The sequence below is a fragment of the Plebeiibacterium marinum genome, from assembly GCF_026013615.1.
GTDB lineage: Bacteria > Bacteroidota > Bacteroidia > Bacteroidales > Marinilabiliaceae > Saccharicrinis > Saccharicrinis marinus_A.
Genome location: NZ_JAPDPI010000001.1, coordinates 57,672 through 115,342, shown reverse-complemented (window position 1 = coordinate 115,342; position 57,671 = coordinate 57,672). Strand labels below are relative to the sequence as shown.

The 57,671-nt window shown below is 37.0% G+C and carries 48 protein-coding genes (2 of these 48 cut by a window edge); 19 read left to right on the top strand and 29 right to left on the bottom strand.

The genetic code is table 11. The features are described from left to right. Positions 1 to 1,833, bottom strand: partial view of a helix-turn-helix domain-containing protein gene (locus tag OM074_RS00450; protein ID WP_301197294.1) — the 5' portion only. The gene continues 126 nt to the left of window position 1, outside the view; 1,833 of the gene's 1,959 nt are visible here — the first part of the coding sequence; it begins with the start codon at positions 1,831 to 1,833; its stop codon lies off the left edge, out of view. Positions 1,834 to 1,967: 134 nt separating this feature from the next. Here OM074_RS00450 and OM074_RS00445 point away from each other — a divergent pair, with 134 nt between their 5' ends. The 7 genes from OM074_RS00445 (at position 1,968) to OM074_RS00415 (ending at position 10,648) form a co-directional block, all read left to right on the top strand. Continuing rightward, complete coding sequence (locus OM074_RS00445; protein ID WP_301197293.1) at positions 1,968 to 3,878, top strand: RecQ family ATP-dependent DNA helicase; 1,911 nt, start codon at positions 1,968 to 1,970, stop codon at positions 3,876 to 3,878. A gap of 262 nt (positions 3,879 to 4,140) precedes the next feature. Continuing rightward, positions 4,141 to 4,764, top strand: coding sequence for a DUF5063 domain-containing protein (locus OM074_RS00440; RefSeq protein ID WP_301197292.1), 624 nt, complete (start codon positions 4,141 to 4,143; stop codon positions 4,762 to 4,764). A gap of 11 nt (positions 4,765 to 4,775) precedes the next feature. Then, positions 4,776 to 5,378, top strand: a complete 603-nt coding sequence (locus tag OM074_RS00435) for a 3'-5' exonuclease (RefSeq protein ID WP_301197291.1) — start codon at positions 4,776 to 4,778, stop codon at positions 5,376 to 5,378. A 42-nt stretch (positions 5,379 to 5,420) separates the two neighbouring features. After that, complete coding sequence (locus OM074_RS00430; RefSeq protein ID WP_301197290.1) at positions 5,421 to 6,605, top strand: class I SAM-dependent rRNA methyltransferase; 1,185 nt, start codon at positions 5,421 to 5,423, stop codon at positions 6,603 to 6,605. A 103-nt stretch (positions 6,606 to 6,708) separates the two neighbouring features. Continuing rightward, positions 6,709 to 7,971 (top strand): DEAD/DEAH box helicase, encoded by a 1,263-nt coding sequence (locus OM074_RS00425; RefSeq protein WP_301197289.1) that lies wholly within the window; start codon positions 6,709 to 6,711, stop codon positions 7,969 to 7,971. A gap of 66 nt (positions 7,972 to 8,037) precedes the next feature. Next, complete coding sequence (locus tag OM074_RS00420) at positions 8,038 to 10,164, top strand: Tex family protein (protein WP_301197288.1); 2,127 nt, start codon at positions 8,038 to 8,040, stop codon at positions 10,162 to 10,164. Positions 10,165 to 10,297: 133 nt separating this feature from the next. After that, entirely contained in the window at positions 10,298 to 10,648 is a 351-nt protein-coding gene (locus OM074_RS00415) for a hypothetical protein (protein WP_301197287.1), read from the top strand. Between the two features lie 62 nt (positions 10,649 to 10,710). Here the strand turns inward: OM074_RS00415 and OM074_RS00410 are convergent, their stop codons facing one another. The 4 genes from OM074_RS00410 to OM074_RS00395 form a co-directional block, all read right to left on the bottom strand. Further along, the gene (locus tag OM074_RS00410) at positions 10,711 to 11,421 is read right to left on the bottom strand and encodes a Crp/Fnr family transcriptional regulator (protein WP_301197286.1); all 711 of its coding nucleotides are present in this window, start codon (positions 11,419 to 11,421) and stop codon (positions 10,711 to 10,713) included. 133 nt (positions 11,422 to 11,554) lie between these two features. Next, positions 11,555 to 13,204 (bottom strand): NAD+ synthase, encoded by a 1,650-nt coding sequence (locus OM074_RS00405; RefSeq protein WP_301197285.1) that lies wholly within the window; start codon positions 13,202 to 13,204, stop codon positions 11,555 to 11,557. 253 nt (positions 13,205 to 13,457) lie between these two features. Next, positions 13,458 to 14,081: a porin family protein gene (locus OM074_RS00400; protein WP_301197284.1), complete on the bottom strand. Its 624-nt coding sequence runs from the start codon at positions 14,079 to 14,081 to the stop codon at positions 13,458 to 13,460. A gap of 86 nt (positions 14,082 to 14,167) precedes the next feature. After that, on the bottom strand, positions 14,168 to 15,145 hold the full coding sequence (locus OM074_RS00395; protein WP_301197283.1) for a bile acid:sodium symporter family protein: 978 nt from the start codon (positions 15,143 to 15,145) through the stop codon (positions 14,168 to 14,170). A gap of 96 nt (positions 15,146 to 15,241) precedes the next feature. On the opposite strand from OM074_RS00395, the gene gldB reads away from it, so the two are divergent. Together gldB and OM074_RS00385 are read left to right on the top strand one after the other, a co-directional pair. Continuing rightward, the gene (gene gldB / locus OM074_RS00390) at positions 15,242 to 16,252 is read left to right on the top strand and encodes a gliding motility lipoprotein GldB (RefSeq protein WP_301197282.1); all 1,011 of its coding nucleotides are present in this window, start codon (positions 15,242 to 15,244) and stop codon (positions 16,250 to 16,252) included. Positions 16,253 to 16,272: 20 nt separating this feature from the next. After that, positions 16,273 to 16,797, top strand: a complete 525-nt coding sequence (locus OM074_RS00385; protein WP_301197281.1) for a 5-formyltetrahydrofolate cyclo-ligase — start codon at positions 16,273 to 16,275, stop codon at positions 16,795 to 16,797. A gap of 165 nt (positions 16,798 to 16,962) precedes the next feature. Here OM074_RS00385 and OM074_RS00380 read toward each other — a convergent pair whose 3' ends face one another. Then, complete coding sequence (locus OM074_RS00380) at positions 16,963 to 17,589, bottom strand: hypothetical protein (RefSeq protein WP_301197280.1); 627 nt, start codon at positions 17,587 to 17,589, stop codon at positions 16,963 to 16,965. A 142-nt stretch (positions 17,590 to 17,731) separates the two neighbouring features. Here OM074_RS00380 and OM074_RS00375 point away from each other — a divergent pair, with 142 nt between their 5' ends. From OM074_RS00375 to OM074_RS00365, 3 genes are all read left to right on the top strand, one after another. Further along, on the top strand, positions 17,732 to 18,319 hold the full coding sequence (locus tag OM074_RS00375) for an LURP-one-related family protein (protein WP_301197279.1): 588 nt from the start codon (positions 17,732 to 17,734) through the stop codon (positions 18,317 to 18,319). A 262-nt stretch (positions 18,320 to 18,581) separates the two neighbouring features. Beyond that, positions 18,582 to 20,420, top strand: a complete 1,839-nt coding sequence (locus OM074_RS00370; protein WP_301197278.1) for a DUF3858 domain-containing protein — start codon at positions 18,582 to 18,584, stop codon at positions 20,418 to 20,420. Between the two features lie 48 nt (positions 20,421 to 20,468). Continuing rightward, a complete protein-coding gene (locus tag OM074_RS00365) occupies positions 20,469 to 22,418 on the top strand; it encodes a DUF3858 domain-containing protein (protein WP_301197277.1) in 1,950 nt (649 codons plus the stop codon). A gap of 57 nt (positions 22,419 to 22,475) precedes the next feature. Here the strand turns inward: OM074_RS00365 and OM074_RS00360 are convergent, their stop codons facing one another. The 3 genes from OM074_RS00360 to OM074_RS00350 form a co-directional block, all read right to left on the bottom strand. Further along, a complete protein-coding gene (locus tag OM074_RS00360) occupies positions 22,476 to 23,576 on the bottom strand; it encodes a TlpA disulfide reductase family protein (protein ID WP_301197276.1) in 1,101 nt (366 codons plus the stop codon). Between the two features lie 22 nt (positions 23,577 to 23,598). After that, positions 23,599 to 24,711, bottom strand: a complete 1,113-nt coding sequence (gene meaB / locus OM074_RS00355; protein ID WP_301197275.1) for a methylmalonyl Co-A mutase-associated GTPase MeaB — start codon at positions 24,709 to 24,711, stop codon at positions 23,599 to 23,601. Positions 24,712 to 24,843: 132 nt separating this feature from the next. After that, the gene (locus tag OM074_RS00350) at positions 24,844 to 25,941 is read right to left on the bottom strand and encodes a DUF1573 domain-containing protein (RefSeq protein ID WP_301197274.1); all 1,098 of its coding nucleotides are present in this window, start codon (positions 25,939 to 25,941) and stop codon (positions 24,844 to 24,846) included. 399 nt (positions 25,942 to 26,340) lie between these two features. Here OM074_RS00350 and lpdA point away from each other — a divergent pair, with 399 nt between their 5' ends. After that, the gene (lpdA, locus tag OM074_RS00345; RefSeq protein ID WP_301197273.1) at positions 26,341 to 27,732 is read left to right on the top strand and encodes a dihydrolipoyl dehydrogenase; all 1,392 of its coding nucleotides are present in this window, start codon (positions 26,341 to 26,343) and stop codon (positions 27,730 to 27,732) included. Positions 27,733 to 27,813: 81 nt separating this feature from the next. On the opposite strand, the gene OM074_RS00340 is transcribed toward lpdA, so the two are convergent. The 10 genes from OM074_RS00340 to OM074_RS00295 all read right to left on the bottom strand — a co-directional run bounded on the left by OM074_RS00340 (position 27,814) and on the right by OM074_RS00295 (position 42,562). Beyond that, positions 27,814 to 29,703, bottom strand: a complete 1,890-nt coding sequence (locus OM074_RS00340) for a sensor histidine kinase (RefSeq protein ID WP_301197272.1) — start codon at positions 29,701 to 29,703, stop codon at positions 27,814 to 27,816. A gap of 236 nt (positions 29,704 to 29,939) precedes the next feature. Beyond that, positions 29,940 to 31,604 (bottom strand): nucleoside kinase, encoded by a 1,665-nt coding sequence (locus OM074_RS00335; RefSeq protein WP_301197271.1) that lies wholly within the window; start codon positions 31,602 to 31,604, stop codon positions 29,940 to 29,942. Positions 31,605 to 31,718: 114 nt separating this feature from the next. Beyond that, positions 31,719 to 34,517 (bottom strand): excinuclease ABC subunit UvrA, encoded by a 2,799-nt coding sequence (gene uvrA, locus OM074_RS00330; RefSeq protein ID WP_301197447.1) that lies wholly within the window; start codon positions 34,515 to 34,517, stop codon positions 31,719 to 31,721. A gap of 182 nt (positions 34,518 to 34,699) precedes the next feature. Continuing rightward, positions 34,700 to 35,755 (bottom strand): lytic transglycosylase domain-containing protein, encoded by a 1,056-nt coding sequence (locus OM074_RS00325; protein WP_301197270.1) that lies wholly within the window; start codon positions 35,753 to 35,755, stop codon positions 34,700 to 34,702. Positions 35,756 to 36,032: 277 nt separating this feature from the next. Beyond that, on the bottom strand, positions 36,033 to 37,136 hold the full coding sequence (pdxA, locus tag OM074_RS00320) for a 4-hydroxythreonine-4-phosphate dehydrogenase PdxA (RefSeq protein ID WP_301197269.1): 1,104 nt from the start codon (positions 37,134 to 37,136) through the stop codon (positions 36,033 to 36,035). A gap of 207 nt (positions 37,137 to 37,343) precedes the next feature. Continuing rightward, the gene (locus OM074_RS00315) at positions 37,344 to 38,798 is read right to left on the bottom strand and encodes a leucyl aminopeptidase family protein (protein WP_301197268.1); all 1,455 of its coding nucleotides are present in this window, start codon (positions 38,796 to 38,798) and stop codon (positions 37,344 to 37,346) included. A gap of 152 nt (positions 38,799 to 38,950) precedes the next feature. Then, positions 38,951 to 39,349: a hypothetical protein gene (locus tag OM074_RS00310; protein WP_301197267.1), complete on the bottom strand. Its 399-nt coding sequence runs from the start codon at positions 39,347 to 39,349 to the stop codon at positions 38,951 to 38,953. 83 nt (positions 39,350 to 39,432) lie between these two features. Then, positions 39,433 to 40,449: a DUF4837 family protein gene (locus tag OM074_RS00305; protein WP_301197266.1), complete on the bottom strand. Its 1,017-nt coding sequence runs from the start codon at positions 40,447 to 40,449 to the stop codon at positions 39,433 to 39,435. Between the two features lie 50 nt (positions 40,450 to 40,499). Beyond that, the gene (locus tag OM074_RS00300) at positions 40,500 to 41,663 is read right to left on the bottom strand and encodes a lytic transglycosylase domain-containing protein (RefSeq protein WP_301197265.1); all 1,164 of its coding nucleotides are present in this window, start codon (positions 41,661 to 41,663) and stop codon (positions 40,500 to 40,502) included. Between the two features lie 2 nt (positions 41,664 to 41,665). Next, positions 41,666 to 42,562, bottom strand: a complete 897-nt coding sequence (locus OM074_RS00295; RefSeq protein ID WP_301197264.1) for a DUF8429 coiled-coil domain-containing protein — start codon at positions 42,560 to 42,562, stop codon at positions 41,666 to 41,668. A gap of 161 nt (positions 42,563 to 42,723) precedes the next feature. On the opposite strand from OM074_RS00295, the gene OM074_RS00290 reads away from it, so the two are divergent. From OM074_RS00290 to fdxA, 6 genes are all read left to right on the top strand, one after another. Next, positions 42,724 to 44,517, top strand: a complete 1,794-nt coding sequence (locus tag OM074_RS00290) for an Ig-like domain-containing protein (protein WP_301197263.1) — start codon at positions 42,724 to 42,726, stop codon at positions 44,515 to 44,517. A 193-nt stretch (positions 44,518 to 44,710) separates the two neighbouring features. Beyond that, a complete protein-coding gene (locus tag OM074_RS00285) occupies positions 44,711 to 45,022 on the top strand; it encodes a thiamine-binding protein (RefSeq protein ID WP_301197262.1) in 312 nt (103 codons plus the stop codon). 80 nt (positions 45,023 to 45,102) lie between these two features. Then, positions 45,103 to 45,915 (top strand): DUF3108 domain-containing protein, encoded by an 813-nt coding sequence (locus OM074_RS00280; protein ID WP_301197261.1) that lies wholly within the window; start codon positions 45,103 to 45,105, stop codon positions 45,913 to 45,915. Positions 45,916 to 46,089: 174 nt separating this feature from the next. Continuing rightward, positions 46,090 to 46,845, top strand: a complete 756-nt coding sequence (locus tag OM074_RS00275) for a CHAD domain-containing protein (RefSeq protein ID WP_301197260.1) — start codon at positions 46,090 to 46,092, stop codon at positions 46,843 to 46,845. 96 nt (positions 46,846 to 46,941) lie between these two features. Beyond that, positions 46,942 to 48,132: a M20 metallopeptidase family protein gene (locus tag OM074_RS00270; RefSeq protein ID WP_301197259.1), complete on the top strand. Its 1,191-nt coding sequence runs from the start codon at positions 46,942 to 46,944 to the stop codon at positions 48,130 to 48,132. A gap of 140 nt (positions 48,133 to 48,272) precedes the next feature. Further along, positions 48,273 to 48,440, top strand: a complete 168-nt coding sequence (gene fdxA, locus OM074_RS00265; protein WP_301197258.1) for a 4Fe-4S ferredoxin — start codon at positions 48,273 to 48,275, stop codon at positions 48,438 to 48,440. Between the two features lie 125 nt (positions 48,441 to 48,565). Here the strand turns inward: fdxA and OM074_RS00260 are convergent, their stop codons facing one another. The 10 genes from OM074_RS00260 to OM074_RS00215 all read right to left on the bottom strand — a co-directional run. Continuing rightward, positions 48,566 to 49,138 (bottom strand): tetratricopeptide repeat protein, encoded by a 573-nt coding sequence (locus tag OM074_RS00260; protein WP_301197257.1) that lies wholly within the window; start codon positions 49,136 to 49,138, stop codon positions 48,566 to 48,568. 38 nt (positions 49,139 to 49,176) lie between these two features. Next, positions 49,177 to 50,490, bottom strand: coding sequence for a tetratricopeptide repeat protein (locus OM074_RS00255; protein ID WP_301197256.1), 1,314 nt, complete (start codon positions 50,488 to 50,490; stop codon positions 49,177 to 49,179). Then, entirely contained in the window at positions 50,480 to 52,699 is a 2,220-nt protein-coding gene (locus OM074_RS00250; protein ID WP_301197255.1) for an urea transporter, read from the bottom strand. The genes OM074_RS00255 and OM074_RS00250 overlap by 11 nt, the downstream gene beginning before the upstream one ends. A 142-nt stretch (positions 52,700 to 52,841) precedes the next feature. Next, positions 52,842 to 53,678, bottom strand: coding sequence for a DUF4405 domain-containing protein (locus tag OM074_RS00245; protein WP_301197254.1), 837 nt, complete (start codon positions 53,676 to 53,678; stop codon positions 52,842 to 52,844). Between the two features lie 128 nt (positions 53,679 to 53,806). Continuing rightward, positions 53,807 to 55,171 (bottom strand): alanine racemase, encoded by a 1,365-nt coding sequence (locus OM074_RS00240; protein ID WP_301197253.1) that lies wholly within the window; start codon positions 55,169 to 55,171, stop codon positions 53,807 to 53,809. A gap of 68 nt (positions 55,172 to 55,239) precedes the next feature. After that, complete coding sequence (locus OM074_RS00235) at positions 55,240 to 56,286, bottom strand: ATP-grasp domain-containing protein (RefSeq protein WP_301197252.1); 1,047 nt, start codon at positions 56,284 to 56,286, stop codon at positions 55,240 to 55,242. Between the two features lie 3 nt (positions 56,287 to 56,289). Continuing rightward, positions 56,290 to 56,535 (bottom strand): PqqD family protein, encoded by a 246-nt coding sequence (locus OM074_RS00230; RefSeq protein WP_301197251.1) that lies wholly within the window; start codon positions 56,533 to 56,535, stop codon positions 56,290 to 56,292. Between the two features lie 88 nt (positions 56,536 to 56,623). Then, the gene (locus OM074_RS00225) at positions 56,624 to 57,013 is read right to left on the bottom strand and encodes a hypothetical protein (protein ID WP_301197250.1); all 390 of its coding nucleotides are present in this window, start codon (positions 57,011 to 57,013) and stop codon (positions 56,624 to 56,626) included. A gap of 18 nt (positions 57,014 to 57,031) precedes the next feature. Continuing rightward, complete coding sequence (locus OM074_RS00220) at positions 57,032 to 57,604, bottom strand: hypothetical protein (protein ID WP_301197249.1); 573 nt, start codon at positions 57,602 to 57,604, stop codon at positions 57,032 to 57,034. A gap of 28 nt (positions 57,605 to 57,632) precedes the next feature. Beyond that, positions 57,633 to 57,671, bottom strand: partial view of a zf-HC2 domain-containing protein gene (locus tag OM074_RS00215; RefSeq protein ID WP_301197248.1) — the 3' portion only. 411 nt of this gene lie beyond the right edge of the window; 39 of the gene's 450 nt are visible here — the last part of the coding sequence; its start codon lies off the right edge, out of view; its stop codon occupies positions 57,633 to 57,635.

Here is a 57,671-nt window from a genome sequence, read left to right as displayed (position 1 = left end):
CATGTAACCAATGGATTTGCGTTCGGTACATTTATTAAGCCATTTGATGCAATTGTCCTTATCACCTAGCATGGCGTACCACCAGGAAATGATATACGGGGAGCGTCCGATCCCGGCTACCGGACTGGTGCTTTGGGCCTGGGCTTCTGCAATCCACTTGATTATTCCTTTGATGCCACCCAATTTGTATATGGCAGGAATTTGTTTTGAATATTCAGTCGTTTTTGGGTTGCTTTCCAGTATAGTCTGTAATTCTTTTATGGCTTTTTCATCTTCTCCTAACTTGATGTAGTTTAAAAAAAACAGCCAGTTGTTAAATATGTAATCTTTGTATAAATCCTGGGCTGTTTGACAATCTTTAAGGGCCTCAGTGTATTTTTCTTCAAAATAATGGATATATGCGCTTAAATTATGGGTTACCCAATAGTAAGGCTCTATTTCAAGTGCTTTGTTTACATATTTACGGGCATCTTCCATTGGTCCTGTTATCATTAAAAGCTGGGCATACCACTGGTAAAGAGGAGGGTAGTTTGGGTTTAATTTAAGGGCTTTTTCGAACTCAATTAACGCGCCATCAAAGTTTCTTTTGCCTCCCCAAAAGTGAATTGCACCTTTCATGGCATGCGCTTCACCAAGTAGGGGATCAATAATTAATACTTTTTCAATAATGCTATCTGCAATCATCCAGTCATTGATGCCCGGAGTATAGCCCCAGCCCGAGAGTCCGCTGTGTGCATTGGCGAGCCCAATATACGCCTGAACAAAATCAGAATCCATGGCGATGGCTTTTTCAAAGTATTTGATACTTGTAAACATGGCATCAGCATCAACATCAATCCGTAAAGAGCTATTGGTTTTGTTGAGAAGAAACTGTCCTTTTAAATAGGCATCGTATGCTTCGGAGTTTTTGGTGGGTAACTTCTTGATTTGTTTCATCTCCTGATTTGAAATAACAGACTTCAGTTCTTTAGCAACTTGTATGGCTATTTCATTTTGAATGCCCAAGATATCTGTTGTTTCTCTTTCAAAAACTTTAGACCATATATGTTTGTCCTTTTTTCCGTCAATTAATTGGGTACATATTTTAAGTGCTGAATCTTGCTTGCGTATGCTGCCTTCTAATATGTAGTTTACATTCATGTTTTTACAGATTTCTTTTGTTGAAAGATTGGTGTCTCGGAATTGTTCAGAGGTAGTTCTGCTTACAACTTTTAAATCACTTATCCAGAACAGAAAATTTAGTAAATCCTCCATTATTCCATCTGCTAAATATTGGTTTGATGCATTGTTGCTGTAGTTCTTAAAGGGAAGGACAATAATCGATTTTTCGCTTATATCAGATGGGGTGCCATTCTTCTTTGGCCAGAAAAATATAGTGATGATTGCTATACTGCAGGCCATAAGTAATGAAATTGCCCGTATCGGTTTTTTATTGATTTCTTTTAAAGGATTGTAAGTGGTTGGTTTGGGGATGTCCTGTGTTTTAATTTCTTCCAGGTGGTTGATGTATTCACCAGGCGTGTGACCAAAGTGTTCATGAAAGCATTTTATAAAATATGAAGGACTGCTAAAGCCAACTAAATATGCGATTTCTGAGATGTTTTTCTCGCTCTTTAAAAGCATTTCTTTTGCCTTATTGAGGCGTATTTCTCTGATAAACTGACTTGCAGAATAGTTGTTGTAGGCTTTTAATTTGCGATATATCTGTTCTCGACTCATACATGCCTTCTCCGCCAATTTCTTTACTCCAAAATTTTCATCAGATAAATTCTCCTCAACAATTGAAGTGAGGTTCTCAATGAATTTGTTTTCTGAGTTATGGCGCTGTGGCATTGTTTTAAGATATAAAGTGAGTTTACCTAATTTAAGGAATAATTGTTAATACATCAAGGTGAAATGAGGGCAATGGGCTGGACTGGTTAAAAAGTTTGCGTTAAAAAAATTATCTTCACGTTTTTATTTTTCATATGGATAAATACCTGAAAATATTAAAGCAGTACTGGGGGTTTGATGGCTTTAGGGCGATGCAAGACCAAATAGTGCAATCAATTGGTGACGGGAAAGATACTTTGGGACTGTTGCCGACAGGAGGAGGGAAGTCTATCACTTTTCAAGTGCCGGCATTGGCAAAAGAAGGTGTTTGTATCGTGGTTACTCCGTTGGTTGCTTTAATGAAGGATCAGGTAGCTAATCTGAAAAAGAGAAATATAAAAGCTGTAGCTGTTTATTCGGGGCTTTCCCGTGAAGAGATAAATATTGCTTACGACAATTGTATTTTTGGAGATTATAAGTTCCTGTACTTATCCCCGGAACGTCTTTCAACAGAATTGTTCAGGGAGAAACTGACCTATTTTAAGGTGAGCATGATAGTTGTTGATGAGGCGCATTGTATTAGCCAGTGGGGGTATGATTTTCGTCCCTCCTACCTTAAAATAGCTGAGTTTAGGGGGGAGCTGCCTGAAGTTCCTGTGTTGGCCCTAACTGCAACGGCCACTCCCAAAACAGTGGATGATATTCAGGAGAAACTGCTTTTTGAAAAGAAGAATGTTGTTCAAAAAGGTTTTGAGCGTGATAACCTGGCGTATATTGTTCGTGAAACGGATGATAAGTTAAACCAGTTGGTTAAGATTGTTAAATCTGTTAATGGTTGTACCGTGGTTTTTGTACGCAACCGCAAAAAGACCAAGGAATATACCCTATGGTTGAGGGAACACGCTATTACAGCCCATAATTATCATGCTGGATTAACCCAGGAGTCAAAAGATTTGCGCCAAAAAGAATGGATGGAAGATAAAGTGCAGGTTATTGTGTGTACCAATGCATTTGGAATGGGTATTGACAAGCCCGATGTGCGTTTGGTTGTGCATATGGATGCACCGGATTCTATAGAGGCTTATTTTCAGGAGGCAGGTCGTGCCGGGAGGGATGGTAAAAAGGCTTATGCCGTTTTGCTATGGTCCGGAGCTGATAAAACAAGGTTAAAAAAAAATGTAACTGTTTCATTTCCCGAAAAGGAGGTGATTTATAGGATCTATAATGCTTTAGGAAACTTTTTTCAGATTGCCTCAGGGCACGGTGAAGATTTGGTTTTTGATTTTGATATGGTATCGTTTTGTGGAGCTTATCATTTTAACCTGCTATCGGTTTTCAATAGCCTTAAAATACTTCAACGGGCAGGGTATCTCGAATATGAAGAAGAAAGCAATAACCCATCGAGGGTGCATTTTTTGGTTCAGAAAACCGATTTGTACCGTTTTCAGGTTAAAAACGAAAAGTTTGATGGTTTTATAAAACTGCTGCTGAGATCCTATACAGGTTTCTTTACCGAATATGTTGTTATAAACGAAAAAGTGCTGGCAACCCGCGCTAATGTTAGTATTCAGCTGGTATATCAATATCTTAATAAGTTAAACCATCTCAAAATTATTCATTATATACCGGCAAAAAAAACTCCATTGATCAGGTATATGTTACCAAGGGAGGAGGAGCGGTATATGAAATTACCGGATGAGGTGTATAAACATCGCAAAAAGGATATGGAAACAAGGGTAACTGCAATGGTTGATTATGCTGAGTATACTCATGTGTGCCGAAGCCGGTTTTTATTGAATTACTTCGGACAAAAAGATACGAAGGATTGTGGTTGTTGCGATGTTTGTTTGGATAAGAAAAAAAGAGGGGTTGAGTCAAAAGATGCTGATTTGTACCAGGAAAAAATCAGGAAAGCATTAGAACAGCCATGTAGTTTATCAGAGCTAGAAGACCAACTGGATGAAAGTTATCAGAAATGGATTGGTGTTTTTAATTGGTTGGCAGATAATCAAGCCATCTATCAAACGGAAGATGATAAGTGGCAAAACAGGGATGGTGATATTTAGCTTGTTTGAATAGATTGGTCATTGGTCATTGGTCATTGGTAAGATAGAGCTAAAAAGCTGACCGATGCGTGTTGAATTGAAAAATGACGGAGTTAATGATTGATTTAACATAATTGCTAAATGTGTTGCGTTTTGACTGGGTCTCAGATGGGTTAGGCTTGATTCTAATATTATTATTGCATTAGGTTTATAGCCTAGTCATTAGTATTTCGCTTTTAAAATTATTAGTTTTGCAAATTAATTTTAAAAGTTATCCTGATAAATGGAAGGTGAGTTAGATCATTTGGTTTATTCTAAAACAGTTTTAGAGTTTGTAACTGTGGGAAATGAGTATTGTAATCAGTTGGAAAATGCTTATGACAGGTCTGCAAAAGAACTCTTTACAGTTGTGGTTAGGATACTTCCGCTTCTTTATGTAAAAGCCTTAGTATTGCCCAAAACAGAGTTTGTTTTAGATGAGAATATAGAGAAAACTGTAAGAGAGGAAGATTATATTCGCGTACAACATACTTTGTTAAATAAGTTTGGTGAATTTGATGATTATCTTGAAGTTTTTGTACCAGATAATGATATGGAACAGGAAGAAGTGGCAAGCAGTATTTCAGAAAATTTAACCGATATTTACCAGGATGTAAAAGACTTTTTGTTTGCCTATCGTATTGGTGTAACAGATATTATGAATGATGCCTTGGTAGAGCTGGTAAATTCCTTTGAAATGTATTGGGGGCAGAAGCTGGTGAATGTGTTAAGGGCTTGTCATAGCGTGTTGTATAGCGGTAAAGATATTGATGGGGAGTTATATGGAGGAGCTGAAAACGATAATCAAAGTGATGATAATGATTGGTTTAACCGTTTTCAGGAGCAGTGGAATGATGAGAATAATTAAATTTTAGAGTTTTGATAAAAAACACAATAAGTAACGAGGTTTTAAACGAATTGCCTTTACAATATTTTGATGGTGAAATAGTACTGATTGAGGATGAAGTTGGGATTGTAAAGATGATGGAAGAAATCAATGGAGAGAGCATTGTAGGGTTTGATACCGAAACCCGCCCGTCATTTAAAAAAGGAGTTACAAACTCTATAGCCCTGTTTCAGTTAACTACCCATAAAGCAACATACCTGATCCGGCTAAATAAAACCGGGGTAACAAGCGAATTGAAACTCTTGCTTGAAAATGAATCTGTGTTAAAAGTAGGAGTGGGGATACGGGACGATTTAAGAGGGCTTCAGAAACTGACCCCGTTAAAGCCAAAGGGGTTTGTAGAGTTACAAACAATGGCTACAGAAAAGGGATTGAAAGACTTTTCTCTTAAAAAACTGGCAGGGATACTATTGAAATTCAGAGTGTCAAAACGTCAAAGATTATCAAACTGGGAAGCGCCAACCCTTACAAACGCGCAAATGATTTATGCAGCAACAGATTCATGGGTAGCTCTTGAAATTTATAAAAAGCTGGTAACGCTTGATTCCAGCCGGGTAGTGGATGCTGATGCATAGAGGTTAAATTAATATTCAAAGAAAATAATTCAAATATTATACATGTCGTACATAAAAGTTGTTTTAAAATCTGGTAAAGACCAATCCTTACGCAGATTTCATCCCTGGGTTTTTAGTGGAGCAATAAAAAAAATATATGGAGAACCTGCCGAAGGTGATATTGTTACAGTTTATGACAATAAAGACGAATTTTTGGGATTAGGGCATTATCAAATCGGCTCAATTGCCATTCGTATTGTTTCTTTTGAGGATATCGAAGTTAACGAGCAGTTTTGGGAAGATAAAATCAGGACAGCTTATCAGTTGAGGATCGATCAGGGTTTGGTTGGAGATGAAACCACCAATGCATATCGATTGGTTCATGCAGAGGGCGACAATATGCCGGGATTAATTATCGATATGTATGACGACACTGCGGTTGTGCAGATGCACTCGGTTGGAATGTTTCTCATTAAAGACACCATTGACGAGATATTAAAGAAAATATTTGGAGATGGATTAAAAGCCATCTATAATAAGTCGGAAGGAACCATCCCTTATAAAGCCAAAGTAAACCCTGAAAATGGTTATACCTACGGCAAATCAGAAACCCGTATCGCCCTTGAAAATGGTTTGAAGTTCAGAGTGGATTGGGAAAAAGGGCAGAAAACAGGTTTCTTTGTAGACCAGCGTGATAATAGAGCGTTGTTAGAACATTATAGCAAGGGTAAATCAGTGTTAAATATGTTCTGTTACACTGGTGGTTTTTCCTTTTATGCTATGCGCGGAGGTGCAGAACTGGTACACTCAGTGGATAGTTCGGAGCGGGCCATTGAGCTTACCAAAGAAAACGTGGAGTTGAATTTCCCGGGTGATTCCCGCCATGATGCCTTTGCCGTTGATGCCTTTAAATATTTAGATGATATAAAAGATAAATATGATTTAATCATCCTGGACCCTCCTGCATTTGCCAAGCACAACAATGTGTTGAATAATGCCCTTCAGGGATATAAGCGATTAAATGCTAAAGCTTTTGAGCAAATAAAGCCCGGGGGTATCCTGTTTACTTTTTCATGTTCACAGGTTGTTAGTAAAGATGCTTTCAGAAAAACAATTTTTTCTGCAGCAGCTAAATCAGGTAGAAATGTAAGGATATTAAACCAGTTAACCCAGCCGGCAGATCATCCGGTAAATATTTATCATCCGGAAGGTGAGTACCTGAAAGGGTTGGTTTTATATGTAGAATAGTATGGTTAGATATGAGATGATTGGCATTGGAGAATTGGTTGTTTTATTCATGAAGTAATGTCTCTTATCTGTTGTCTCTTATCTCTTATCTAAAAAAGAATTTATGAAGTTTAAAGATTTTGGTTTTACAGCAGATGTGATGGATGGCCTTGATGCCATGCGTTTTGTGACTGCCACACCAGTACAAGCCCAAACGATACCTGTTATTCGAAAAGGTGTTGACTTGATTGCTTGTGCTCAAACAGGCACTGGAAAAACGGCAGCCTATTTGCTTCCGGTTTTGGACCGCCTGGTGAATGGTGATCATAAAGGGACTACAACTGTTATCCTTGTTCCAACACGCGAGCTGGCCTTGCAAATTGATCAGCAAATCGAAGGGTTTAGTTACTTTTTGTCGGTTACATCGCTAGCTGTTTTTGGAGGTAATGACAAGGATTTGTGGGATCAGCAAAAGCGAGCCTTGACTCAAGGTGCTGATATCATTGTGGCTACACCTGGTAGGATGATTCAGCATTTAAATATGGGTTATGTTGATTTTAGTGCGGTTAAGCACTTTATTTTAGACGAGGCAGACCGTATGCTTGATATGGGTTTTCATGAGGATATTATGCAGATTGAAAGTTTCCTACCCAAAGAAAGCCGGCAAAATTTGTTGTTTTCAGCTACTATGCCCCCTAAAATCAGGGAGCTGGCCAAGGCACTTTTAAACAATCCGGAAGAAATAAATATTGCCATATCAAAACCAGCCGAAGGTATTTTGCAGGCTGCCTATGTTGTTTATGATTACCAAAAGGTAAACTTAATTGTAGACCTGCTTAAAGGTAAAGATCTTCAAAGTATCATTGTTTTTGTTTCCCGAAAAGCCATGGTTAATGAAATTGTGAGGGCATTAAAGCGTAATGAGTTTAATGCAGCTGCAATACATTCAGATTTGGATCAAAATGAAAGGATTGAGGTTTTAAGGGAATTTAAAAACCGAAATGTACAGATTTTGGTTGCTACGGATATTGTAGCCAGGGGAATTGATATTGAGAAAATTGACCTGGTCATTAATTTTGATGTTCCTAATGATGCAGAAGATTATGTACATAGAATAGGGCGTACAGCCAGGGCAAAGACAAAAGGTGTTGGTATTACTTTTATTAATGAAGATGATCAGGTTGATTTTTATAAGATAGAACAATTAATAGAAAGTACTATTTATAAAATTCCCCTTCCGCCAGAGTATGATGAAGGTCCGGAATATAATCCTGAGTCTAAAATGAAGAAAAAAGGCAAAGGATGGGGAAGAAAGCCCAATGGGAAAAAAAATAATGGCAAAAAGTATAAAGGGAAAAAGCCATTTAAAAAAGGAAATGTCAAATAAAAAATAAGTACAAGCCGTTTTTTATCTATTAAAGAGCGGTTTTTTATTTTATAATAATATTACCCAATGTTAAATCAAATCAATAAGATAATAGCAGCTGAGTTGCAGTTGCAGCTCATTCACATCGACAATACCATCGAGTTGTTGGATGGGGGTGCTACAGTTCCGTTTATAAGCCGTTACCGGAAAGAAAGGACTGGTAGTATGGATGAGGTGAATGTAGCTGCCGTAAAGGAACGTTACGAAAAGCTTTTGGAAATAGAAAAGCGGAAAGAAACCATACTGAAGTCTATGGATGATCAAGGAGTGCTGACTCCCGATTTGAAAAAGAAAATCAATGAATCCTATAACCTGACGGAGCTCGAAGATATTTACCTTCCATATAAACCAAAGCGAAAGACCAGGGCTGTTAAAGCAAAAGAAAAAGGATTGGAGCCTTTGGCCAGGATATTAATGAAGCAATATGAAAGGGATGTGGAATCCAAGGCTTCCGGGTTTGTAAATGAAGAGGTTGCAGATGTTGATGAAGCATTGCAGGGAGCAAGGGATATTGTTGCTGAATGGATAAACGAGAACAGTGTGGCCCGAGATATTGTTCGTACTGTATTTGAAAGAGGGGCTGTGATTACTTCAACCCTGGTTAAGGGTAAAGAAGAGGAGGGTGCAAAGTATAAGGATTACTTTGAGTTTAGTGAGCCACTAAAAAGGTGTCCCAGTCATAGGTTGCTTGCCATAAGGAGAGGGGAAAAGGAAGGTTTTTTAAAAGTGACGATCTCTCCTGAAGAGGAGGAAGTAGTGCATCGTTTGGGAAGATATTTTGTAAAGGGAAATACAGAAGCGTCGGAGCAAGTAGAAAAAGCCCTAAAGGATGCAGGTAAAAGACTTTTGAAGCCCTCCATTGAAACTGAATTTGCCAACAGTTCAAAAACAAAGGCAGATGATGAGGCAATTAAGGTGTTTGCAACAAACCTTCGCCAGTTGTTGCTTTCGTCGCCTTTGGGACAAAAACGGGTGCTGGCAATTGATCCGGGCTATAGAACTGGTTGTAAGGTGGTTTGTTTGGATGCTCAGGGTAACTTGTTGCATAACGAAAATATTTATCCCCATCCGCCTCAAAGGGAAACAAAGCAATCTGCAAAAAAGATAAGTTCATTGGTTGATGCCTATCGTATTGAAGCTATAGCGATAGGAAACGGAACAGCCTCAAGGGAAACCGAGTCGTTTGTCAGAAATTTAAAGTATAGCCGTGATGTACAGGTCTTTGTGGTGAGTGAGGATGGTGCGTCTGTTTATTCGGCTAGTAAAGTGGCTCGTGAAGAGTTTCCGGAGTATGATGTTACGGTTAGAGGGGCTGTTTCTATAGGTCGCCGGTTGATTGACCCACTGGCAGAATTGGTAAAGATTGACCCTAAGTCTATTGGTGTGGGGCAATACCAACATGATGTAGACCAGAATAGTTTAAAGTCTTCATTGGATCAGGTAGTGGAGTCTTGTGTAAATAAAGTGGGGGTTGATTTGAATACTTCCAGTATGCACTTGTTGACTTATGTTTCCGGATTGGGGCCTCAACTGGCAAAAAATATTGTGGCCTACAGAAAAGAGAATGGAGCTTTTACTTCGAGGAACCAGCTTAAAAAAGTACCCAGGCTTGGTGCCAAGGCATTTGAACAGGCAGCAGGTTTTTTGCGTATTTCTGATTCTAAGAATCCGCTGGATAACTCGGCAGTACACCCGGAAGTATACAGTATTGTAGAAAAAATGGCTGAAGACCAGGGATGTAAAGTGCAGGATCTGATTGAAAAGGCCGAAGCCAGAAAGAGCATAAAACTAGAAAATTATATTACAGACTCAGTAGGATTGCCAACCTTGAAAGATATTATGGGCGAGCTTGAAAAACCGGGGCGCGATCCTCGTCAGGTCATCAAGGTATTTGAGTTTGATAAAAATATCTTTTCAATAGAAGATTTGCATGTGGGGATGGTATTGCCGGGTATAGTTACCAATATTACAAATTTTGGTGTATTTGTAGATGTGGGTGTGAAGCAGGATGGCCTGGTTCATATATCTCAGATGGCAGACCGGTTTATAAGTGATCCAAATGAAATTGTTACCCTGCATGAGCATGTGAAAGTTAAGGTGATGGAGGTTGACAAGGTTCGTAAAAGAATTCAGTTATCAATGAAAGATGTATAAGTGAATGGATTTTTACCAGGCACACTAGATATGTTATATGTGTGCCTGGAAAAAGATTACTATATTTTTTATCTTTAGTTTTATTAAATTTATATAGAGCTATTACATTAACTTACCTAAAACAATTGGATATATGGACTTAACAGGTAGATGGAATTTTAAAGAAGAGTTTGATTCAGGAAAAGATGAAGGTATTGCAATATTGGCACATGCGGGAGAGCGGGTTTATGGCATGCTCGATTTTACTGAATATATTGATGAAGAAACTCCATTTCAGGTGAAGTGCAAAATAGAGGGGAGTGTTATTGGTGATAAAGTGAAAATGGAAATGGTAGATATTGAGGTTATTTCTGTTGAACCAATTGAGTATTTTCCTGAAATACGTGAAGGGATTATTAATGCTAAGGGACAGATTGTTGGTTCAAGTGAAGATGAACAGGGTATTTGCGGGGTTTTTGTTTTTGAAAAGGCAAACAATCAGTAAGTTGGGCTGAATGATGTACAGCCTGACTTTAATAACCGATAATGATCAATTTATCTGGGTTGTTAGCCCAGTTTAGATATTCTTTCCAGGGTTTCTATATCCAGGATTTTAATGATTCTGCCATCTACAGTAATTACTTTTTCGTTTACAAAAGTAGATAAGGTTCTAATGGCATTTGAAGTAGTCATATTTGAAAAATTAGCCAGGTCTTCTCTTGATAAATATACGTTAAGAGTCATTCCGTCGTCCTCAAAACCATAGATTTCTTTTAAAACCAAAAGGCTTTCTGCCAACCTGCCCCTAATGTGTTTTTGGGTAAGCGTTACTGTTCTGTACCTCGAAAAACCTAATTCCTGAGCTAATGAACGAATGATATTTAAGCTAAACTGGTGGTTGCATTCCAATAATTCAAACACAATAGTTTTGGGAATGTAGAATATGGTGCAGGGTTCAATAACAACAGCAGAAGCAACGTGCGGACCTTCGGCAAAAAAAGCACGATACCCTATGAAGCTCGTTGGGTTAGCCATACGAACAATCTGGTCTCTCCCCCCAAATCCAACTTTGTAAACTTTTACTTTTCCTGAGCCAAGGCACAACAAACTATCCGGAACTTCACCTTCTTCATAAATAACTTCATTTTTTTTAAAATGCTTTACCTTATGATTGTTCTCTAGTTTCAGTTTTTCTTCATCAGTAAGAACATCATAAATCTGTTTTATGTCTTTTATGGTTGGTTCTGAATTTAAGCTTTTATCTGTTCTTTGTGGCATTGTTTATAAAATTAGCTTTCGCTGATTATGTTTTATAACACATATTTCCGTCCAAAAATAGAAAAAAGCCTACATTCTACCAACAAAAAGGGATATAATGCAGACTTTTTTATCCTATTTTAAATTTTTGCCATTAAAATTTCGAAACCAAAGGTATCCTCCGGCCTAAGCCAAAGGCTTTTGATGACACCCTGATAATTGGTGCTGTCTGAAAACGTTTATATTCGTTCATGTTAACAAGGCGGACTGCTTTATTAACTACAGCGGCATCAAACCCTGCATCAATAATTTTTTGAGGGTGCTCATTTTTTTCAATGTAGTTAAATAAAACCTGGTCCAACAAATCGTAATCAGGTAAAGAGTCACTGTCTTTCTGGTCGGGACGAAGCTCTGCAGATGGCGGTTTAACAATGGTATTTACAGGAATAATCTCTTCATCCTTGTTGATATATCTTGCCAAAGCAAAAACGTCGGTTTTGTAAACATCACCTAAAACCGACAGTCCACCATTCATATCACCGTAAAGTGTTCCATATCCTACGGCGGCTTCACTTTTATTTGAGGTGTTCAATAAGATATGTCCAAATTTATTGGAAAGAGCCATTAGTAATGTGCCGCGTATGCGGGCCTGGATGTTTTCTTCGGTAACATCAGCATCCAGTCCTTTGAATAAGGGAGCAAGCGTGTTGTCAAATCCATCTACAATGCCTTTGATAGGTACAATATCGTATTGAATTCCCAAATTATTGGCCAAATCCTCTGCGTCTTTAATGGAATGATCAGAAGAGTACTTGGATGGGAGCAGCAGTACCCTTACGTTTTCAGGACCCAGTGCCCTTGCTGCAACAACCACGGTTACGGCCGAGTCAATGCCTCCCGATAAACCTAATGTGGCTTTGGTAAAGCCCATTTTGTTAAAGTAATCCTTAACACCCAAAACCAACGCGTCATGTATAAGAGAAAGCTTTTCGCGGGGTTTCGCATGGATTGTTGGTGAAGAATCCATATGGCTTAATTCGCAATATTGGATGTCTTCTTTAAAAGAGTTTAGTTGCTTTATAATTTCCCCTTTGCAGTTAACAGCTAAAGAGCTTCCGTCAAAGACCAGCTCGGTATTGGCACCAATCTGGTTTACATAGAAAAACGGGATGTTGTTTTTTGCCGCCTTTTGTGATATGATCTGCTGGCGGATTTGACCTTGGTTGTATGAAAATGGTGAGGCTGCAATATTAATAACCAAATCAGGATTTAATTGTTTTAACTCCTTCATTGGCGATTTTTTATACAGCTTGCTTTTTGCAAATGAATTAAAAACGGGTTGCTCGTCCCATAAGTCTTCGCATATCGTTATGGCCAGTTTCTTTCCCTTTAATTCAACCAATGAAAATTCACTATTGGGCTGAAAATATCGGTATTCATCAAACACATCATAATTGGGGAGGAGTGTTTTGTGGTGAACCGATTGAACTTTACCTTCTGCCAAAACAAAAGCCGAGTTGAAAAGCTTTTTGCCCATTGGTTCCGGGTTGATGCTTGGACACCCAACTATGGCCATGATGCTTTTGCATTCTGTAGCAATAATATCAACCTGCAGTAAGCATTGTTCAATAAACTCTTCCCTTTCCAGTAAATCAAGAGGGGGATACCCGCAAACGGCCAATTCGCTAAAAACAATCAGGTCGCAACCGTCGTTTTGGGCGTTGTTAATGGCTTTTATTATTTTTTCGGTGTTGGACTGAAAATTGCCAACGTGATAATTTAACTGAGCAAGAGCTATTTTCATACCTTCTGGGTGTTAAGAAGAGAGACACTAAATAAGAACTAATTGTCAAATGATTCTTACTGTTATCTGACTCTATTTTTAAAAACACAAAGAAACATCAAAAGTATTGAACTTGCAAAGGACTAAAGGGGGTGAATTTAACAATTCGCTTATAAAGTAATAGATCGTATATTTCATAAAAAAAGAGCTACAACTTTTTTATGATTGTAGCTCTTGATATCAATATCATTTTATTTTTTCGAACTTTCTCTTGTTAAAAGATAATGCCAAAATTAAATACCAGCCTGTTTAAAGTTGCTTTGTCGTTTACATTCACCGAACTATCATCCGTTACATCCGTTAGACCCTGGTTATAGGTTAAACCAAATTTTAAGTAGGCATCACCTCCAATGGAGTACTGCATTCCTCCACCAAATTGATATCCCACATTGAAAAAGTTAATATCGTCGTTGATATTATTTCCCGAACCATCGTTGGTTTTGATGTTAAACATTGAAGATAAGCCAAATACACCGTAAAAACTGCTTCGTTGAAAATCGCTTGTTTGAAGTTTTAACCTAAAGGGAACTTCTATATACTTTAACCTGTATTCTTCTGTAGTGTTTGTGTTATCATATTTTAGTTTGCCCCCAGTGGTGTTAATGGTTAGCCCTGAAGAAATAGCATAGTTTTTTGCAAAGAATTTATCCATTTCAATGCCAAAGTTATAGCCAAACAGGCTACCGTTGCCATCTACTGTGCTGTTATCTGATTTTAACCAACTTATTTGCGGGCTTAATACAAAAGCAAATCTAAAATCAGTTTCTCTTGTGTTTTGTGCAAATACAGAACCTGATAATACAAGTAGCAGTAAAAAAAGTGAGGTTGTTTTTCTCATGTTATAATAGTTTTATTGATTGTGCAAATTAAATAAAAAGCTGTTTATGAATAACTAAATACTCATGTCTTTATTGTTGGTTCCTATTATTTATTCTTTCCCATGCGTTGAGCAATAAAGCTAATGGCAATAAGCTGCAACGAGTGGTATACCATAATGGGAACAATAAATATCCCTTGTGTGGCCATGTTTTTAAAAAGTACGTTTGTCATCACAGTTCCGTGTACCAACGATTTTTTTGATCCGCAAAAAATAGCAGTAATGCTGTCTTCCCGCGAAAATTTAAGCCACCGGGTTATGCCAAAAATAATGCCATAAACCAGAATGAAAAGTATTATAATAACTAAAGCTGTAATTGTTAAGTAGCTCAAATTGATTGATTGAAATAAATTGGCTGAAAACGATTTACTAAAACTGTTGTATACAATGGAAAGGATGATGCTTTTGTCAAACAAGGTTAAAAATTTGCTGTGCTTGCGGGCATATTTGCCAAGGTGTTTGTTTAATAATAAACCAATAAATACGGGTAAAAGTATTTTAATTACCAGGCTTAAAATACTATCCCAAAAGTTAAAATCCCCATTTGTAGTGTCCATAAAAAGCCCTATCCAAACAGGTGTAATAATGATGCCGATTAACCCGGAAATGCTGGCATTAAATATAGCTCCGGGTATGTTGCCCCTGGCAATTGAAACCATTACTACCGAAGATGAAACAGTGGATGGTAATGCGGCCATAAAAAACAGTGCAAGCCATAGTGTGTTTTGTTCTTCGGAACGAATAAGTGGTTTAAGTATTAATACGAGTATCGGGAAAATGAGAAACGTGGCTGTTTGTACTAAAATATGTAGTCTGTAGTTGCTTAATCCTTTTTTCATTTCATGGGGACTCAGCTTTAATCCATAGAAAAAGAAAATGAGTGATATGCCTATTCCGGAGATGGTTTCGAGCTTAATGGTGCTGTTTGTGCCACCAATTCCAGGGAACCAATAGGCGAGTGCAATCATGCATAAAAGGCCCGCAATAAATCCGTCAATTTTTTTTAGTATTGCAATCTTTGTCATTATTTGATTTGTAGTCACATTTTATAAAGATGCAAAGATAGTACTTTAGAAGTCAGATGAATTTTTTTTAAGTTTGCTTTTCAAAATTTAGTCATCATGAGAAATCGTTATTTGTATGTAGTATTGTCTTTTATGACAGTAATTTTTTCATCGTGTGGAGAAAAGACCAGTCATCCTGATGTTAGTAGTATTCAGGTAGATTTTGATGTGATCCCTTTTTATAAGGAACTCAATAATGTAGATTCTTTAAATGTAAGGGCATCAATGGAACCTATCCGGCAGAAGTATCCCCGGTTTGTGGAAGCTTATAACAAGAAAATTATTGGAGTGGGAGGTTATGATAGAGCCGATTACCCCCAGCGCCTGATGGGTTTTGTAAATTATGATGCCAATAAAGATATTATAAAAAAAGCAGCAGTAGTTTTTCCGGATTATAATGCGTTTACCGAAGAATTGAATAAAGGCTTTCAACATTATAAATATTATTTTCCCGAAGAAACGATACCGGATATCTATTTAATGATTTCAGGCTTTAGCCAGAGTATTGCTGTGGATTCGGCCTGGATAGGAGTAAGTGTTGAGAAATATTTGGGTGAGGATTGTGAATTTTATGAGTGGCTGGGTATCTCAAAATACCTAAGAAAAGGCATGACCAAAGAAAAAATGGCTCCGGATGTTTTAAGAGCTATGGCTTTAACCAATTTTGGATATGACGAGACCAAAGATGATGTGATAAATCATATGATCTTCAACGGAAAAGTAAGGTACTTTGTAGAGCATATGTTCCCGGATTTACAGGATACCTTGTTGTTTGACTACTCTGCATACCAAATGAAATGGTGTAAAAATCACGAAGCCGATATGTGGGCGTCAATAGTAGAGTGGAAGCACCTCTTTAGTAACGACCGAATGTTGATTCAGAAATATACTGGCGATGCACCTTTTACTGCAAATTTTGGTGCAAATTCAGCCCCCAGGGCAGGGGAGTACCTGGGGTATAAGATTGTGAAATCATACATGGAAAAGAATGAAGAGGTGACCTTGAAGGCCTTAATGGAGGATAGGGATGGTAGAAAAATTTTAGCAGCTTCACATTATCGCCCATGAATATTGTTGCGCAAAAAAAAATGCTCCGTGATCGCATAAAGAGCGAAAAGAAAACAATGGCTCAAGAGCAAAGGGCAACTGAGTCTGCCAATGTTTTTTATGCTATAGAGAGTTTGCCTGAGTTTAAAAATACTCAACATGTTCTGTGTTATTGGTCGTTGGCTGATGAGCTTGATACCCATGTGTTTGTAGAGCGGTGGTTTAAGCATAAACTTTTTTATTTGCCTCGTGTAGTGGGGCATGAGGTTGAGATTATTCCATACAAAGGGATGGATTTTATGCAAAAGGGAGCTTACGGGATTCTGGAACCTTTAGGTGAGGCAATTTCTGATTTGTCAGATATTACTTTCGCCCTGATCCCTGGAATGGCATTTACAAGGGATGGCTATAGAATGGGCAGAGGGGGCGGTTATTACGATAAGTTGTTGCCTTGTTTGCCAAATGCTTTCAAGGTAGGTATTGGGTATTCATGTCAGCTTGTTGACATGTTGCCTGTTGAGGAGCATGATGTTAAACTGGATTTGGTAGTGGCTGACAATGATTAAATTTATGAAAATAATGAGAGGCTAATCGTATTGTACAATCCGAGCTCCTTCATTTAATGAATTAGTTCACTGTATTAATTTTTACGAATCTTGTTGAAACCAATAGGGGGCAATTTGCCGTTAAAAGAGATTGATCGCATTATAGAACAATTTTTATTAAAGACTTCACAGCAATACTTCCACTCCAATATGAAAATCGGTATAATTCAAATCAAAATCTCCCATCGCAGTTTTATCTGAAGCATTGGCAATATTTATTGCTCCATACGGTTGAAGTTTTATGCTGCCGAGTTTTAAACTAGCTCCGGCCTGTAGTTTTCCTCCAATATTTGAAGCTTGATAACCTTCAAATTTCATATTGTTGTACATCACTCCGGGCGAAATAAAGAAAGCATTTTTCCCAGAACCAACAGGGAAATAAATTTTGGGAGCAATTCCCGGCGAAACCCTGGAGAAAGAAAAATAATAGTCTGCCTCATCATATATCCATTTAGGAGCCCAGGCTGCTTCTAAAAAAATACCCAGATCAATATTTTGAGTCATTTTAAAATACAATGATGCCCTTCCACTAAAATTCATATATATTTCCTTTGTTCCCGAATATATATCATACCCCTGTAACTGTTCGCTTATATAATCGTTAACATCATCCGGATAAAAAAAACCAAATCCAATACCAAAACCAAAGTATATTGGTTTTGAATCCGATGCGTAAACAGTATTGATTTCTTGCCCAGGCACATTAAGCGCTAATGCAAAAAGAAAAATTATGGTTGTAAAGAAGATTCTCATAATAACTATTGTTATTCAGGTTGTAAATTTAAATATACGCTACAAGTTACAAATAAAAATAGCCGACTTAAAAAACTTTCGTTATTTTGGCACGATTACTCATTAAATAATTTCAAAAAGAAATTTTATAAATCACAAAAACATGAATTCCATATTAAACAAAAATCTATTCTTTGTAAAAGAACATGTTGGCATGTTTAAAGCGGCCAATAACTATGATATCTATAATCCCGACACTCAGGAAATGATAATGACTTGCAGGGAAAACAACCTTGGATTTTTTACCAAATTACTGCGTTTTACAGATTATAAAAGAATGACTCCATTTTGTGTGGAGATAAGGACGGAGGCTGGAGAAAAAGTGTTAACTGTTAAAAGGGGCATTGCTTTTTTTGTTTCTACAGTGGAGGTGTTTGATGAAAACGATGCCCTTGTAGGAAGGTTTAAGCAACGCTTTTTTTCGATAGGAGGCAAGTTTAATTTATTTGATGCAAACGATAATATGCTTTGCGCCTTGAAAGGAAAATGGACTAGTTGGGACTTTAAATTTATAAAAGATGAAGTGGAATTTGCTCATGTTAGCAAAAAGTGGGCAGGATTAGGAAAAGAAATGTTCACTACAGCTGATAATTACATGCTTCAGATAGATGAAAGGGTACCTTCCGGAAGTCCTATCCGATTAATGATTTTGGCTGCTGTTATGTGTATTGATATGGTACTGAAAGAATAATGACAGGGGTAAAAATATTCCAGTTTGTTATGCGAGGATACAATATTTTTGAATTTTGTTGTATCCTCGCAACGTTTATAGAGCTTGGTCAAACTGCATTTGAGTGCCAATTCAATGTTTATTTGTGCCATTAATCAACAACTAACCTGAGTATATTTAATGTTTATAGTTCGAATGTATACCTTCGTAAAATATTCGACACATATTGTTTGTTTTTTTAGTATCTTGGTTTAGCAAAGAAAGAAAACAACCTTATTTTAATATGTGGAAAAAAATACCCCTACTCTTACTATTTATTTCAACTAGCTTATTGGCTCAAAAATACGATGCGGAAATTGTCAATTTCAACACTATCATAAATTACAACGGCAGGAATATAAAAGAAACTTATGAATATGAAATACAGATAAACAATGGTGCCGGAACAAAATACGCTGAAATTGAAATCTTTTATCAGCAGGGGAATAATCCAAATAACCTGGTTGCCGAAATTTATGATATGTCCGGTAACAAAATCCGCACCTTAAAAAAGAAAGAAATAATTAATACTACAGCACAAAGTGGAATAGAGTTTCATACAGATTACCGCTTGCTGAAATTTGACTTGATACATAACCGGTTTCCTTACATTATAAAATATAGTTATTCAACAATATTTAATGATTTTATTTCCCTGGCAGATTGGAAACCAAGTGGAGATACCAGGCTCAGCACAAGGAAATCCAGGTTGACATTAAATATACCGTTAGGAACACCTATTAGTATAAATCAGCACAAAGTGGACTCTGCTCAAATAGTAAGTTTGAATGATGTGGATTCCTATACATGGGATATTGTTGATTATGTACCAGATAAACCAGAGTCGTTTTCTCCTCATCAACAAGATGTATCGCCTTATGTAGAAGTTATGCCCAAAGAGTTTAGGTATGGAATAGCTGGCAATAGTACATCGTGGAAGGAATTTGGAAAATGGAAGTATAAACTAATCGAGGGGCTTGATGACCTTTCGCAGGATGAGGTAAATAAGGTACATCAACTTACTGATTCAGTTTCATCAACAAAGGAAAAGGTTAAAATACTATATCATTATTTGCAAGATAACACACGTTATATTTTAGTGTCGCTTGATAATGGGGGACTTGTACCTTATCCTGCAACATATGTCTGTGAAAACCGTTTTGGCGATTGTAAGGCTTTGTCAAACTATATGAAGGCTTTACTAAAAGAGATCAATATTGATGCTTATTATACAACCATTTACTCTGGTATTAAACCTGATAAAGTGAACAGGGACTTCCCATCGCATCAGTCAAACCATATTATTCTTTGCGTCCCTTTAGATCAGGATACCATATGGCTTGAATGTACAGATAAAACAGCACCCTTTAATTACCTTGGAGGATATACTCAAAACCGGTTGTCGTTGGTAGTAAGGGAAAATGACAGCAAGCTGGTAAAAACCCCGCAACATGATATTTCAAATGCCCTGGAAAGCTATGTTACTCATATTTCTTTTACAGAAGCAGGCGATGCAAGATTTACCAGTGATGCTATTGTATATGGTCTTGGATTTGACAGGTTGAAATCTTTTGATACCCAGCTTTCGAGTAAAGACAAAGAGCAATATATAGATGAGTTGGGCATTATGGACAAAACCGATATTGTGCAATTTGATATCAGCAGAGCTAACAGAGACTCTGCATATATCAGGTTGCACCTTGACGGGGCTGTGCACGATTTAACTGAAAAATTATCGCAACAAACACTATTAAAGCCCTTTAAACCGATCAGGTATAACCTTAATAAACCAGAGGACAGAAAAAACGACATTCTTGTTTATTACCCAATAAATAAGTGTGACACGGTTATATATCAGTTTAGTCATAATATTACTGAAGTAAAAGGTTTAACAGAAAACAATATAGAAACAAATTTTGGCAGGTATATCAGATCGTTCAAAACAGAAGAAGATAAACTATATGTTTTTCGTACGTTCGAGGTTTTTCAGGGAAACTACCCCAAAAGTGATTATAAAGAATTTTATCAATTCATACAAACATCAATAAAAGAAGATAACAAAAAAATACTGATTAAAATGTAGTAATACCTACATCGTTTTTTTAGTATTTATTATAAACCATTAAGTTATATGCGAAAACTATTTTTAACTCTAATCATTTTAACAGCAATTTTTATTACTAATGCTCAAACGCCTCCTGAAGAAAACCATGATTCAGGAATGCGGTTAACACAGTGTTCTTTTGAACCCAAAGCACCTGCCGTTGTCATATTCGACAAAGGGAAGGTTAGTTTTGTAAGAAACGACGCTGGTTTTGATATTAAATACACAAGGCACAAACGAGTTAAGATCTTTAAAGAATCAGCTTTTGACCAGGGGGAAGTTGAGATTCCATTATATATAGGCGAAAGTGAAATGGAAACTGTTAAGGATATTTCTGCCACTACATATTATTTTAACGGGAGTACTCTGGAACAAACGCAACTTGATCAGGAGCAAATTTTTAAAGAGCCGGTCAATAAACATTGGTATATGAAAAAGTTTGCAATGCCCGACTTAAAAGAAGGCTGTATCATTGATTATAGTTATACCGTGTATTCACCATTTTTATTTAATCTGCCGGATTGGGAATTTCAAAATGACTTGCCCACTATTTACAGCGAATATAAAACTTATATGATTCCTTTTTATTCCTATACCTACAGGGCGCAAGGATTTTCTTCCTTTGATGTTTATGAAAGCCAGGAATCCAAAGGTATGGAAAGGCAGTTTATGAACCTTTCTTTTAAAGATTTGGAATACACTTTTGGAATGAAAAATATTCCTTCATTTACTGACGAAAGTTTTATATCCTCTCGATCAGACTATGTGAAGAAAATTGATTTCCAGCTATCTGAAATAAATTATCCTTCAGGCTACTCTCAAAAAGTATTAACCACATGGCCTGCTCTGGCAAAAGATTTTATGGATCATGAATGGTTTGGGAAGTATATCAAAAAATCAGAAAAACTGGGGAGCAAGAATTTTTCAAGTCTTGCAGGTAAAACTGATATGGAAAAAATAGAAGCCGTAGTACAGCATATGAAATTAAACTATAAACACAATGGTAGAAATGATAAATGGGCTTTAAAGAGTATTAAAGAATTTACTTCTCAAAAAACGGGAAACAGTGCAAATATAAACCTGATGGCATTGGGAATTCTCAAAAGTCAGGGGGTTAATTGTAGGCCTGTAATCATAAGTACACGTGATCACGGAAAAGTATACAACGACTTTCCCTTTGCCGATGTTTTTAATGATGTACTGATATTGGCAACGGTTGACAATGAAACTATGCTTATTGATGCAACAGATCCTTATTGTCCTACCAATATAATTCCAGCTAACTGCTGTAATGGTAAAGGTTTTGTAGTTGATGAAGAAAAAGAACAGTGGGTAAACATTTATAATACGTCACCCTCAAAAAACAGTACTATTCTTGTTTATAATTTTAATCCGGAACAAGCTATTTTAGAAGGAAAAGCAACTGTTAATGCTACTGGCCATATTGCTATAGATAAAAGAAAAAGCTTTACTAAAGATGAAGAGAAATTTGTAAATAGCATAAAAGCTGAAGGACTGGATTTGGAAGGTGAAATTGCTATAACTTCAAATGAAACTGACCAAAATTTTAATTTTGAATTTGATTTTACCAGCCATGTTGACCAGATTGAAGACCAATATATTTTTAGTCCTTTTATTAAGTTTCCGATAAAAGAAAATCCTTTTAAACAGAACAAAAGGGACTATAGTATTGATTTTGTTTATCCGTCCTTCAAGTTATACCAGGCCCATATAAATGTACCGGAGGGATATGAAATTGAAAAGATGCCTGATTTATTTTCAAAAGTTACCAAAAATGCATCCTTTGAATTTAAGGCCATAAAACAAAACAGTAATACTATTGTAATATCTGGCAATTATTTAATTAAAAAAGCTATTTATCCGGCAGAGGCTTATCGCGATTTGAAGATATTCTATAAAAACCTTACAGAAAAGCTCAATCAAAGCATTGTGATTAGAAAAGAAGAACAGATATAAAAAAAAAGGCGCCCTTTTGAGGGCGCCCTTTTAAGTCTTTATGAAAACAGAGTTTTATTAATTCAATAACTCAGCAAGCTTTTCATCCAAAGCTTCTCCACGTAGGTTTTTAGCAATAATTTTTCCCTCTTTATCTAAAAGTACAGTAAAAGGAATGCCTTGAACTCCGTAAGTTTGGGCAATGTCACCTTTTGCGTCAATAACCTGGTTCCAAACCAATCCATCTTCTTCAACTGCTTTTTTCCATGCTGCAGAATCACGGTCAAGAGATACGCTTAATACATCAAATCCTTTGCTTGCGTAAGCATTAAAAGCCTTAACAACATTAGGGTTTTCGCCTCTACAAGGCTTACACCATGAAGCCCAAAAATCAACTAATACATATTTTCCTTTTAAAGAAGATAGTGAAATAGCTGCCCCATTAATGCTTTCTAGTGTAAAGTCAGGAGCAATTGCACCAACTTCGGTTGCTTTTTTTGCAGCTTCTGCCTTCTCTACGGCTTCTAAAGATTCTTTTAAGTTAGTTACATACATATGGTCGCCCAGGTTGGCTTCAAAATCAGCCACTAAACTTTTAAGCTCGTCAAACTCCATGTCGCGTGCAGCCTGATTGGCAAGGTAAGCACTTACGATGCTTCCGGTGTTATTTTTGATAAACTGTAAAAAGAAAGCTTTTTGCTCTTCCATTAATTCGTTAGCTTCAGTTCTTAAAGCTCCCATTTTATCCTTGTCATTGGCCATCATTGCTTTTTGGAAATCCGCTTGCAATTCTTCCAGCCTTGCTCTTCCCGGTAGCTCTTTCATAAAACCAGCCATTAGTTCATTGGCCTCTGTTCCGGTAATTTCAGCTTCGCTCATTTTATTGATATCAGCAACTTTTATGTTGATATTGGCATTTTCGCCAAAGAACATGATAGGCGCTTTGTTATCATCAACAAATATTAAATAAACCTGAGGTACCTCTTCGCTACCCGTAAAAGTAAATTTTCCTTCAACTATCTGGGCTGTATCAATTGGAGCAGGTCTTCCGTTTTCAAGCTTTTGAAGTACAGCCTGTCCTTCGGTTACTCCTTCAATAGTACCCTCTATGGTATAAGTTTTTTGCTGACAAGCAACAAAAGAAATGGCTAGGATAGCCACTAAAAGTAATTGTTTCATTATTTGATTATTTAAGTGATTTCTATTTATTGATCTTGTTAAAATACATATTTAAAAGTTCTTGTGCCGCAGCAAATGAACTTACCTCATTATCTGTTACTTTCTGTTCAAACGTATTTATTGCTTTTTTTATTTCACTATTGTGATAAAAGCTGGACTGCAGCGCTTCGTTTATGGATTCTAACATCCAGTATTTTGATTGCTCGCTACGGCGCTGTGCAAAATAACCATTTTTATTTGTTTTGTCAGCATACTCCAATACCATATCCCACAATTCTGCAATACCAGTATTTTCTAATGCAGAACAGGTCTTCACTATAGGTGTCCAACCTGATTTTGTTGGAGGAAACAAATGTAAAGCACTTGTATACTCCGCTTTTGCCATGCTTGCTCTTCTTACATTGTTTCCATCGGCTTTATTGATGGCAATGGCATCGGCCATTTCCATAATTCCGCGCTTTATTCCTTGTAGTTCGTCACCAGCTCCGGCCAGCATAATCAACAAAAAGAAATCCACCATTGAGTGGACGGCAGTTTCAGATTGGCCAACTCCAACTGTTTCAATAAAAATAGTATCGAACCCTGCTGCCTCACAAAGAATAATGGTTTCTCTTGTTTTTCTGGCTACACCACCTAGTGATCCTGCAGAGGGGGAAGGGCGTATATAAGCTTTGGGATGCGCTGATAGTTCTTCCATCCTGGTTTTATCTCCCAAAATACTTCCCTTTGAGCGTTCGCTGCTGGGGTCAATAGCCAATACGGCCAGCTTTCCCCCTTTGTTAATAACATGCATACCCAGTGCTTCAATAGTAGTGCTTTTACCTGCTCCGGGAACTCCTGTGATACCTAATCGTAGTGAATTTCCTGCAAAGGGCAGGCATTTTTCTATAATCTGTTGGGCAATTTTCTGGTGATCAGGCCTGGCACTTTCAACCAAGGTTACAGCCTGGCTTAACAATGTAATATCTCCTTCTCTAATCCCTTCAAAAAACTGGTCTACAGTTGGCAGCTTTCTTTTTTTTGCAAGAAAACGTTTTGCTGCCGCTGAATTTACCGTTTGAACCTGCTCTACTCCTTTATTTACAACAAGATTTTTAAAATCGTCATGGTTTTCTATATGATCATCATGCTGCATACTAAATCCTTTCTGTTTATTTGATGCGAATTTACATTTTATAAATGATAAACCCTGAATTAATTAAATTTTATAAAAAAACGGAGTGCCTTTGCTGGCACTCCGTTTTTAGTATTGCGGTGTTTTAATATTCTACTTAACCTCTGATGCAGGAACTTCTACAGTTCCTTGTATTCTTAACAAGATATTGCTTGCCAATGGGTCGTTTGTTATTACTGTTACCGATTTGTTTTGTCTGCCTGTTTTACCACGTGAGTTAAACTCGGCTTTAATTGCTGTCTTCTCACCAGGAGCAATTACTGTTTTGTCAGGCTTGATAGCAGTACAGCCACATGAGGCTTTTACTTTTCTGATAATTAAATCAGATTTGCCCGTATTGGTAATGTAAAAAGTGTGAGATGCTTTTTCTCCTTGCTTGATGGTGCCAAAATCAAATATTTTGTTGTCAACATTAATCTTGGCGGCATTTGCTTTTTGGTCAGCACTCCATTTATTGAAATCTTCCTGGATATTGGCATTTACACTAATCCTGTTTTTGTAGTTTACCTCTCCATTAAAAGTGATAAAGATCTGATCATAAACAAAGCCCCAATCATTTTTCTTTGATGCATCATAAGTGGCAACTAATTTTCCTTTTTCGCCTGGTTTAAGGACTTCAGGTTCTGCCTTTATAATAATGTGATCCGGAACCCTTGTAAATCCGATAGTCAGATCTTTATCCGATGGATTTACGATATCCACCTCTTCAGTTTTACTACCCTTGGGTTCAATCCTGGTAAAGCTGATATGTGATGTTTTCATCCTTAATTCCCCAATTTGTCGGGGATATATATCTTCAATGGTTTTGGGACGGGCTTCTACCTTTCCTGTAATCCTCAATAAGGTGTTTTGAGGTTCTGTGTTTGCTGTAATAGTAATGGTTTTGTTAAAATTTCCAGGACGGTTAGAAGGATCAAAAGTAGCCTTTACAAAGCCGGTGCCTCCGGGAGGAATTGGCTTTTGAGTCCATTCTGGTGAGGTACATCCGCAACTGGCCCTTACATTATGTATTACCAAAGGTTGGCCTCCTGTGTTGGTGAAAGAAAATTGATGGGATACTTTTCCTTTTTCTTCTTTGATTTCTCCAAAATTATGGAGCGTAGTATCGAAAGAAAAGGTTGGTTTGTTATGTTGGGCATTAACAGCCATTATGCATATACATGCAACAAAACCTAAAATTAACTTCTTCATTTTCAGAATTATTTTGCTTATTCAATATTTGTTTTAATCGCTTTTTTATTACGGGTTCAGTATGGTTTTGTTTGGTTTTATGAGTAAAAGTCATACAAATCTAATAAAACAGATGAGTTATAGTACAAAATTTTGGAACATTAACAAGTTGTTAACACCAAAAGAGTGCATACTGATTGTTGACTTCCGTAATCAAATTGTTTACATGGTAATGCTCAAAGTTGGATGTATGTATTTTCTAATGAAACCAGGCTTTTGAGGCAAGGCTAACCGATGTCATTGTAATTAGTTACAATATATAATTATTTTGATTTGTGATCCAACCCAACCTTTTAACCTTAACTTTGTTAGTTATATGCGAAATAATGAAAAAAAGTGTAAAATATTAAACTTTATAATATGCAATACGATTTAGTTGTTATAGGGAGTGGTCCCGGAGGATATGTAGGAGCTATCAGGGCTTCGCAATTGGGTTTAAATGTGGCTGTTGTTGAAAAATCAGAACTTGGTGGAATATGCCTGAACTGGGGTTGTATTCCTACAAAATCGCTGTTAAAAAGTGCATCAGTATTTGAATATCTAAAAGAAGCTGAATCGTATGGCGTTAAAATAGAAGGGGAAACCAAAGCTGATTTTGAAGCCATGGTTCAACGCAGCAGGGGAGTTGCTGATGGGATGAGTAAAGGAATCCAGTTTCTTTTAAAGAAAAACAAAATTGAGGTTATCAATGGTTTTGGAAAATTGATCGACAACAAAACTGTTGAAGTAAAGAAAGAAGATGGCACAAGTGAAACCGTTTCTGCAAAGCATATTTTGTTGGCTACAGGAGCCCGTAGCAAAGAGTTGCCAAACCTGCCTCAGGATGGAGTTAAGGTTATAGGGTACAGAAAGGCTCTTACTCTGGAAAAACAACCAAAATCAATGATAGTAGTTGGATCGGGGGCAATAGGTAGTGAATTTGCCTATTTTTACAATGCCATTGGAACCAAAGTTACCTTGGTTGAATACCTTCCTAATATTGTACCTTTGGAAGATGAAGAGGTTTCCAAACAATTAGGTCGCTCCTTTAAAAAGGCAGGTATCAAAGTAATGACATCTTCTGAAGTTTTGAGTGTTGATACTACTGGAGATGCTGTAAAAGCTATTATTAAGTCAAAAAAGGGAGAAGAAACCTATGAGGCAGATGTTGTACTGTCGGCTGTTGGGATAACTCCCAATATTGAAGGAGTCGGATTGGAAGAAGTAGGGGTTGAGATGGAAAACGGAAAGATCAAGGTTGATGAATTCTATCGGACTTCTGTTGATGGAATCTATGCCATTGGCGATATAGTGCCTGGTCAGGCCTTGGCACATGTAGCTTCTGCTGAAGCCATTACTTGTGTGGAAAAGATTGCAGGTCACACACCTGAGCCAATAAACTATGGCAATATTCCTGGGTGTACCTATACCTCTCCGGAAGTGGCTTCAGTTGGGATGACGGAAGTTGCTGCAAAAGAAGCAGGATATGAATTGAAAATAGGTAAGTTCCCATTTACTGCTTCAGGGAAGGCAAGTGCTGCCGGTCATAAAGATGGATTTGTCAAATTGATTTTCGATGCCAAATATGGTGAGTTGTTGGGTGCCCACCTTATTGGTGCCAATGTAACTGAAATGATTGCAGAGCTTGTGGTTGCCAAGAAGCTTGAAACCACGGGGCATGAGTTAATTAAAGCTATCCATCCCCACCCAACCATGTCAGAGGCGATTATGGAGGCTGCTGCAGCTGCTTATGATGAAGTGATTCATATATAATACCGTATAAGATATTACTTCCCTTTTCTGTTTATTTAGGAAAGGGAAGTATACCATTGCCTTACCATAATTTTATACTTTTCAAACCCTGTTGACATGAGGAATTACAAAGTAAAAAGTTGATCCTTTCTTTTCTACACTTTTAAACCACATATCACCACCCATAATTTGTACCAGGGATTTGGAAATACTAAGTCCCAATCCAACGCCTCCGTGTTGGCCATCATACAGTTGGTCAATCCTACGGAATCTTTCAAAAACGAAACTCCTTAGTTCCTGGGGTATACCAATACCGTAATCTTTAACAAAAAACAAAAAATAGTAATCGTGGCTCAAATTACTATCATCACCTAGTTTTTCAGCAACCTCGTTTTTAGTAATCAAATGGTATCCAATAGTAATAGTGCCTGAAAAAGAATATTTGATTGCATTGCTTACCAGGTTCTGTAATATCTGGTTTAGCCTCATCTTATCTGTATATATAATCTGGGGCTCGTTTTCGTAATTGCTTACACGTATTCCAAGTTTTGGTTTTCGCTGGTGGTCAATTTGGATTGTGTTTTGCTGGGCAAGGCTTTCTAAAAACTCAGGTATATTAACTTCGCTGTAGTTTAATTTTACTTCATTGGAGTCAATTAAGGATAAATCAAGTAGTTCATTCACAAGACTTTCTAATATTTTTGAGCTATCGCTTATACATCTGATATATTCAGCTTCTGCGTTATCTTTATTTTCGAATTCCGCTGCCAGAATATCAGAGAAACCTATGATGGAATTTAAAGGAGTACGGAGCTCGTGGGAAATATTTGCAATAAGTGCTGTTTTCACAGATTCTGATTGGATGGCCTTGTCCCTGGCTTCTTCAAGAATCAGTTTAAAACGTTTTAACTTTCTGTTGCTGACAATGAGGGCTATTATTATCAGCACTACAGCCAAAACAATCATTGAGTTTACAAAGAATAGCTTGCCATACAGGACAATCCATGATTTTTTGGTATTGACAATAGTTGAATTTCTTGGTAATAATGGCTCCTTGATTCCAAATTTGCGAAGCTCAATATCATTAAAATACAATTTAGGTGTTGGGTAAATAATTCGCTGATCTATAAATTCTCCATTAAGAATTTTGATAACCAATTGGGCTGCAACTTCACCATGTTCCCGGCCCATGTTTTTTTCACCGCCCACAATTCCTTTAATGTTTTTAAACTGACTGGAAAATATCGGGATATTACAGGAGTCGCCCAGTAAACGCAAATATTCTTCAAAGGGAATATAGCCACGCTTTGAGAAATAATTGAGGTTAAAAAGAAAAACCATATTGTTATCCGACAATGTAGATAGGTGGTATTTAATTGAATCTGATGGAACATCATAAACTAAATTAAAAACAGGCTCCTCATGCTCCTCTTGGTAAGTCCTGGTTAACTCGGCATATGTTTTACTTGTTACAGTACTGTCTAAATATACTGTAATTGTATCCCTATCCGGGAAAAAACGATGCATTGTATAAAAAATCAGAGGTAAACCCCTAAGCTCGGCAACACCATAAGCACCCAGTTTTTCGACTGGATAATTATCAACATTGGCTAGGCCGGAAAAAACAAAGGGTTTGTTTCGAAAAAGGGAAGAATCTCTATAAGTAAGGTAGAAATCCATCGCATTATTGTCGGATACTACAATAACATCAAAATTAACGGTTTGATATTTTGTGGTGAGGTAGTTGTGGAAATTTATAAACGTGGTTTCGTCTAAAAACCTTTTGGTATCCATAAACTCAAGGAAATAATTAATGTTCCCGGCTGAGTCTAATTTGGATCTTATTCCTTCCACCACTTCGTCGGTCCATGAATATCCCATGTGGTAAGAGTTAATTACCAATACATTTCTTTGGTTGTTGCTGGCCTTTAGTTCAATAAAGCTCCAAAACAACAAAAAGAGAAACAAAGGATGGCTGAATGAGACTTTCATATTTTACACCGCTTTTTTAATCAATATAGCAAAAAAATATGGCTATGTCTAGTATCTGAAAAGTTCAAAATACAATGTGTCATATATTAAATGATTACAGATTATCAATTAGAAAAAAGAAAAAACTTATAGACCAGGCAGGAATAGGATCTGGTAAATTGGGATAATATTCCTGCCTGGTACATGAATTTGCTATTGCAAGGTTCTTTGTTATACTGTTTTTAACACAACCTGAATTAATATTTAAAGCTACTGCCTCCTAAAAATTCGCGGATTATAGAAGTAGGAGGGATGTTTGCATCGTTAATATGCTTAAAATAACTGAAAAAATACAGCAGCCTGTTTGCTTCTGCATATTCCGGTTTGATGTTTTCCACTTCAAGTAAAATTGGTTCTGCATAATGTTTTAGAACGGCAAATTCGTATAGTAAAGCAGTGTTAAACATCACATCAGCTTCTTCCTGGTATGGGAAAATATGTTTTTCTTCCCCCCTTCGTACGCTTTGCCATCTCGAAATGGTTTCGGCAGCTGAATAATTTCGGTAACGGTAATCCCGAACAATCCTCCTGATCAGTCTGTTGTCGGTAGTTGGGATTCTGTTGTGGTCATCAATATTTATTGAGGTTAATGCCGAAGCATAAATCTTAAACTTAAATGAATCAGATATTGAGTGGGTTAATTTAGGGTTCAGACCATGAATTCCCTCGATCACCAAAATTTGATCATCCTCAAGCTGTACTTTTGTTCCATCGTAAAAGCGTGAACCTGTTTCAAATGAAAACCTGGGTATCTCAACCTCTTCACCTTTTAAAAGCCTGCTTAGGTCTTCGTTAAACTGCTCTACATCCAGCGCTTCCAGTGCCTCAAAATCCAATTCTCCGTTTTCATCAAGCGGGGTTTGGTCCCGGTCAACAAAATAATCATCCAAAGAAAGGGTTTGTGGTCTCAAGCCTGCTACCATCAGCTGTATGGCTAAGCGTTTGCTAAAGGTGGTTTTGCCGCTTGAAGATGGACCACTTATCAGAATAATCTTGACTTTGTCCTTTCTGTCGGCTATCATATCTGCAATCTGTGCTATTTTTTTTTCATGTAAAGCCTCCGATACCTTTATGAGTTGTTCTGTACCCCCAATTTGCTGTTGAACATTTAAATCGTTTATATTGGTTACTTTCAATACCCTATTCCAGTTGCTGTATTCCTGGAAAATCTCGAACATCTTCTTTTGGATAATTAACCCCTCCACCTCTTCGGGCATAAACCTCTTGGGGATCTGTAGCAATATCCCATTGTAATATTTGTTAACATCAAATACTTCAAGGTAACCAGTTGAAGGAACCAAATAGCCATAAAATGAAGCAATACTACCGTTTAAGGAGTAATATGATGAATAAGACTGTCCCCTGCTTTCCAATAGTCCTATTTTATCTTCAAAACCATACTGTTTAAAGCGTTTTATAACATTGGGGGTTTCTTTTTCATGATATAGAAACGGAAGATCTTTTTCTATCAGGCTGCGCATGTATTCAACTATGGAATTTACATTATCCACCGTTACTTCATCACATCCCTGAAGTTCGCAATACACTCCTTTTGATACAGAATGTTCTACCCTTAGTTTGACTCCGGGCAATACTTCTTCAATGGCATAATAAAGTAAATAAGAAAGGCTGCGGATATACATGCGCATCCCATCCGGATGGGTAATGTCGATAAACTCGATAGTAAGCGGGTTGAAAACTTCGAATGATAGTTGCTCCAGTTTGTTGTTTACCAAGGCGCCTAAAACTTTACCTCGTAAGGATACTCCCTGGTCTTTGGCAATGTCTTCTAGTGTAATTCCCCTATTGTATTTTTTATATGTGTTGTTATTGATACACCTTATTTTTACTTTTTGTCCCATATTTTCTGATTGTATTAATAAGAACTAAAGTAAGCATTTTTTTTGCATGATGTAATTCTGCAATAGATAGCAATATTCAGCTTTCTATATTTCTTTGATATCGCTTTCCTACCGCTATCCTTTTAGTTCTTCTTTAAGGTACTTTGCTGTATAGCTCTTTTTGTTTTTAGCAACTTGTTCTGGTGTGCCTTCGCAAAGTATTTCTCCACCAAATCTGCCACCTTCCTTGCCAATATCAATAATATAATCTGCCACTTTAATTACATCAAGGTTGTGCTCAATTACAATCACAGTGTTGCCTTTGTCAACCAGCCTGTTTAATACTTCCAGCAAAACCCGGATGTCTTCAAAGTGCAATCCTGTTGTAGGTTCATCCAGTATGTAAATGGTTTTTCCGGTATCTTTCTTGGCGAGTTCGCTTGCCAGTTTTACCCGCTGCGATTCACCTCCGGAGAGAGTGGTTGAGGGTTGTCCTAATGTTATGTAGCCCAAGCCAACCTCTTGCAGTACTTTTAGTTTTCTGGCTATTTGTGGGATGTTCTCAAAAAAATCAACCGCCTGGTTAATAGTCAAGTTTAGTATGTCGCTTATTGATTTACCTTTATACCTAACTTCCAGGGTTTCCCGGTTATAGCGTTTGCCGTGGCATTCAGGGCACTCAACCATTACATCCGGCAGAAAATTCATTTCTATTATCTGAACCCCGCCACCTTTACATGTTTCACATCTTCCGCCAGCCATGTTAAAAGAGAACCTACCCGGTTTGTAGTTTCTGATTTTAGATTCAGGTAGTCCGGTAAATAGCTTCCTTATTTCATCAAATATCTTGGTGTATGTAGCCGGGTTCGACCTTGGTGTTCTTCCAATAGGTGACTGGTCAACATCAACCACTTTATCAATATTTTCTAGTCCATCAATCTTTTTATAGGGGAGGGGGTCTTTTACGGCATTGTATACATGTTGATTTAAGATTGGATATAATGTTTCATTAATCAATGTGGACTTTCCACTACCGGAAACGCCTGAAACACAAATTAATGTACCTAAAGGGAAAGTAGCGGTTATCCCTTTTAAATTATTTCCTGAGGCTTTATGCAGAACCAGGTTTTTACCATTTCCTTTCCGTCTTTTTTCTGGGATTACTATTTTTCTTTTATTGTTGAGGTAATCTGCAGTTAAGGTGTTGTTTTGAATCACTTCTAAAGGAGTTCCCTGGGCAACAATTTCACCCCCATGTCTACCGGCATAAGGTCCCATGTCAATTAAATAGTCGGCCTGGAGCATCATGTCTTTATCATGCTCCACAACCAGAATCGTATTGCCAGTGTCTCTTAACTGTTGGAGAGAATGGATCAGCTTATGGTTATCGCGCTGATGTAAACCAATACTTGGTTCATCCAGGATGTACAGTACATTTACCAGCTGTGATCCAATTTGTGTAGCCAGTCTGATCCGTTGGCTTTCACCACCCGAAAGGGTCATGGCACTCCTGTTTAACGATAGGTAGCCCAGCCCTACATCAAGCAAAAAGCCTAGTCTGCTCCGGATTTCTTTTAGTATTTCAACCGCTATGGCTTTTTGCTTTTGGCTCATATGCATCTCTACATCCTCAAACCATTCTGTCAGCTGACTTAAATCCAGCCCGGAGAGGTCTGCAATATTTTTGTCATTCAGCTTAAAATGTAGTGCTTCTTTGTTAAGTCTTTGGCCATTGCATTCAGGGCATTTAGAGTTGGTAACAAACTGCATGGCCCATTTTTTTGCTTTTTTAGAAGTGTCGTTAGCCTGCTGTTGAAGAATATATTTTATAACCCCTTCAAAACTTATAAAATAATTAGAATTGGTTCCAAGTGGGGTGTTTTTTAGGGTAATAGGTTCGCTTGAGCCATGAAGAATAGTGTCCAGTGCTTCCTCTGGAATATCCCTAATAGGTGTTTTTAAGGTAAAGCCATGCTTTTCGGCAATGGCTTCCATTTGCCAAAAGATAAGGGTATTCTTATATTTTCCTAAAGGCGCAATCCCTCCTGCATGAATGGTTATTAAGTCATCAGGGATTACTTTTTCAATGTCAACATTGTCGATTACCCCAAGCCCTTTACACTTATTACATGCTCCTTGCGGCGAATTAAAAGAGAAGGAGTGGGGGGCGGGCTCGTTATATGAAATCCCGGTTGTAGGGCACATCAGTTTTTGGGAGTAGAACTTGGCCTCATCGGTTTGAGTATCCAGAATCATCATGATTCCTTTCCCGTTTTTCATGGCCAGATCAACAGAGTCGGATAAACGCTTGGTGTCTTTTTCGGAGACCTTTATTCGGTCCACCACCATTTCAATGCTATGGTTTTTATATCTATCCAGTTTGTAACCATGGCTTAACTCAATTACTTCTCCATCTACCCTGGCATGCAAATACCCTTTCTTCCTTATTTGTTCAAAAAGCTCTTTGTAATGACCTTTCCTATTGTGAACCAATGGAGCTAAGATCATCACTTTCTTTCCTTTGAAATTTTCCTGTATGAGCGATAATATTTTTTCGGTAGTATATTTTACCATCTTTTCGCCGGTGTTGTATGAAAAGGCATCAGAGGCCCTGGCAAAAAGGAGTCTTAAAAAATCATATATTTCGGTAATAGTACCAACGGTTGAGCGGGGATTTTTATTGGTTGTTTTTTGCTCAATGGAAATAACAGGGCTTAATCCGGTAATTTTATCAACCTCCGGCCTTTCCATATTGCCCAGGAACTGCCGGGCATAGGCTGAAAATGTTTCAATATACCTTCTTTGTCCTTCTGCATAGATGGTATCAAAAGCCAACGAGGACTTTCCGCTACCACTCAGGCCTGTAACTACAACTAATTTATTCCTTGGGAATTCAACATCTATATTTTGCAGGTTATGTACCCGTGCACCCATGACGGTTACAGCACCTTCTTCCACAAACTCCTCCGATTCGGTCCTTGATGTTACCTTGTTGTTTTCCATATTATAACTTGCCCGTTAAATTGAGAAAACAAATATACAATAGAAAATAGATATTAAATAATGCATGGGTGCTTCACGAAGCAATACTCCAATAAAAGCCGGTTACTAAAAAATTATTGCTTAATGATAAGCGATTGTTTTTCCATTTTCATCTCCTTGTTTTCTATAGAGATAGGTTTTGCAGCCTCATTGTCCTGTGCTAAAGTTTTTTCTTCTTTAATAAGACCTTTGGGCAAAGCTATTTGGTACGTTTTCTTATACCTGTTGGTCAGGTTGTTTTCGCGTAGCCATGGGTTTAAATCTTTAAATTCCTTATAAGAAATTCCATAGTTGGCTGCAAAGTTGGCAATGTTAGCCAGTGTGCTATCTATTTGTATTGTTTGGGTAGCAATGGTTGGATATTTATCATTGTCATCCACATGAAATCCATATTCCACAGGGTGTGAAAGGATTTCTTTAATGGCAAGGATGCGATATACATAACGTCCGGTTTCTTCACCCAGAAGTAAATTGTAATAGCTGTCCGCTTTTTGTCGGTCCAATTGGTTGCTTATTCCCCTTTTGCCGGCATTGTAAGATGCAGCAACCAGGGTCCAGTTGTTATATTTCGCATAAGCCTTTTTTAGATATTTACAAGCTGCCACGGTGGCTTTTTCGAGGTGATATCTTTCATCAACTTCGCTGTTCACCTCCAAACCATATTCTTTTGCAGTTGCAGACATAAACTGCCAGATTCCGGAAGCTCCTGCCGGAGAAACAGATCGGGGCATCAATCCACTTTCAATGACAGCAAGGTATTTAAAATCATCGGGTACACCCTGTTCTTTTAATATGGGTTCAATTATCGGGAAATAACGATTACTTCTTTTAACAAACAACACAGTTTGCGATTGCCAGTAAGTATTGATTAATAATTCACGGTCAAAACTTTCTTTTACCCAATGTTTGTCAACGGGAACCGGTTCTCCGGCAAATGATAGGTCATCCGGTATTTTTAATGAAAATATGGAGTAACTATCTTTAAAGGTAGGCAGCATTGTTTCTGTATTGTTAGTTGCCGGATCTCCGGAATATACAAATAAATTAATGACTAAAAATACAGCTATAATACTGGTTGATAAGGTTAGTATTTTGATATATATACTGGTTTTGTTATTGTTTTCGTTCATTTTCCCCACATTAAAAAATCTCAAATTTACACTACATATCCATCTCAAAGGGTAAAAATACCCTGTATTGGTAAAAGACTCGCTAAAATATTCTTTTTGATTAAAAACTGCAAGTTGTGTTGCTAATAGAAATACGCTTTATATCAAATTTTGTTTTGCAGATAATGGGTAAAAATGCATTTATTTTAAAAAAAACATTTTATGGGCTCCCTTTGTCGCAATAAAAATCCCATATCGCCAGGCAATATGGGATCTTGAAATAATATTAAATGTCTTCTTATATTTGTTCTTCTTCTGATTCTTGCGGCAGTGTTTCGTCCAGTTTATCATCCATTTTACTAATGTCGTATGATTTCAATGGGTTTTTTGATAAGTCTTTATAGGAAGAGCGGTTCTTAAATACATCAACAGCCAAATATACCGACTGGCGGAAAGATTCCTCATCAGCCAGACCTTGTCCCGCAATTTCAAAGGCCGTTCCGTGATCCGGTGACGTTCTGACAATAGGTAGCCCGGCCGTAAAATTAACTCCCGATGAAAACGATATGGTTTTAAAGGGGATTAATCCCTGGTCGTGATACATGGCCAGTACTGCATCAAATTTTGACAGGTTATTGGAACCAAAGAAGCCATCAGCAGGATATGGCCCTAAGGCAACGATGTCCTTTTGCTTTGCTTCTTCAATTGCCGGGATGATAGTTTCGAGCTCTTCTTTTCCAATCAATCCGTTATCACCGGCATGAGGATTTAATCCTAAAACTGCAATCTTAGGTTTTCGAATGGTAAAATCCTCCTTCAGTGTTTTGTTCAGGATTTTTAGTTTTGACAATATTTTCTCTTTTGTTACCGCCTGTGGAACTTCAGCAATGGGTATATGCCCGGTAACCACACCAACCTTTAATACATCACTTACTAATAACATTAGCGATTCCCTCGACTTGAACTCTGTTTGGAGATACTCGGTGTGTCCGGGGAAATTAAAGCTGTCGGACTGGATATTTTTTTTGTGTATAGGAGCTGTTACCAATACATCAATTTTACCTTCTTTTAAGTCGGCCACAGCTGAACTTAATGCTGCATAGGCAGCCTCTCCACCCATTTTGGTTTCTTTTCCCAGTTCAACCCTAACATTGTCATCAACACAGTTAATAATGTTAACCCTTTTGGGATGGGCCTCTGCTGCACTTTTAACATTGTTTAGGCTAAAGTTGGTGATATTTAGTGTCTTGCGATGATATGCAGCCACTTTTGATGAGCCATATATTATAGGTGTACATATATCAAACATCCTTGCGTCGCCCAAAGCTTTAAAAATCACTTCGTATCCGATTCCATTAATATCACCATGGGAAATTCCCAATCTTATTTTATCCGTTTTCATATTCTATAAGTTTGAAGCATGAAGTCTGAAGCATGAAGTAAAATTACTTAAGCTATCAACTTTGGCCTTTAGCCCAAACGCTCTTATTATACCAGAACCTTTAGTTCTTGTTGCTTAAATCACTAATTAATGCGTAAATATCGAAATTTTTACCAAAGAATTACCCTGTTTAGCATACTTTTTCACTCTGGCTTGCTAATTCATGAATTAAACAGGTTGGAGCGTTTTTTCAACAACAGACTTGAAGAAATGGTACAATAGCCTAACGCCAACTCCGGAACCTCCTTTTCCTCGGTAGCTGCTTTCTTTCATGTGAAATGAAGGTCCGGCTATGTCCAGGTGTATCCATGGGAAATCCACAAAGTTTGACAGGAATTTACCGGCTGTTATAGCCCCGGCTTCTCTGCCTCCCAGGTTTTTAATGTCTGCGATATCCGATTTTATCAGTTCATCGTAATCATTCCAAAACGGAAACTTAACAACCCGTTCATGTGTTTTATATCCCTGTTGTTCCAGCTCATCAAAAACTTTATCATCAGCAGTTCCCATTCCAACTGTACCATATTCACCAATTGCCATTACAGCAGAGCCTGTTAAGGTTGCCAGGTCAATTACTAGTTCTGGTTTGTATTTATTGGCGTAACTTAATGCATCGGCTAAAATCAAGCGGCCTTCGGCATCTGTATTCAGCACTTCAACTGTCATGCCGTTATGCATGGTTAATATATCTCCCGGAACTATGGCGTTTTCACCCGGGCGGTTGTCGGTGGCCGGAACCAAACCAATTACATGAACAGGCAAGTTGTTTTTAGCCACAGCACTTAATGTTCCAATTACAGAGGCAGCCCCTCCCATATCACTTTTCATCGTGTCCAGGCTTCCTGGAGGTGTTTTCAGGTTGATTCCTCCTGTGTCAAATACAACTCCCTTTCCAACTAAAACATAAGGCTTTTCATTAACTGCATTTGCCGGCTTCCATTCAATAACCGTAAAGGTTGGTGGATCAATACTTCCTTTATTTACGCCTAACAGGCCTCCGAATTTTAGAGACTCTATCTTGTTCTTGTTAAAAACCTCTACATGAAACCCGTCCGTTTTTGATTGTTCTACAACAAATTCACTTAATTGCACTGCATTAAGCCTGTCTACAGGTTCGTTTACGAGGTTGCGTGTAATGTACACGGCTTCAAGCAGATTGTTTAGTTCGTTTATTTCACACCCCGTAACAGCAGGGCTCGATACACAAATTTCTTTTAGTTCCTCAGTTTTCTGATCTTCTTTTTTGCTTTTATAATAAAGGAAAGAATATGCACTCAAGGCAATGCCTTCACATAAAGCGATAGTTCTTTCTTTACAACCTATCAAATCAACAATGGAAACATTAGTAGCCTCTTCTTTTTTTAGTTCTTTTAGAATCACATTTCCATCCATCCTGATTTTTTCATTTTCATCATTTCCAGAATCTGATGAGAAACGGACAAACACTTGCTGCGATAAGCGGTTAAAGTGAACAAGCGATTTGCTTTTGTCTGTTTTTTTGTTGATATATTTTATTTCTTCGTTGCTAAAATTAAAATCCTTTAATAAGGCAATGTTGTTAACAAGAAAAACAAGGTTGTTTTCCTGTTTTATCTCTATTTCTTTTTTTATAGTTGGTTGCATAATGATAATATTTAGCAGTTTGCCTATCTTTTTATGTGCTTAAGTATTGGCTGTTGTTAAAATTTGGGTGTCACAAACAGACCTGTTTCATAAAGAAAAACATCATAATTACAGAGCAATTACGATTAAATGATTTGTTAAAATATAAACTCCTATTCCAGTTCTTTGTTTAGCGTTCCCTTGTTCTGTTGCCTGAAAAAATCACGGGTAATCACTTTTTTAAGTTCCCGATGAATAATCAGCTCTGTTAATATCTCGCCAAATTCAACATCCTTCATTTCATGTTGATAATGGTTTATATCTTTTTGGCTGATATCAATCCGATATAAAAAATGCATAAAACGCTCCATGCTTTCAGTCATCAGGTTTTCGACGTGATGTTTCATTTGTCCGAACAATTCGTCATAAAACACAGTTGCTTTACCTGAAAATTGAATCTCCAGACCAAACTCCGCAAAATCTTTTTGAATCTGGAAGCCAGTTTCAACAATCAGCTCATTTTTTCGCGAGGCTTTTTGAAGATCTTTTCTTGAGGTTGCTGGAAAATTCATATGTTTTCTAATTAGATCATACTTTTAAGATCGCAAGCCAGGCTTGTTTGTATTAACGTAAAACTACTGTTTGAAACAGATGTTTATTTCTTTTTGTCTTTCTTTTTCAAGTCGTATTCAGGGTTGTAGGACTGGAGGATGGCCTCAAGCTGACGAACCATATTGCGTTTTTTTGGTTTTTCAGGATTGTAAGAATATCCTTCGGTTACAATTACCTTATTCTTTTCTCTGTCCAGATGTGACATGCTAATAAATGGTCCTCCCATCATATCACCCTGCACTTTCCACAAACCTCGCAATACAACAGTGTTGGTGTCATGGGGAGTTTTAATAACCTGGTAGTTAACAGGAAAGATGTGTTCTGTTGTCATATAGGAACCTTCGTGTTCACCGGGAACCTGCTCCTTTAATATCTCATCTCTTTTATTCAATAGATATTCTTTAGAAAAGGATCCTTCTCCAACATAATCAAACTGATAAACCAGCAAACCCAGGCTTGACTTTGCTGTTTCATGCGACATCCATAAAAAATCATCAGATTCTTTTCGTAAGTCAAAATCGCGTGGCACTGTCATATAGAAGCCCCAATCATTTTTTACTTTATCGGTAAGTTTTTGATTAAATGCCTTACTGTAATATTTAGATAAACGTTCCCTTTCGGCCTTTGTAAAAAAGCCCACAAGTTTAAGTTCATTCTCCACAACCATTTGCTCAAAGCTTTCAATTGTTTTGGCATAGATCCTAACCAAAGCCTGTTGTTTTGCCCATGTGCCCCTGTAAAACTTAATGCCTTCTTCGGTAACTCCTTCTCCAACTTCAACTGTGATCAGGTTTCGATAGGTTTTCATAAAATCAGATAGAGCTCTGAAGGGGATTACTGAAACATCAAACATGGGTTCTTCTTGTGGTAATCCAATCATTGGCTGAACCATCATGTCCCATAATTTTTTTCCGGCCTCAGTATTTTTTACTTTGTCGTTCATTACAATCACCATAACGCCGGCCGCACCTGATGGAGTGGGTTTGTTTGAGTCAGGAGTTGTTTTGCATCCGGAAATTACATAGGCAATAATTAATATCAGTACTATAGATTTCTTCATGGTTTTAATATTTTTCAATTTTTCAAATGGTTAGTTTAATTATATAAGGATTACTTTTCAACCAGGTAGTCCACTTCATCCCGAACAAAGAAAAACCTGTTATAATCTTTAGATTTCCATATTACAAGTTTTTGTCCCGGATGCAGATTTTTTGTTTTCAAACTATTCCATTTCATAATATCTTCAATAGTACATTCATAATTAATGGCTATTTTATGAAAGTACTCACCTTTCTCAACATAATGATAAACCTTTTCTAGATTAGAAGGTTCATTGACATTATTTTGAACCTGCTCCCTGCCATAAATTGCAGGCTCGTTTTTAACAAACTGTTCTATGCTTTTTTTAGGAAGAAATATACTTACAGGTTTTGATTTAACAGCAATAACCCCCTTTGTATATGTAGGATTCAGAAAGCTCACTTCTTCAATTGTGGTACCAGAGGCATTTGCAATTTGTTGGAAAGACAATGTTTGGTGAATTACTACTGTGTCTGTTTCATGAAAACTATATTTGGCAGGCAATTCTTCAATGTCGTAATTTTCGGAATAAACCATTGAATACATGGCTCCAATAAAAGCAGGAACATATCCTTTTACCTGGTTTGGTAAATAAGGTCTTAAATCCCAGTAGTTTCTTTTGCCGCCGGAACGTTCAATAGCATTTTTAACCATCCCAACACCCCCATTATATGCAGCCAGCGCTAATTGCCAGTCGTTAAAATTTCGGAACAGGTACTCCAGATATTTACATGCAGCCTCCGTTGATTGTATGGGATCACACCTTTCATCTACATAGGTTGATACATTTAAATCGAACATGGTTCCTGCATGGTATAAAAACTGCCAAAGGCCTTTGGCTCCTGAGCTTGATTTTGCCCTTGGATCCAGGGCTGATTCAATTACTGCCAGGTACTTAAGTTCCATTGGAAGGTTGTATTTGTCAAGATATTCCTCAAAAAGAGGGAAATATAATTTTGATCGGCTGATGATATTGGCCAGGTGTTCCCTGCGTTTTACAGTGTATACATCGATATATGCCTGTACCGATTCGTTATAATCAAGCTGGATAGGCGTTTGGTAATTTAAGGCTTCAATACGTTTTTTAACCATCCACTCCGGAAACTGAGGGATGGATTTTTCCTGGGCATAACCACTTATACCACATAAAAGCAAAATAGCAAGTAATAATATTTTAGGATTAAGCATGGGCATAGTTACCTCAAATTAAACGTCATGTTTCCAATGTGATGACCATCGGCAAAAAGATCAGCTACATAATCACCCGAGGTAAGTTCACCTGCATCAACTTTGTAATATAAACATACATCCAATTCATCGCCACCATATTCTACAATCCTGCTTGCAGAAAAGTTAATTTCCTTATTTTCATGTTTAAACAAGTCTTGCTTTGAATGGTATAAAAGAGCCCCGTCAGGACGGAGCAAACGCAGGTAAACTAATTTTTCGCCAACTTCGGCTGTTATGTTTTTTTGAATAGTGAAGCAAATCCTGATTTTAGAAACCCTTGAAGCCCTGGTCGTACTTCTGTCTTTTGAATTTAATCCTGATGCCTCCATATTGTATGTTTCGAGTTTAGAGGCAATGTCTACTTTCTCTTCCAGGTTTTCTTTTTCTTTTTCCAGTTCTTTGTAGGAGGACTGTATGGTAGTTACTTTTCTACGAAATTGCTGATTTTCCTGCTCCAGTGCTTTGTTGGTCTGGTTTAAGGAATCGATTTGAACAACATAGTTTTTGAGCACTTTACGAAGCGAAGTCAGCTCTTTTTTATATTCCCTTATTTTAGATGAATTAGTTGCTTTTATGGTATGAATCTCTTCAATGAGCTGGGAAATTTTTTCGCGCTCCTTTTCCAACATCAAATTCAACGTGTCACTACTGGTTTTTAATGAGTCATAATCCAATGCCAGTGTTTCAAACTCCATGGTGAGCATATCCTTTTCCTCAACCATTTCATCTACCAGCATTTGCATCTCACTTTTATTTTTAAAATATAAAAACCCAAGAATGATAAGCAAAACGGCCGATATACTCCCGACAATTATGGCTGTTTTATGTGATTTTTGTGGATGTATGTTGTCTTGATTACTCATAATTTTTCAATAATTTTTCTAATCAGCGACAAATTTATCATTTTTTGGCATTCTTCATGTAATAACATGGGGTGGATTTAAATTTTATAAGGCGATTTTTAAATTGTTTTTTAGATAATTGATTTAAATTTGCCATCAATTAAAAACTGAAATTTTTATAGATGCAAAAATATATTCTAGGAGCTTTCGTATTGATTTTGATAGTATACTCATGTGCAAACCCTGGTTATCCAACTGGCGGGCCCAAAGATGAAACTCCTCCGGTAATTAAAAAGTCGGTTCCGGTTAATGGTCAGATGAACTATAAGAAAAAAGAGGTGATGATTGAATTTGATGAGATCATCAAACTTAATGAGGTAAACCAAAAGTTGGTTGTTTCTCCACCATTAAAAGAGCGCCCTAAAATAGAATCCAGAGCCCAGAAACTATTTATCAATTTTGAGGAAGAGCTACAGGAAAATACCACCTATACGCTTGATTTTGCCGATGCCATCGAAGATAATAATGAAGGAAACCCTATAGAGTCCTTTGTGTTTTCTTTTTCCACGGGGGAGGTTGTTGATTCGTTTGCCATTATGGGAAATCTTTGGGATAGCTTTGACCTTTCTCCAATCCATGGGGCACTGATTTTAGCGCACAAAAACCTGAATGATACAGCATTCACGCATGATGTGCCTGTTCGCCTTGGCAAATCCGATGAGGAGGGGCATTTTGCCATCAGAAACCTGAGCCCCGGTGAATACAGGATTTATGCCATTGAAGACGCTAACAGAAACTATATGTTTGACCAGCCCGGTGAGGCTATTGCCTGGTTTGATACGATTGTTTCTCCATCTATGAAGTATGTTGCAATGCCAGATACTTTAGAAAATGATTCGGTTGTATTTAAGGATGAATTGGTTCATACACCTAACGACCTTAAATTATTCATGTTTGAAGAAAAATCTAAACAGCAATACTTTATTAGCGAAGAAAGGAAAGATTCCAACATCGTTTCATTTATGTTTAACCTGCCGGTAGAAAATTTTTCGGTGGAGCCCATAAATACAAATTATAAAGATAACTGGGCAATATTTGAACCTTCGATAAATAATGATACGGTTAAAATTTGGCTAACCGATAGTGTTTTATATAAGAATGATACCCTGGATATGGCTTTTTCGTATCTGGGATTGGATACTTTGCAAAATCCAATACAAATCCAGGATACACTGACTCTATATTATTTTGCCCCTCCCCAAAAGGAGAGTAAAAGAAAGAAAAAGAAAGGGGAACCTGTTGCTGCCAAAACGCTTAAAATGGAAAAGTCATCTTCTAATGTAGATGTTTATGAAAGCTTTAACTTTGTAATGCCAACACCTGTAAAACAAATTGACTGGAGCAGGGTTAAACTCTTTGAAATGGTAGATACATTAATGAATGAAATAGAATATAAACATTATCAGGATTCCATTCATATAAGAAGATATAGTATCAATACAAAAACAAAATGGACTCCGGGAGGGCAATATTTATTAACAGTAGATTCTGCTGCCATAAATGATGTTTATAACCTGTATTGTGATTCCATAGGGAAGCAATTTTCAGTAAAATCACTGGATAGCTATGGTACCATGTTAATTAACATGATTAATCCCGGAAAAAATTGGTTAGTTCAGTTATGGGGAAAAGGTGATGAACCTATCGCTCAAAAATATGTTCCTGAATCAGGTAAGTTTGGTTTTCAATATATAAATGCAGGTTCTTATGAACTGAAACTGATCATTGACCGAAACAGGAATGGAAAATGGGATACCGGAGAGTATTCTACCAAGCAACAACCTGAGCAAGTTTATTTTTATCCGGGTAAAATTGACCTAAGGGAAAACTGGGAAAAGCAGGTGGAATGGGATTTAAGGGATTTTGATATTTATGATTATGTATCAAAAAACAGGAAAGCTAAAAAGAGGGAATAGAGAACAGGTAACAATTATCAGTGATCAATGACAATTATTGAATGATTTTTGTATGTGATTGGTAATAATAGTTAAGATGGTTTTGATAAACTTTCAACTTTCAACTTTCAACTTTTAACTTTCAACTTTTAACTTTCAACTTTTAACTTTCAACTTTTAACTTTCAACTTTTAACTTTGTAACTATTAAAGATATGTCAGTACTTGTAAATTTTGCAATGTTTCCTACAGATAAAGGAACAAGTAAAAGTGAATCGGTGAGCAAGGTAATTGAGTTCGTAAGAAACTCAGGTCTTAGCTATAAATTGAGTCCTATGGCCACTACCTTTGAAGCAGAAAATATGGAGCAGGCCATGGAAATTATTAACGGTGCCTATAAAATTCTGGAACCATATCACGAAAGGGTTTACTCCACCATTACAATTGATGCCAGAAAAGGAGATATGGGAAGGATGTCAAGCAAGATTGAATCGGTAGAAAAAAAGATTGGCAAAGTAAATTCTTAACTAAGCAGCTGTTTTCAATCAATGCAGGGTACCATCTGATGTTAATGATATTTGTAAAAAATAAATACGCAAGGAAAACAATGAAACACCTATTTGTTTTCCTTTTAATTTGGTTGTGCAGTAATCGTGCCTACTCCCAATGTAATATCAATAATTTTTCTTTTCAGTCTGGCGAAACTGTTACTTACCATGCATATTATAACTGGCATTTTTTATGGTTAAATGCAGGTATTGTTCACTTTAAGGTGGAAAACAAAACTTATGATGATAAGGATTCCTGGTTTTTTTCGGCTTATGGAAGAACGTATAGTGGTTACGATCACTTTATGAAAGTACGTGATACATTTGAGGTTTATGTGGACAAGCAAGATTTTAATCCTTTGTTTTTTAACAGAGTAACCAAAGAGGGCAGTACCGAATCGCACCACAAGTATTACTTTAACCACAATACAAATCAGATTCAAACACAAATCAAACGAGGCGAAGAGTCATCTTTTAAAGACAGTACCCTGCAACTACAGGATTGTACCAACGACTTGCTTACCATGGTTTATAAAGCCAGGAATCTTAATTTTTCGCAGTATGAATCAGGAGATAAGATTCCAATCAGAATGATTGTGGATGGGAAAATACATGATTTATACATCAGGTATCTGGGTAAAGAAACAGTAAAAAATAGGGACGGAAGAAGGTTCCGGTGCCTGAAGTTTTCTCCCCTTCTGGTGCCTGGTACCATCTTTGAATCGGGCGAGGACATGACGGTTTGGGTAACCGATGACCAATGCCGGATACCCATTGTTGTAGAGGCTAAAGTTCTTATTGGTTCCGTGAAAGCCGTTTTTGTAGATGTGGCAGGCTTGAGGAATGAGATGAGTGCAGAGGTTTTTGAGTGAAGAAGGAAGTGGGAACTCTTTTTAACTCTATCTTGGATAAACCAGAAGAGTTTCAATACCCAAGAATCAAGATTTTTTACTTTTTGCAGTTTCTGATATTCTGCCAAAAAAACATGAAAATTACAGTTTAGGCACTAAAGCCAAAATCGTTACCTTTAAGGGAAATACCCCTTTATGAAATTAAGTACCTACATACTAAGAAGATTAAATGATTTTGAGAGCAACCTTAATGTTACCCTAATAAACAAAAATGAAGAAGCGATACATGATTTACGGGTTGCTTTGAAAAAAGTGTTTGCTGTTAAAAAGATTCTTAAATTTTTGGTTAGAGATTACAAATTATCCTTTGCTCCCCGTTTTGAAGATTTAAGGTTTGTTTTTAAGATTTCAGGAAGAATCAGGGATTGCCAGTTGATGATAGGTGCGTCAAAGGAAAGGCTTCCTCAAAAGCAATATTATAGTTTTAGGAGAACATGTAATACAGAAATCAACCATGCTTATTCTGAACTGACAAGCTACCTCGCAAACTATTCCGTAAAAAATATAAAGAGAGAAGTTATTATTGTATTCAGGGCTATTGATCTGTTGCGACCGGAATATGTTATCTTTAAAATCAAGGATTATGTTGCCTCTAATGAAAATCTGATACAACAAGAATTTAATTCAGAAACCTGCGACTACCACAAAATCAGGAGGTGGGTGAAAGAACAATACTACCTGTTGGTATTATTGGAAGAAGTATTTAATGATAAGATTGAGGAGCAACTTAAAATTTTCAAAAAAGAAACCGGAAGTATACTTGGAAACTGGCATGATTTAAATGTGCTGCATCACCATCTCTCCGGTTCGCGAATAAAGATAGATCAGCAGGTTCTGATGGATATCCACAGGGAGGCGCAAGATTTGATTGAAGTGATGAGGGGATCATAAAGAAAGGATTGATAAGTAATCGGTAATAACTCTATTACACTACAGGAATTCACTTACGTAAAAAAACTATCTTTGCACCGAACAAAACATACCAATATGGATTTTAAGCAGCAAATAAAAGACTTAACTCAAAAATATTACCCTGAGATTGTTGAAATCAGACGACACCTGCATGAAAACCCTGAATTGTCATTTGAAGAATATAATACATCAAAATATATCTGTTCAAAGCTTGATGAGATGGGGATTCCATACAAAGCTGGTTTTGTAAAAACAGGAATTATTGGGACCATAAAAGGCAAAAATCCGGATAAAAAAGTAATTGCGTTGCGTGCTGACATGGATGCTTTACCGATTATAGAAAGTGATGCAAATCCTTTTAAATCATGTAATACAGGAGTGATGCATGCCTGTGGCCATGATGCTCATTCTGCTTCGTTGTTAGGGACTGCAAAAATATTAAACGAGCTTAAAGATCAATGGGAAGGAACTATTTTGTTGATATTTCAACCGGGAGAAGAGAAATTCCCCGGAGGGGCTAAACTTATGATGGAAGAAGGGGCACTGGATAACCCTAAACCGGAAATCATTATAGGAGCGCATGTTTTGCCTGATATGGAAACAGGTCATGTTGGTTTTAAAGAAGGAATGTATATGGCATCCGGTGATGAGATTTACCTTACGGTAAAAGGAAAAGGGGGGCATGCAGCCATGCCGCATACCCTTAACGACAATGTACTGATCGCAGCAAATATTATTGTTTCGTTGCAGCAGGTTGTTGCCCGGATGGTTCCTGCAAATATACCTACCGTGTTATCATTTGGCCGTTTTATTGCCGAGGGGGCTACCAATATCATTCCCGAAAAGGTTGAAATTGCCGGTACACTGCGTACCATGAACGAAGAGTGGCGTGCAAAAATAAAGAAGCATATCCGTAAAATTGCTACAGGAATGGCCGAAAGTATGGGTGTTAGTTGTGAAGTGAAAATTAACGACGGTTATCCGGTTGTTACAAACTCGGAGTTAGTTACAGAAATTGCCCATAATGCAGCATGTAACTATCTGGGACACGATAAAGTGCATAAAATGGATATACGTATGACTGCTGAAGATTTTGGTTACTATACACAGGAGTATCCTTGCACATTTTATCGCTTTGGAGTGAAGCAAGTGAACAATACGCCAACAGGAGGGTTACATACCCCGTCGTTTAATCTAAATGAATCATCTTTAGAAACTTCCGTAGGGGCAATGGCATATATTGCACTTGATATACTTGCACATTAACTTGTTTAAGGCATTATAAAACTGCTCTAAAGCAGTTATTTAAAAACAATTCAAATAAAGGTAAAACGCTATTTTTTATTTCCATATAAAAAAAAAGAAAATAATTTTGCTTTCGTAATACTAATAAAAACAATAAAAAAATGGCTTACGTTATAAACGAAGATTGTATTGCATGTGGAACATGCATTGACGAATGTCCTGTAGATGCTATTGCAGAAGGAGATATCTATAAAATTGATCCAGAAGCTTGTACTGACTGTGGTACTTGTGCTGATGTTTGTCCTACAGAGGCTATCCATCCTGCATAAGTTGCAGCTGCAAAAGATATTAAACCCTGCTTACAAGGTAAGTGGGGTTTTTTATTGCCTTAAATAGGCAATGTTTAATGGCTGATGGTTGTATCATCAGCGACTATGGCCATTGCTTCCTGAAACTACAATAGCTTTAATGCTTCTAAAGCTGCATCATCGCCAGGGTTGAATAATAGTACCTTGTGATATAACACTTTAGCTTCGCGTACTTTTTTTAAATGAAAGCTAGTGTGCGCCAACATAATTAATCCATCGTAATCAAAAGGAAACAGGTCTACTACTTTGCTAAAATATTTCTCTGCTTTTTCATATTGTTCTTGGTAAAAATATACACTTCCCAGTTTGTATAAGGCAATAGTGTTTCCTGGGGCAATAGTGAGTATGTCGTTATATGCTTCAATTAATTTTTCCGTATTTTTTAAAGCAAAAAGGGGATAAGTTAACCCGAATTTGGGCTCAATTGCAAAAGGCTTTAGGGTTATGGCAATATTGTAATGGATTATAGATTCCTGTTGGTTGCCTGATAGGTAATAAAGCCATCCTAAACGTAGGTTGATTTCGTATGATTCTTTGTCATACACTTCTTTTAGAGCATAGATGGCAGCTCCGTATTCCTTAGCTGTTTCTTTTTCATAACTAATACCAAAAGCTTTGCTCTGTTTGGTATAATTGGCATCCTGGGCATATGTTTGCATGCTTGATAAACATATGGTTATTGCTAATAATGTGTTTTTTAAAAGTTCCATAATAAACCTCCAGTAATGTTAAAGTTAGAGTATGTTTGTTTGTTGCTGCGATTCATCGGTGTATCGATGGGCTCAAATTCGGAAACAGACTGATATAAACCGGTATTTAAAATTAAGGATAACTTTGAATTCTTTATAAAGAAAATGTTGTTAATATTTATAACATTTCCGGCACCTTCAAGTCCATTCCACATGCCTCCGCTAATAGGATTGTAAAAGTTGGTAAATCTTGGAAATATTCCAGAAAGCTCAGCCCACCAATAATTTGAAATTTTGAATCCCAGGGTATGCTGGTGAATAAAATCGGATTCGTTCTGGTTTTCGTATTCCTGATTTTTAAAAAAAGTATTCAGGTTATAATACAAATTGAGGTTTCCGAATGGGTAATAGGTGGCATGAATTCCCAGTTGTTTTTGATTTATTTTGTTAATCTTGCCCAGTACATAAGATGTTCCAAGTTTAAAGTTACCAATGTCACCACTAAGTATTGCTCCATACATGGAGTAAGAATCTTTAAAATCATCTAAGCCCACATCTGATAAGGGAATTTTAATACTTACATAATTATAAATCGGTGTAATTGTAATCCCTTTCGCCGGGTTAATTTGAAATTGTAAGTTATAGTCCCATTGATTTAAATCCTGGTTTTCTGATTCGTATACCTGGTTGTCGAGAATAGAAAAGTTGTGTTCATTTTTTTGCAGGTATGATATGTTGTGGTAAACCGTGATATGTCGTCCCAGAGAATGTGATAAATACATCGATGAGATATTGTAATTGTTGGTAGTTTTCTGAATTCCATCAGTACTTACCTGAATCCCGTTTCCAACTTTTTGTTGTGTGTTGCTGGCAGTAGCATTATTGTATGTAAAGAAAAATCCAAAAGATTTAATGCCCGGTGAAAATTTGCTGTAGAGCTGCGGGTTATTTAAAGAATCAATTTGATTCGACAAGGCCAATGCATCATACTTTCGTCCCGAAAACTGATAGGAGTATAGTAGGTATGCAAGAGCATAGGCATCCTGGGGATTTTCCTTAAAGGCTTTTTGGTAATGGGGGATCGCTTTGCGATAATTTTGCTTCATGTAGTTGGCATATCCTATTCTCATCCGTAAATAATAAAAGTCAATACCATGTTCCAGGGCTTTGGTTCCTGATTTAATTAGGTTGTCCCAATCTCCTTTTAAGTATTGGGCATACGTTAGTGAATCCACTTCTGCAGCGGTCATTTTCGCCTGAGAAAAAAGGGATGTGCAAAACAGAGCTGCAAATAATACCGAAACAATATTTTTAAGCTTCATGGTTTTCTTTTCTAATGATGACTCTTAATTGTTCTCCTGACATAATTGAAAATTTCTTTATTCCCAAAGTATCGATCTTGATTGAGTAATTGGTCTGGTTTATTTTCTTTTTGAATATGTAGTTTTGATATGAAGAGTTTAATTCAATTTCTGTCGGGTTTAACAAATCGTTGCTTGATGAATAATTTACGCGGAATGATGATGTAGCCCATTGTATAAAGGGACTTGTGAAATCGTGGAGCCACAAAATTTTTCGTGGGAATATTTGGTGCAAGGGGATATAATCTTTAAGGATGTAATCAGGGTAAAAACATTTCTGCACCTTAAAACAGCCTATAAAAAAATCATGAAGTAAATTATTTTTTTTGCCTTCAAAATGCGTAAAATAAAACAGATCACCCTTGCAATCGAAATAGGCTTTTGCTTTTGTTTTTCTGCACTCTAAATAGGTGAGGTTGATAGAGTTTATTTTTACATTCCAAACCAAATCGATTTTTTTATTGTTGTTTATGGTCTCAAATTCGAGTGTTTGTCCCGGAATAAAATTGAAGGCAGAGGCTAATAAGTGATTGGTTTCGCTATTGGCGATAGTTTCGCCATGCTGGGGCACTTGTAATGATTTTAATGAGGCGTTTTCGCCTTCGCCAACCATATAGTTGCTAAACGGCATGAGCAAAGTGCCAGAACCAATATAAGGCGTGGCCTGCACTTGGAAGTGCAAGTGGGGATATGGTGAGCGGCCTGAATTACCACACTTTGCCAAAATCTGTCCAGTACTTACATTATCACCTTTTTTTACTTTAATAGAATCCTTTTTTAAGTGGCTCAATTTTGAATAAGTTTCATCATCGTGTTTGATAATGATGGTGTTTCCCCAGTTGTGTTCCAGGTTAATATTGCCTATAATGTTGTCATCTACATAGTTTACCACCTCCTCAATTGTACCATCAGCCGGAGCAGTTATCGGTTTGTTAAAACAATAATAGTCTTCAACATAATTGCCTTCACCTCTAAATTGTTTCCCTTCTATGTTGGTTATTACAAAATCCCATGCATGACGCCATTGGTTTTGGTGTGTATAATCCCCGTCATGTCCTTGCGAAACAGTCCATTTTCCCATGAAAGGAAGTTTTAGGGGAATGTAATCCAAATGTTTGTAACGCTGCTTGTTGTTGACAAAGGTGTACAGGTTTTTTTCAGGAGAATTGTATTGAAAATATACCTCTGTGAGCTTTTCGGAATAAGTCATCCTGAATTTAAGTACGTATAAAAACAGCAAAACAACAGCGTTAAAGGGAAGTGAATATATGGCCAGGTGGTAATAGTAGAAAATGGTACTCAGGCTTATGGAAAGTATTGCCACTAAAGGAACCAATAAAACAACACTGATAAAGGATCGCGCTGAAGGAATAAGGAAAAATCCGCCAATGGCTATGGATGTCAGTATATAATTAAAACCAATGTAACTATATTCTATCATAGTAATATTGGCATCAATCATATTGTAAAACCCAAAAGCAATTGAAAAACCCAAAATAGATAACACAAAAGCAATACGGCTAAATAACAATAGTCCTACAGCGATAATGAAACCAGACAATACATTATATTGAAACAATATGGCGCTTAGTGAAATAAAATATGATTTGATTATGGAAGGGATTTCTGCCTGGTTAAAGAATTCATATACTTTAACCAGAGAGTGCCCTCCAACCACATACAGTTCATTCATATAATAAATTCCCCTTTCACTGATACCCAGTGCCTCAAAATGTTTTGCTGCAATTGTAAAAGTCCACATCCCTAATAAAAAAGGTACACTTAGATAGGGGAGGTGATATTTTCCTATTACACCTTGTAAAGAAACCGAAACCAATAAAGTGAAAATAGCAGATAGAATAATAATAAATACCAGGTGCCAGCTTAGAGTATAATAAATGCCCAAGCCCAGTCCCACCAACAAACCATTAAAACCAAATAATCCCTTGGCAATAGTGGGCTTGTTGAGGTTTAGTGAAAATGCTGCTAAAGAAGTGGTGATAACAGCTAAAGCGCCCATTAAACCAGTGTAGATATCAATAAATGACACCAGCATAATTAAAATAGCAAATGATTTATGAGTAGAGAAAAATATCTGGGAGTAGCTGTTTAGTATGCTATCCCAAAAGTGCACCCTGTTTTCTCTGATATTTATTATTATTTGATTCATTTTTGTATATAATTGGCTTTTAGCTGTTAGTCTTTAGTAAAAAGAAGAAGTTACAAGGTATAAGTATCATGTATCAAGATTGCTTAAATCTTGTAAATCCTAAAATGTAGCGTCCTAATTACTAATCGTTATTTGCTACAAGCTACTTTAGCATCTCCACCAGATCCCTGGTCGCCATATCGTGTTCTTCGGCAATAGATCTTAATGTTTGATCTTTAGTAGCATTGATATGATGACTTTCTAAAATATTGATCAGGTCCTGAATGTCTTTGTTGTAATCAACAGCCAATTGTTCCAGAGTCTTCCTGCCCATGCCGGCACCAGCTTTGCCACTTATGTTAGTTCCCTGTTTTAAATTGCTATTACCGTTTACTATTTTATTGTAAATATCCATAGGAGGCATGTCGTTATGCTTACCAATTTCGGTTAGGCTTTCTGTAGTACTGTTGTATTTTATATTGCTATGCTTTAGTTTGTTTTCAATTTGTTCAAGGCTAATATGTTCAAGTTTTATAGCGAGCTGTTCAAGAGAGAGCAGTTCAGTGTGTGGGGCAGGAGGTTCAGAATCTGTTGTTTCCCAGGTTTCTTTAAAATATTCGCTTAATTCAATCACGGAACTAAAAGGTGGAACGGCATATATGGTTCCCGTTAAAACGATTAGCGAAACTATAGTTGATGTAGCCAACTCTTTCTTTTTGTTTATTCCTGCAGAAGTTTTTGATTTGATGTATGATATAAAAACTTTCCAGTTTATTGAGAATAGGTGGAAAATAGAAAGGATGACAAACATTAAGGAGAATGTGATGTGTATGGCTTGCCATTCTTCTTTTGTTAATGCCCATATTTTCCAGTTTGTCCAATGCGCTATTCTTCCGGGGGGAGCAATGTAAAGCACAATTCCGGTTACAAAAATGGCAATAAACGCAATGGCTAGTCCAAAACTTATAAAACTCCTCCAGTTAAATTTATTGTTGTTCATGATTTTTTTGTTTAATTATTGTAAGTAAGTCGCAAAGCATCTAATTCCATCTTTCCTCTCATTGCTCACGCCTTACGCCTTACCTCTTTTTTAATGTAAGTTCTTTGTTTTGTTGTCCTGTTAATTGATCAATGATCATTGTTAACTGATTTTAGGTGTTCCGGCACCCTGTCTAACTGATTCATGGTTTCGGAGGTTTCCTCCTCTCTGACAATATGGGTATTGCCTTTTGTGTCAATCATTACCACCTTGGGTCGATAATTAATAAACTGCAACCATTGTGTCATGTTATATGCTCCTATTCTGTTGATGACAACATGTTCGCCTTTTTCCATTACCGGGAAATTGATGGCTTCACGGATAATATCAATATTCATACAAAGCGGACCGTAAATAGTAGTGTTCTCCATGTCGAGCTGTGTGTGTTGGGCCGGAACAATATTGTGTTCATACCAGAATGAAGTAAACAGCAGGTTGATGCCTATATCAATGATCAAAGCCTTCCTTCCATCAGGCAGTCTTTTATTGGCAATTACAGAACCTAATAAAAAACCTGCATCATCAATTAAAGCTCTTCCTGTTTCCAGAAATAAGGTTGGCATATGGTCATAAGGAATATCTGAATTATGAAGGGCTTCTGTTATATGTTCTGCATAATCATCAAAGCCAGGGCAAGTGTCAGTTCCTGGTAAGTAAGCTCCTTTTAGCGTGTTTTTAGAGGCAAAACCACCACCCATATCAATATACTGAATGTGATGATTGTATTTATGGTGAATTCTTACCGTTAGCTGTGCTAATTTGGTTGTAGCAATACCATAGGCCTGGGGTGAAATTATATAGGTTCCGATATGGGTGTGTAGTCCCTGTAATTCAAATCCGGGGGTTTGCATAATTTTGTTGATGGCATTCCAGGCTTCGCCGTTTTCAAAGTTGAATCCAAAGCGGAACCATTGTGGATAAATGCCGGCATCTAAATTGATCCTGATGGCAACTTTAGCCTTCTTGTCAGAGTTTTTTACAATGGATGCTATTTCATAAAACTCATCCAGATGATCAATGTGTATCAGTGAGCCATTATCAATTGCTACAGTCAGGTCTTTACGTGTTTTATCGGGGCCGTTGAAAATGATTTTTTCTCCCGGAACACCATTGGCAATCGCTTTTTCGTATTCGAACCCGGAAACCACCTCAGCCCAGGATCCTTCCTGGTGGAAAACCTGGCAAACAGCATTTAAATAGTTGGTTTTGTACGACCAGGCAAACTGAACTTTGGGATACCTGGTTTTGAATGCATCAACAGCCTTTTTATAGGTGTTTCTGATGGTTTTTTCGGATAGTACATATAAAGGTGATCCATATTGTTGAACCAGGTCTCTAACTGTAACATCATCAATTTGGGTAATCGGTTGAATTCTCGATTTCATCCCGAATTTATCTGGCACACCGGCATTGATCCTGTTGATAACCGGTTTTTCGTATGGTATTTTTTGCATTGTTTTTTTGATTTTGATTTACATGATGCTTTGTACTATTAATAGTCCAAAGAATTTTGTTCTCCAATCTATATCTTCCCCTGAATTGAAATTTTTTCCAGGTCGGCCATATCTCCAATTAAATCGTAAGAATACCGTATAAATATTTTCCCTATTTCATAGTTAAACATGGGTTTTACTTCTTTTCCCATGGCTAGTAAGGCAAGGGCTTCGGGGATATTTTGGCCTGCTCCAACGGCCAGGTAAACCCAAGCCGGAATCCTGGGGTTGATTTCTATCAGGTAGTATTTGTCATCGTTGGTTCTGATCATTTCTAGTTCCATGCCTCCTTTCCAGGCAGAGTCTTTGATCAGGTTGCGGGTGATGGTTAATAGTTTATCGTCATTTAATGTCACTCCTCCCCAGGCTTTACCTTTGTCGGTTATATATTGCTTTCGCATTGGAATGGCGGCAATAGTATTGCCCTTTCCATCGCCAAGGGCTACCACGTTAACCTCAGTTCCCTTTACATACTCCTGGATAATGACAGGAAGCCCCCATTTGGCACTGATTTTATTAAAATGAGAGATTACTTCCTCCTTACTATAAGCAACATATGCGTCATAAAACTTACCCTTAACCAATATGGGATAATCAAATTCCTCTTTAAGATGGTTTATTTCATGGTATGATGTTATAGTAGTTCCTTTGGGCACATTAATGTTGTATTTCTTACCATAGTTTTCCAGGTTTCCTTTGTTTCTTTCATCAAGCTGCTGAAAACTTGGTAAATAAGTTTTTATATTGTGCTTTTGTAGTATGCTTTCAAGTTTTATAAAAGTATATAGTTCAGCATCCAGGTTTGGAATAATCAAATCAATGTGCTCCTCCTGGTGGATTTCTAAAATGCGGTTTAAGTAAGCTTCTGTACCCGAAGATGGGTAGGGGATCATATAGCTAACATCTACATGGTCGTGCATATGAATACCGGGTTCCAGGTTCTCGTACGCTAAACCAATAACTTTTACATCCAGTAATTCGGAATCCTTTAGCCCACGGATTACGGGGATGCCAGGACCGGGATTATCGGTGTTGTTTAACCCTGTTATGGCTACTGTTATTTTTAACTTGTCCATGGATTATTCGTTTTCCGTTAAGTTGAAATGAGAGAGCATTTGTATATAATCGTCTAAATGACGGGCGAATAATTCTGGTGATACATCATATTTTGTAGTGATATATTCTATAATCTCTTCTTCAGAGCGCCCCTCTACCAAAAGTTCCATAATTTCTTTTGCAATACCATTCAATGAGTATGATTCTCCAGTTTTAGAGTCAAATACAAACCCTGATTTGCTGATTGATATATTATTCGAGACTTTCATCTTGTTTTAGTTTAGTAATAAATTAAGTATCAAGTAGCAAGATTGTATGTATTGAGAGCTCTTGTTACTTGATACTTGCTGCTATTTTCTATTCTCTATTATCGCAAACTCCGTTATTGTTGGCGTCAACAAATTGCCCTTGACCAAGTTTTGGTCTGTTCATATCTTTGTTATGCTTCATAGAATTTTTGCCGTATCCATAGCCTTTTTTACAGTAATTATTGTTTCCGTTGCGGTTTCTATGTCTGCAGTATTGTCCGTTCGTGCCTGTATTGTTATTGCCATTGCCTCTGCGATATGCCATTCCCTGACCATTCTCCTGCCTGCTTTCATAGTGATCACATACGCCATCATTATCTTTATCAATAAATTGTTGTGTAGTGTTCTTTTTTTCGGTTGGTTCTGTGTTGGTTTGAGCATTGCTTAATGATACTATTGCAAATAATGCTATTGCTGAAAATATTAATCTTGTTTTCATTGTTTTAATTTTTAAAGTTTAATTAATAGAATCATTGTTCTTTCTATTGTTGTATTTTCCAAAGCCTTTTCCTGACCCTCTGCGGTTGGAGCCCTGGTTATGTTTGCGATGATGTTTGTCGGCATTAAAGAACTGTTCAAAAATATTATTGAGTTCAGAAGCTTGCTCTTCTGAGCAAATGCTTTTTATTCCCAGGTAATATTTGTATGTCAGTTTTTTTAGTCCGGCATGCATCATTCCAACAGAGTCTGATTGAACCATGAGTTTTATGGTGTCAGGATAAGCTCTTTTCATTTCGTTCATCATATTTGAACGAAGTAAGTTGAGATCGTCGTTAATCCTGCGCGCTTGAGATCTGAACTGATTGTTAACTATCCTGAAGCTATCCATTTGAGTAGGGATTAATTTTAATTTATCCCTGAAATACCTGCCATTAAAGTTTTGGGCAGTTTTAATTTCATTATTTGAAGCATAAGGCAGTTCTTTTTTTGTGTTACGAACATTGATACCAATAGATATAAAAGTAGTCACGTTCAAAACAGCCAGAAAGATGACTGCATATATCAATATTCTTGAAGAGTTTTTGTTCATAATTGTATATTAAGAATAAATAAGCGCTTTATCTATTGTCTCTTATTTCTTCAACTGATAATATTAA

Coding starts and splice junctions, on each gene's coding strand:
- OM074_RS00445 (WP_301197293.1), top strand. CDS start 1,968: ATGGATAAATACCTGAAAATATTAAAGCAGTACTGGGGGTTTGATGGC.
- OM074_RS00440 (WP_301197292.1), top strand. CDS start 4,141: ATGGAAGGTGAGTTAGATCATTTGGTTTATTCTAAAACAGTTTTAGAG.
- OM074_RS00430 (WP_301197290.1), top strand. CDS start 5,421: ATGTCGTACATAAAAGTTGTTTTAAAATCTGGTAAAGACCAATCCTTA.
- OM074_RS00425 (WP_301197289.1), top strand. CDS start 6,709: ATGAAGTTTAAAGATTTTGGTTTTACAGCAGATGTGATGGATGGCCTT.
- OM074_RS00420 (WP_301197288.1), top strand. CDS start 8,038: ATGTTAAATCAAATCAATAAGATAATAGCAGCTGAGTTGCAGTTGCAG.
- OM074_RS00415 (WP_301197287.1), top strand. CDS start 10,298: ATGGACTTAACAGGTAGATGGAATTTTAAAGAAGAGTTTGATTCAGGA.
- OM074_RS00410 (WP_301197286.1), bottom strand. CDS start 11,421: ATGCCACAAAGAACAGATAAAAGCTTAAATTCAGAACCAACCATAAAA.
- OM074_RS00405 (WP_301197285.1), bottom strand. CDS start 13,204: ATGAAAATAGCTCTTGCTCAGTTAAATTATCACGTTGGCAATTTTCAG.
- OM074_RS00400 (WP_301197284.1), bottom strand. CDS start 14,081: ATGAGAAAAACAACCTCACTTTTTTTACTGCTACTTGTATTATCAGGT.
- OM074_RS00395 (WP_301197283.1), bottom strand. CDS start 15,145: ATGACAAAGATTGCAATACTAAAAAAAATTGACGGATTTATTGCGGGC.
- gldB (WP_301197282.1), top strand. CDS start 15,242: ATGAGAAATCGTTATTTGTATGTAGTATTGTCTTTTATGACAGTAATT.
- OM074_RS00385 (WP_301197281.1), top strand. CDS start 16,273: ATGCTCCGTGATCGCATAAAGAGCGAAAAGAAAACAATGGCTCAAGAG.
- OM074_RS00380 (WP_301197280.1), bottom strand. CDS start 17,589: ATGAGAATCTTCTTTACAACCATAATTTTTCTTTTTGCATTAGCGCTT.
- OM074_RS00375 (WP_301197279.1), top strand. CDS start 17,732: ATGAATTCCATATTAAACAAAAATCTATTCTTTGTAAAAGAACATGTT.
- OM074_RS00370 (WP_301197278.1), top strand. CDS start 18,582: ATGTGGAAAAAAATACCCCTACTCTTACTATTTATTTCAACTAGCTTA.
- OM074_RS00365 (WP_301197277.1), top strand. CDS start 20,469: ATGCGAAAACTATTTTTAACTCTAATCATTTTAACAGCAATTTTTATT.
- OM074_RS00360 (WP_301197276.1), bottom strand. CDS start 23,576: ATGAAACAATTACTTTTAGTGGCTATCCTAGCCATTTCTTTTGTTGCT.
- meaB (WP_301197275.1), bottom strand. CDS start 24,711: ATGCAGCATGATGATCATATAGAAAACCATGACGATTTTAAAAATCTT.
- OM074_RS00350 (WP_301197274.1), bottom strand. CDS start 25,941: ATGAAGAAGTTAATTTTAGGTTTTGTTGCATGTATATGCATAATGGCT.
- lpdA (WP_301197273.1), top strand. CDS start 26,341: ATGCAATACGATTTAGTTGTTATAGGGAGTGGTCCCGGAGGATATGTA.
- OM074_RS00340 (WP_301197272.1), bottom strand. CDS start 29,703: ATGAAAGTCTCATTCAGCCATCCTTTGTTTCTCTTTTTGTTGTTTTGG.
- OM074_RS00335 (WP_301197271.1), bottom strand. CDS start 31,604: ATGGGACAAAAAGTAAAAATAAGGTGTATCAATAACAACACATATAAA.
- uvrA (WP_301197447.1), bottom strand. CDS start 34,517: ATGGGTGCACGGGTACATAACCTGCAAAATATAGATGTTGAATTCCCA.
- OM074_RS00325 (WP_301197270.1), bottom strand. CDS start 35,755: ATGAACGAAAACAATAACAAAACCAGTATATATATCAAAATACTAACC.
- pdxA (WP_301197269.1), bottom strand. CDS start 37,136: ATGAAAACGGATAAAATAAGATTGGGAATTTCCCATGGTGATATTAAT.
- OM074_RS00315 (WP_301197268.1), bottom strand. CDS start 38,798: ATGCAACCAACTATAAAAAAAGAAATAGAGATAAAACAGGAAAACAAC.
- OM074_RS00310 (WP_301197267.1), bottom strand. CDS start 39,349: ATGAATTTTCCAGCAACCTCAAGAAAAGATCTTCAAAAAGCCTCGCGA.
- OM074_RS00305 (WP_301197266.1), bottom strand. CDS start 40,449: ATGAAGAAATCTATAGTACTGATATTAATTATTGCCTATGTAATTTCC.
- OM074_RS00300 (WP_301197265.1), bottom strand. CDS start 41,663: ATGCCCATGCTTAATCCTAAAATATTATTACTTGCTATTTTGCTTTTA.
- OM074_RS00295 (WP_301197264.1), bottom strand. CDS start 42,562: ATGAGTAATCAAGACAACATACATCCACAAAAATCACATAAAACAGCC.
- OM074_RS00290 (WP_301197263.1), top strand. CDS start 42,724: ATGCAAAAATATATTCTAGGAGCTTTCGTATTGATTTTGATAGTATAC.
- OM074_RS00285 (WP_301197262.1), top strand. CDS start 44,711: ATGTCAGTACTTGTAAATTTTGCAATGTTTCCTACAGATAAAGGAACA.
- OM074_RS00280 (WP_301197261.1), top strand. CDS start 45,103: ATGAAACACCTATTTGTTTTCCTTTTAATTTGGTTGTGCAGTAATCGT.
- OM074_RS00275 (WP_301197260.1), top strand. CDS start 46,090: ATGAAATTAAGTACCTACATACTAAGAAGATTAAATGATTTTGAGAGC.
- OM074_RS00270 (WP_301197259.1), top strand. CDS start 46,942: ATGGATTTTAAGCAGCAAATAAAAGACTTAACTCAAAAATATTACCCT.
- fdxA (WP_301197258.1), top strand. CDS start 48,273: ATGGCTTACGTTATAAACGAAGATTGTATTGCATGTGGAACATGCATT.
- OM074_RS00260 (WP_301197257.1), bottom strand. CDS start 49,138: ATGCAAACATATGCCCAGGATGCCAATTATACCAAACAGAGCAAAGCT.
- OM074_RS00255 (WP_301197256.1), bottom strand. CDS start 50,490: ATGAAGCTTAAAAATATTGTTTCGGTATTATTTGCAGCTCTGTTTTGC.
- OM074_RS00250 (WP_301197255.1), bottom strand. CDS start 52,699: ATGAATCAAATAATAATAAATATCAGAGAAAACAGGGTGCACTTTTGG.
- OM074_RS00245 (WP_301197254.1), bottom strand. CDS start 53,678: ATGAACAACAATAAATTTAACTGGAGGAGTTTTATAAGTTTTGGACTA.
- OM074_RS00240 (WP_301197253.1), bottom strand. CDS start 55,171: ATGCAAAAAATACCATACGAAAAACCGGTTATCAACAGGATCAATGCC.
- OM074_RS00235 (WP_301197252.1), bottom strand. CDS start 56,286: ATGGACAAGTTAAAAATAACAGTAGCCATAACAGGGTTAAACAACACC.
- OM074_RS00230 (WP_301197251.1), bottom strand. CDS start 56,535: ATGAAAGTCTCGAATAATATATCAATCAGCAAATCAGGGTTTGTATTT.
- OM074_RS00225 (WP_301197250.1), bottom strand. CDS start 57,013: ATGAAAACAAGATTAATATTTTCAGCAATAGCATTATTTGCAATAGTA.
- OM074_RS00220 (WP_301197249.1), bottom strand. CDS start 57,604: ATGAACAAAAACTCTTCAAGAATATTGATATATGCAGTCATCTTTCTG.